At 73.1% G+C, this 42,110-nt stretch carries 37 protein-coding genes; 22 read left to right on the top strand and 15 right to left on the bottom strand.

Annotated features, from left to right (window positions below; translation table 11 throughout):
• Positions 1 to 110: 110 nt before the first annotated feature.
• Both ACFWI8_RS25845 and ACFWI8_RS25840 read right to left on the bottom strand, forming a co-directional pair.
• Complete coding sequence (locus ACFWI8_RS25845) at positions 111 to 533, bottom strand: ATP-binding protein (RefSeq protein ID WP_387095916.1); 423 nt, start codon at positions 531 to 533, stop codon at positions 111 to 113.
• Positions 534 to 770: 237 nt separating this feature from the next.
• Positions 771 to 1,631, bottom strand: a complete 861-nt coding sequence (locus ACFWI8_RS25840; protein ID WP_387095913.1) for an SDR family oxidoreductase — start codon at positions 1,629 to 1,631, stop codon at positions 771 to 773.
• Positions 1,632 to 1,723: 92 nt separating this feature from the next.
• Here ACFWI8_RS25840 and ACFWI8_RS25835 point away from each other — a divergent pair, with 92 nt between their 5' ends.
• From ACFWI8_RS25835 to ACFWI8_RS25820, 4 genes are all read left to right on the top strand, one after another.
• On the top strand, positions 1,724 to 2,122 hold the full coding sequence (locus ACFWI8_RS25835; RefSeq protein WP_387095910.1) for a winged helix-turn-helix transcriptional regulator: 399 nt from the start codon (positions 1,724 to 1,726) through the stop codon (positions 2,120 to 2,122).
• A gap of 119 nt (positions 2,123 to 2,241) precedes the next feature.
• Positions 2,242 to 4,677 carry a Tex family protein gene (locus ACFWI8_RS25830; RefSeq protein WP_387095907.1) on the top strand — a complete coding sequence of 812 codons (2,436 nt, stop codon included), beginning with the start codon at positions 2,242 to 2,244 and terminating at the stop codon, positions 4,675 to 4,677.
• Between the two features lie 180 nt (positions 4,678 to 4,857).
• Positions 4,858 to 5,829, top strand: a complete 972-nt coding sequence (locus ACFWI8_RS25825) for an acyl-ACP desaturase (protein ID WP_387095905.1) — start codon at positions 4,858 to 4,860, stop codon at positions 5,827 to 5,829.
• Between the two features lie 320 nt (positions 5,830 to 6,149).
• The gene (locus ACFWI8_RS25820; RefSeq protein WP_387095903.1) at positions 6,150 to 7,757 is read left to right on the top strand and encodes an ABC-F family ATP-binding cassette domain-containing protein; all 1,608 of its coding nucleotides are present in this window, start codon (positions 6,150 to 6,152) and stop codon (positions 7,755 to 7,757) included.
• Between the two features lie 61 nt (positions 7,758 to 7,818).
• Here the strand turns inward: ACFWI8_RS25820 and ACFWI8_RS25815 are convergent, their stop codons facing one another.
• Complete coding sequence (locus ACFWI8_RS25815) at positions 7,819 to 9,585, bottom strand: ABC transporter ATP-binding protein (RefSeq protein ID WP_387095900.1); 1,767 nt, start codon at positions 9,583 to 9,585, stop codon at positions 7,819 to 7,821.
• A 483-nt stretch (positions 9,586 to 10,068) separates the two neighbouring features.
• Between ACFWI8_RS25815 and ACFWI8_RS25810 the strand changes: the two genes are divergently transcribed.
• Positions 10,069 to 10,542, top strand: coding sequence for an ATP-binding protein (locus ACFWI8_RS25810; protein WP_387095898.1), 474 nt, complete (start codon positions 10,069 to 10,071; stop codon positions 10,540 to 10,542).
• Between the two features lie 16 nt (positions 10,543 to 10,558).
• On the opposite strand, the gene idi is transcribed toward ACFWI8_RS25810, so the two are convergent.
• The 3 genes from idi to galE all read right to left on the bottom strand — a co-directional run bounded on the left by idi (position 10,559) and on the right by galE (position 13,296).
• A complete protein-coding gene (gene idi / locus ACFWI8_RS25805; RefSeq protein ID WP_387095895.1) occupies positions 10,559 to 11,128 on the bottom strand; it encodes an isopentenyl-diphosphate Delta-isomerase in 570 nt (189 codons plus the stop codon).
• Between the two features lie 63 nt (positions 11,129 to 11,191).
• Positions 11,192 to 12,133 (bottom strand): cation diffusion facilitator family transporter, encoded by a 942-nt coding sequence (locus ACFWI8_RS25800; protein ID WP_387095893.1) that lies wholly within the window; start codon positions 12,131 to 12,133, stop codon positions 11,192 to 11,194.
• A 158-nt stretch (positions 12,134 to 12,291) separates the two neighbouring features.
• Positions 12,292 to 13,296: a UDP-glucose 4-epimerase GalE gene (gene galE / locus ACFWI8_RS25795; protein ID WP_387095890.1), complete on the bottom strand. Its 1,005-nt coding sequence runs from the start codon at positions 13,294 to 13,296 to the stop codon at positions 12,292 to 12,294.
• Between the two features lie 192 nt (positions 13,297 to 13,488).
• Between galE and ACFWI8_RS25790 the strand changes: the two genes are divergently transcribed.
• The 11 genes from ACFWI8_RS25790 to ACFWI8_RS25740 all read left to right on the top strand — a co-directional run bounded on the left by ACFWI8_RS25790 (position 13,489) and on the right by ACFWI8_RS25740 (position 25,088).
• Entirely contained in the window at positions 13,489 to 15,345 is a 1,857-nt protein-coding gene (locus ACFWI8_RS25790) for a DUF5941 domain-containing protein (RefSeq protein WP_387095971.1), read from the top strand.
• On the top strand, positions 15,342 to 16,097 hold the full coding sequence (locus ACFWI8_RS25785) for a sugar phosphate nucleotidyltransferase (RefSeq protein ID WP_387095887.1): 756 nt from the start codon (positions 15,342 to 15,344) through the stop codon (positions 16,095 to 16,097). Before ACFWI8_RS25790 ends, ACFWI8_RS25785 begins: the two co-directional genes overlap by 4 nt.
• Complete coding sequence (locus tag ACFWI8_RS25780; RefSeq protein ID WP_387095884.1) at positions 16,085 to 17,146, top strand: iron-containing alcohol dehydrogenase family protein; 1,062 nt, start codon at positions 16,085 to 16,087, stop codon at positions 17,144 to 17,146. The genes ACFWI8_RS25785 and ACFWI8_RS25780 overlap by 13 nt, the downstream gene beginning before the upstream one ends.
• On the top strand, positions 17,124 to 17,909 hold the full coding sequence (locus ACFWI8_RS25775) for a CDP-alcohol phosphatidyltransferase family protein (RefSeq protein WP_387095881.1): 786 nt from the start codon (positions 17,124 to 17,126) through the stop codon (positions 17,907 to 17,909). The genes ACFWI8_RS25780 and ACFWI8_RS25775 overlap by 23 nt, the downstream gene beginning before the upstream one ends.
• Positions 17,910 to 17,914: 5 nt before the next feature.
• On the top strand, positions 17,915 to 18,826 hold the full coding sequence (locus tag ACFWI8_RS25770) for a glycosyltransferase family 2 protein (RefSeq protein WP_387095878.1): 912 nt from the start codon (positions 17,915 to 17,917) through the stop codon (positions 18,824 to 18,826).
• Positions 18,827 to 18,909: 83 nt separating this feature from the next.
• Positions 18,910 to 19,821: an ABC transporter permease gene (locus ACFWI8_RS25765; protein WP_387095876.1), complete on the top strand. Its 912-nt coding sequence runs from the start codon at positions 18,910 to 18,912 to the stop codon at positions 19,819 to 19,821.
• Positions 19,814 to 20,623: an ABC transporter ATP-binding protein gene (locus ACFWI8_RS25760; RefSeq protein ID WP_387095873.1), complete on the top strand. Its 810-nt coding sequence runs from the start codon at positions 19,814 to 19,816 to the stop codon at positions 20,621 to 20,623. The genes ACFWI8_RS25765 and ACFWI8_RS25760 overlap by 8 nt, the downstream gene beginning before the upstream one ends.
• A gap of 89 nt (positions 20,624 to 20,712) precedes the next feature.
• Positions 20,713 to 21,633: a squalene synthase HpnC gene (hpnC, locus tag ACFWI8_RS25755; protein ID WP_387095870.1), complete on the top strand. Its 921-nt coding sequence runs from the start codon at positions 20,713 to 20,715 to the stop codon at positions 21,631 to 21,633.
• 10 nt (positions 21,634 to 21,643) lie between these two features.
• On the top strand, positions 21,644 to 22,591 hold the full coding sequence (hpnD, locus tag ACFWI8_RS25750) for a presqualene diphosphate synthase HpnD (protein ID WP_387095867.1): 948 nt from the start codon (positions 21,644 to 21,646) through the stop codon (positions 22,589 to 22,591).
• On the top strand, positions 22,588 to 23,967 hold the full coding sequence (gene hpnE, locus ACFWI8_RS25745; protein ID WP_387095865.1) for a hydroxysqualene dehydroxylase HpnE: 1,380 nt from the start codon (positions 22,588 to 22,590) through the stop codon (positions 23,965 to 23,967). Before hpnD ends, hpnE begins: the two co-directional genes overlap by 4 nt.
• Before the next feature lie 104 nt (positions 23,968 to 24,071).
• Complete coding sequence (locus ACFWI8_RS25740; protein WP_387095968.1) at positions 24,072 to 25,088, top strand: polyprenyl synthetase family protein; 1,017 nt, start codon at positions 24,072 to 24,074, stop codon at positions 25,086 to 25,088.
• Positions 25,089 to 25,105: 17 nt separating this feature from the next.
• Here the strand turns inward: ACFWI8_RS25740 and ACFWI8_RS25735 are convergent, their stop codons facing one another.
• On the bottom strand, positions 25,106 to 25,906 hold the full coding sequence (locus ACFWI8_RS25735; RefSeq protein ID WP_387095862.1) for a tyrosine-protein phosphatase: 801 nt from the start codon (positions 25,904 to 25,906) through the stop codon (positions 25,106 to 25,108).
• Positions 25,907 to 26,148: 242 nt separating this feature from the next.
• Between ACFWI8_RS25735 and ACFWI8_RS25730 the strand changes: the two genes are divergently transcribed.
• The 4 genes from ACFWI8_RS25730 (at position 26,149) to ACFWI8_RS25715 (ending at position 29,233) form a co-directional block, all read left to right on the top strand.
• A complete protein-coding gene (locus ACFWI8_RS25730) occupies positions 26,149 to 27,639 on the top strand; it encodes a sensor histidine kinase (protein ID WP_387095859.1) in 1,491 nt (496 codons plus the stop codon).
• A gap of 106 nt (positions 27,640 to 27,745) precedes the next feature.
• The gene (locus ACFWI8_RS25725) at positions 27,746 to 28,195 is read left to right on the top strand and encodes a roadblock/LC7 domain-containing protein (RefSeq protein ID WP_387095965.1); all 450 of its coding nucleotides are present in this window, start codon (positions 27,746 to 27,748) and stop codon (positions 28,193 to 28,195) included.
• Positions 28,196 to 28,269: 74 nt separating this feature from the next.
• On the top strand, positions 28,270 to 28,632 hold the full coding sequence (locus ACFWI8_RS25720; RefSeq protein WP_387095962.1) for a DUF742 domain-containing protein: 363 nt from the start codon (positions 28,270 to 28,272) through the stop codon (positions 28,630 to 28,632).
• Positions 28,610 to 29,233 carry an ATP/GTP-binding protein gene (locus ACFWI8_RS25715; RefSeq protein WP_387095856.1) on the top strand — a complete coding sequence of 208 codons (624 nt, stop codon included), beginning with the start codon at positions 28,610 to 28,612 and terminating at the stop codon, positions 29,231 to 29,233. The genes ACFWI8_RS25720 and ACFWI8_RS25715 overlap by 23 nt, the downstream gene beginning before the upstream one ends.
• Positions 29,234 to 29,253: 20 nt before the next feature.
• Here ACFWI8_RS25715 and metG read toward each other — a convergent pair whose 3' ends face one another.
• The 5 genes from metG to ACFWI8_RS25690 all read right to left on the bottom strand — a co-directional run bounded on the left by metG (position 29,254) and on the right by ACFWI8_RS25690 (position 36,572).
• Positions 29,254 to 30,978: a methionine--tRNA ligase gene (gene metG, locus ACFWI8_RS25710; RefSeq protein ID WP_387095853.1), complete on the bottom strand. Its 1,725-nt coding sequence runs from the start codon at positions 30,976 to 30,978 to the stop codon at positions 29,254 to 29,256.
• A 139-nt stretch (positions 30,979 to 31,117) separates the two neighbouring features.
• The gene (locus ACFWI8_RS25705; protein WP_387095850.1) at positions 31,118 to 33,283 is read right to left on the bottom strand and encodes a putative bifunctional diguanylate cyclase/phosphodiesterase; all 2,166 of its coding nucleotides are present in this window, start codon (positions 33,281 to 33,283) and stop codon (positions 31,118 to 31,120) included.
• A complete protein-coding gene (locus ACFWI8_RS25700; RefSeq protein ID WP_387095847.1) occupies positions 33,280 to 34,092 on the bottom strand; it encodes an SAM-dependent methyltransferase in 813 nt (270 codons plus the stop codon). Before ACFWI8_RS25700 ends, ACFWI8_RS25705 begins: the two co-directional genes overlap by 4 nt.
• Before the next feature lie 201 nt (positions 34,093 to 34,293).
• On the bottom strand, positions 34,294 to 35,556 hold the full coding sequence (locus tag ACFWI8_RS25695) for a transglycosylase family protein (RefSeq protein WP_387095844.1): 1,263 nt from the start codon (positions 35,554 to 35,556) through the stop codon (positions 34,294 to 34,296).
• Between the two features lie 134 nt (positions 35,557 to 35,690).
• Complete coding sequence (locus ACFWI8_RS25690; RefSeq protein ID WP_387095841.1) at positions 35,691 to 36,572, bottom strand: phosphatase PAP2 family protein; 882 nt, start codon at positions 36,570 to 36,572, stop codon at positions 35,691 to 35,693.
• A 169-nt stretch (positions 36,573 to 36,741) separates the two neighbouring features.
• Here ACFWI8_RS25690 and ACFWI8_RS25685 point away from each other — a divergent pair, with 169 nt between their 5' ends.
• Positions 36,742 to 38,457: an acyltransferase gene (locus tag ACFWI8_RS25685; RefSeq protein WP_387095838.1), complete on the top strand. Its 1,716-nt coding sequence runs from the start codon at positions 36,742 to 36,744 to the stop codon at positions 38,455 to 38,457.
• Between the two features lie 25 nt (positions 38,458 to 38,482).
• Here ACFWI8_RS25685 and ACFWI8_RS25680 read toward each other — a convergent pair whose 3' ends face one another.
• Positions 38,483 to 39,238, bottom strand: coding sequence for a histidine kinase dimerization/phosphoacceptor domain-containing protein (locus tag ACFWI8_RS25680; RefSeq protein WP_387095836.1), 756 nt, complete (start codon positions 39,236 to 39,238; stop codon positions 38,483 to 38,485).
• Positions 39,239 to 39,454: 216 nt separating this feature from the next.
• Here ACFWI8_RS25680 and ACFWI8_RS25675 point away from each other — a divergent pair, with 216 nt between their 5' ends.
• Complete coding sequence (locus tag ACFWI8_RS25675) at positions 39,455 to 40,657, top strand: MBL fold metallo-hydrolase (protein WP_387095834.1); 1,203 nt, start codon at positions 39,455 to 39,457, stop codon at positions 40,655 to 40,657.
• Positions 40,658 to 40,832: 175 nt separating this feature from the next.
• Here the strand turns inward: ACFWI8_RS25675 and ACFWI8_RS25670 are convergent, their stop codons facing one another.
• Entirely contained in the window at positions 40,833 to 41,177 is a 345-nt protein-coding gene (locus ACFWI8_RS25670; protein WP_311595466.1) for a DUF3140 domain-containing protein, read from the bottom strand.
• 108 nt (positions 41,178 to 41,285) lie between these two features.
• On the bottom strand, positions 41,286 to 41,939 hold the full coding sequence (locus tag ACFWI8_RS25665; RefSeq protein WP_387095831.1) for an endonuclease: 654 nt from the start codon (positions 41,937 to 41,939) through the stop codon (positions 41,286 to 41,288).
• Positions 41,940 to 42,110 lie beyond the last annotated feature (171 nt).

Raw genomic sequence — 42,110 nt, 5'->3', positions numbered from 1 at the left:
GGTGGGGGGCGGGCGGCGGGGCGGGGGGGGGCGGGGGGGTGTTGGCGGGGGGGGGGGGGGCCGCCCCGCGGGCCCCCCCCCCCCGGCGAGGGGCCCACGGTGCGGGAGCGTCAGACGCCCGGCACGTCGGTGCCGACCCGTACCCACACCTGCTTGCCGTCCTCGGTCAGCGCGTAGCCGAGCCCGTCGGCCATCTCGCGCAGCAGCCAGAGCCCCCGGCCCTCCTCGGCGGTCCAGTCGGGCAGGGTGATCTTTGGCAGCTCCGACGAGCGGTCGCTCACCGACACCTGCACGGCGTTCCCGAGCAACGACAGCTCCAGCGTGCAGCGCGGATCGCCCACGTGCCGGGCGACGTTGGACAGCAGCTCGGTGACCCCGTGCAACACGACCTCGGTGACCCGCTGCGGCTGCCCCCACTCCCGCATCGCGAGCGAGGCGAGCCGCCGGAAGTGCGCCAGATCCTCGCGCCTGGCCGTCAGCAACCAGCTGTACGAGAGGCGTTGGATCCCGGCGTCCGGGCTGGTGAGCGTCATGGTCCCTCCGGTGCTCCACGCGTTGTCAGGAATTGGGTGCGCTGCGTAACTTCTCGCACCCTGCCCCTAACTCCCGGCAGTCCGCAAGGAATTCAGCTGCACGTGTGGAGTTCATATCACTCGGACGGGTGGTGGGGTTGACAACGGCTCGGATCGGTCGCCGCCGGGAGCGCTCCCGCGCCCGCGGATGGCCGAAATCGCGCGGGAGGCGGCGTACCGGTCCCGTCTCCTCGCTGGTCAGGCGTCCTTCAGGGCGACGGCGATCGCGTCGGCCAGCGGGGTGGTCGGCCGGCCGACGAGCCGGGCGAGGTCGCCCGAGGTGCCGGCGAGCAGGCCCCTGGCGATGCCGGAGGCGTCCACGTCCACGAGGACGGCGGCGAACGGCTCGGGCAGCCCGGCGCCGGTCAGGATCGCCAGGTGCTCCTCGGGGGTGACCGGCGTGTACCGGATCTCCCTGCCGGTCTGGCGGGACAGCTCGGCCGCGTACTCGGCGAGGCTCCAGGCGGTGTCGCCGCTCAGCTCGTACACCGCGCCCTCGTGCCCCTCCCCGGTGAGCACGGCCACCGCGGCGGCGGCGTAGTCGGCTCGGGAGGCCGAGGCGACCCGGCCGTCGCCGGCGCTGGCCACCACCGCGCCGTGGGCGAGCACCGGGGCCAGCTGTTCCGTGTAGTTCTCGTGGTACCAGCCGTTGCGCAGCAGGGTGTAGGGCAGCCCGGAGGCGATGACGAGCTCCTCGGTCGCCTTGTGGTCGTCGGCGAGCGTGAAGTCGGCGGCGGGGCCGCCGAGCACGCTCGTGTAGGCCAGCAGGCCGACGCCCGCCGCCTTGGCGGCCGCCACGACGGCGGCGTGCTGGGGGATCCGCCGTCCCACGTCGGTGCCCGAGACGAACAGCACCCGGTCGCCGGCCTCGAACGCGTTCGCCAGGCTCTCGGGGGCGCTGTAGTCCGCGACCCGCACGGTCACGCCGCGGGCCGCCAGGTCGGCGGCCTTCGCCTCGTTCCGCACCACCACGGCCACCTGCTCGGCGGGAACCTTCTCCAGCAGCGCGTCGACGACCAACCGGCCCAGCTTGCCGGTGGCGGCGGTGACCACGTACATCGATGTCTCCTCAGTGTTGTCCGTTCTGACAACCCGAGCCTAAGCTGCACGCTAACCGAGAGAAAGTACCCACTTTGAAGTAAGGTACTGGCATGACCGTAAGCTTTCCGCTCGACGTCAACGCCGCCAACTGCCCCTCGCGGGTGGTGCTCGACCACGTCACCAGCCGCTGGGGCGTCCTGGTGCTGGCCCTGCTGCTCGACACCGAGCGGCAGCGGTTCAGCCAGCTGCGCCGGGCCATCGGCGGCATCAGCGAGAAGATGCTCGCCCAGACCCTCCAGACCCTGGAGCGGGACGGCATGGTGCTGCGCGAGGCGCGCCCGGTGATTCCGCCGCACGTGGACTACTCGCTCACCCCGCTCGGCCGCGAGTTCGCCGAGCGGGTCTGGGCGCTGACCCGGCTGGTCGAGCAGCGGGTGCCCGAGGTCACCGAGGCCCAGGAGGCGTACGACCGGACGCGCCGGGAGCGGGAGCGGGCCGCGGCCGGCTGACCGCGGGCGAACGCGCCGCCGACACGGCCGCCCGGCTGACCGACCGGATGTCGGTGGCGCCTGCCACAATGCTCCGCACGGCGCGGTGTGCGCGTCGGGAAGCCGGGAAAGCGCGGGAAATGCGGAGCGAGATCGTGACACAGTCCGTCGCAGGACGGTCCATCGAGGCCAGGATCGCCGAGGAGCTCGGCGTAGGGGAGGGGCAGGTCACGTCGGCCGTGGGCCTGCTCGACGGCGGCGCGACGGTGCCGTTCATCGCCCGGTACCGCAAGGAGGCCACCGGCGCGCTCGACGACACGCAGCTGCGCTCCCTGGAGGAGCGGCTCCGCTATCTGCGCGAGCTCGAGGAGCGGCGCGAGGCCGTGCTGGAGTCGGTGCGCGCCCAGGGCAAGCTGGACGCGGCGCTCGAGGCCGCCATCCGCGGCGCCGAGACCAAGGCTCGCCTCGAGGACATCTACCTGCCGTACAAGCCCAAGCGCCGCACCAAGGCCCAGATCGCCCGCGAGGCCGGTCTCGAGCCGCTCGCCGACGGGCTGCTGGCCGATCCGAGCGTGCTGCCGGCGGCCGCGGCCGCCGCCTTCGTCGACGAGGCGCGCGGCGTGCCGGACGCGGAGGCCGCGCTCGCCGGCGCCAGGGCCATCCTCACCGAGCGGTTCGGCGAGGACGCCGACCTGCTCGGCGAGCTGCGCGAGCGAATGTGGCAGCGCGGCCGGCTGGTGTCCCGCGTGCGGTCGGGCAAGGAGACCGAGGGCGCCAAGTTCGCCGACTACTTCGACTTCGCGGAGCCGTTCGCCCAGCTGCCCTCGCACCGGGTGCTCGCCATGTTCCGCGGCGAGAAGGAGGAGGTCCTCGAGCTCACCCTGGAGCCCGAGGAGCCGGCCGGCGAGGAGGAGCAGGGCCGCGCGGCGCCGTCGTCCTTCGAGCGCGCCATCGCCCACCGCTTCGGCGTCGTCGACCGGGGCCGTCCGGCCGACGCCTGGCTCGCCGAGACCGTGCGCTGGGCCTGGCGCACCCGGATCCTGGTCCATCTCGGCATCGACCTGCGGGCCCGGCTGCGCACCGCCGCCGAGGACGACGCGGTGGGCGTCTTCGCGGCCAACCTGCGGGACCTGCTGCTGGCCGCGCCGGCCGGCACCCGGGCCACCATGGGGCTCGACCCCGGTCTGCGCACCGGCGTCAAGGTCGCCGTGGTCGACGCCACCGGCAAGGTCGCGGCCACGGACACGATCTACCCGCACGCGCCGCACCGCAGGTGGGACGAGGCACTCGCCAGGCTCGGCGCGCTCGCCCTGGAGCACGGCGTCGAACTGATCGCCATCGGGAACGGCACGGCCTCCCGGGAGACCGACAAGCTGGCCGGCGAACTCATCGCCAGGATGCCCGAGGCCGGGCTGACCAGGATGGTGGTCTCCGAGGCCGGCGCCTCGGTCTACTCGGCCTCGGCCTACGCCGCCGAGGAGCTGCCCGACCTCGACGTCTCGCTGCGCGGCGCCGTCTCGATCGCCCGCCGGCTGCAGGACCCGCTGGCCGAGCTGGTGAAGATCGACCCGCGGTCGATCGGCGTCGGCCAGTACCAGCACGACCTGTCCGAGGTGAAGCTCTCCCGCTCGCTGGACGCCGTCGTCGAGGACTGTGTGAACGGCGTCGGGGTGGACGTCAACACCGCCTCGGTGCCGCTGCTGGCCCGGGTGTCGGGCATCGGCACCACCCTCGCGGAGAACATCGTGTCCCACCGCGACCTCAACGGGCCCTTCACCAACCGCGGCGCGCTCAGGCAGGTGTCCAGGCTGGGCCCCAAGGCGTTCGAGCAGTGCGCCGGGTTCCTGCGGATCAGGGGCGGGGACGACCCGCTGGACGCCTCCGCCGTGCACCCGGAGGCCTACCCCGTGGTGCGCCGCATGGCGGCGACCACCGGCGGGGACGTGCAGACCCTCGTCGGCAACGGCACGGCGCTGCGCGCGCTGCGCCCGGCCGACTTCGTGGACGACACCTTCGGCCTGCCGACGGTCACCGACATCCTGCGGGAGCTGGAGAAGCCGGGCCGCGACCCGCGTCCGGCGTTCCGCACCGCGCGGTTCAAGGAGGGCGTCGAGAAGATCGGCGACCTGAAGGCGGGCATGGTGCTCGAGGGCGTGGTGTCCAACGTCGCCGCCTTCGGTGCCTTCGTGGACGTCGGCGTCCACCAGGACGGTCTCGTGCACGTTTCGGCCATGTCGCGGAAGTTCGTGTCGGACCCGCGCGAGGTGGTCAAGCCGGGGGACATCGTGAAGGTGAAGGTCCTCGACGTGGACGTGCCGCGCAAGCGCATCTCGCTGACCCTGCGGCTCGACGAGGAGCCGGGCGCCGGCGGCGGGCGCGGCGGCCGGGACGAGCGCGGACCGCGTGGTGAGCGCGGCGAGCGTGGTGAGCGTGGTGAGCGCGGCGGCGCCCCCAGGCAGCGGGACCGGCGCGGAGGCGGTGGTGGCCAGCGGCGGGAGGCGCCGCCGGCGAACAGCGCCATGGCCGACGCGTTGCGCAGGGCCGGCCTGGTGCGCTCGGAGCGTGGCAAGCGCTGACGAGGAGCGAACCCAGGGGAACAGCCCCCACCGGCGGCCCGGACCGACTGCGGTCCGGGCCGCCGCGTTGTGAAGTGGCCCGCGTTTTACGGCCATTCCCTTGCCAGACCGGCGGGTAACAACTTACGGTGCCGTAACCTACGGTCTCGTAGGTATTCGCGTTACCCGCCAGGAGCTTCAGTGACCTTCAGCCCCACCCCTCTGACCAGCTCGGACGAGTGGACGGACGTCCGTCTGATCCATGCCCTGGAGGAGGTGGTGGAGCGCGAGCTCAACCGCCACCTGGGAGTGGCCAAGGACTGGATGCCGCACGAGTACGTGCCCTGGAGCGAGGGCCGGAACTTCGATGGCCCGCTGGGCGGTGAGCCGTGGGCCCCCGACCAGTCGAAGGTGACCGACATCGGCCGCACGGCGCTGGTGGTCAACCTGCTCACCGAGGACAACCTGCCGAGCTACCACCACGAGATCGCCAGCATCTTCGGCCGCGAGGGCGCCTGGGGGAACTGGGTGCACCGCTGGACCGCCGAGGAGGGCCGGCACGGCATCGTGCTGCGCGACTACCTGCTGACCACCCGCGCCGTCGACCCGGTCCAGCTGGAGAACTTCCGCATGGCGCACATGTCGGAGGGGTTCGAGTCCGACAACGCGCACTCCATGCTGCACTCGGTGGCCTACGTGGCCTTCCAGGAACTGGCCACCCGAATATCGCACCGCAACACCGGCCGTGAGTCGGGCGACCCGGTCTGCGACCGGATGCTGTCCCGCATCGCCACCGACGAGAACCTGCACATGGTCTTCTACCGCAACCTGCTGAAGGCCGCCTTCGAGCTGGCCCCCGACCAGGCCATGCGCGCGGTCAGGGACGTGGTGGTCAACTTCCGGATGCCGGGCCACGGTATCCCCGGCTTCGAGCGCGCCGCCGCCAGGATGGCCATCGGCGGCATCTACAACCTGCGCATCCACCACGACGAGGTGCTCCAGCCGGTGCTGCGCTTCTTCAGGGCGCTCGACGTCAGCGGGCTCGGCCCCGAGGGCCTGAAGGCCCAGGAGGAGCTCGGTCGGTATCTCGACGGCCTGGACAGCGAGGCTCGGCTCTTCGACGAGCGCCTGGCCGCGCGCCAGGCCCGGCTCGCCGCCCGCGGCAAGGCCTGAGCCGCGAAGCGCTCTGCCGGGTAGGCGGGCCGGGCCCGTCAAATCGGTTGCGCCCGCCGCCCGGCGTCTCCTAGGGTCTCTCTCGGCCTGTCGCCGTCGTGAGGAGGGCCCGTTGGAGGGCTGAGGTCGTAGACACCGCGAGCCCGTCGCCCGCGCGTTCCCGAGTGGACGCGTGGTGCCGCGCCGCGTGATCGACCTCGGCTGTGCCGGCCGCTCCCTCGCCCGCCACGCCTTTCCTTCCGATCAGCCAGTCCCGGCCGTCCCGGGCCCGGTGTCTCCGTGTGTCGCCAACCGTTCGTGACAAACACTGGAGCTCCGAGATGGCCCCGACCACCGCCCAGATCAGCTGCGTCCGCCTCGGCTACGCCTGGCCGGACGGCACCCGGCTCTTCGACGACCTCGACTTCGCCGCGGGACCCGGCCGCACCGGCCTGGTCGGCCTCAACGGCAGCGGGAAGTCCACCCTGCTGCGACTGCTCGCCGGCCGGCTCACGCCCACCTCCGGCTCGGTCCGGGTGAACGGCGAACTCGGCTATCTGCCGCAGAACATCACGTTGGACACCGAGCAACGCGTCGACCGGGTGCTCGGCATCGAGAAGGCCAGGGCCGCCCTGCACGCCATCGAGTCGGGGGACGTGGCCGAGGAGCACTTCGCGGCCGTCGGGGACGACTGGGACGTCGAGGAGCGCACCCGCGCCACCCTGGACGGGCTCGGCCTCGCCGGCGTCGACCTCGACCGGACCGTGGGCCGGCTCTCCGGCGGCCAGACCGTGCTGCTCAGCCTCGCCGCCCTGCTGCTGCGCCGGCCCGACGTGCTGCTGCTCGACGAGCCGACCAACAACCTCGACCGGCGGGCCCGCGAGCACCTCCACGCGGCCGTGGCCGGCTGGTCGGGGGTGCTCGTGGTGGTCAGCCACGACCGTGAACTCCTGGAGCGCGTGGACCAGATCGCCGACCTGCGGGAGGGCCGGATCACCTGGTACGGCGGCACGCTCTCGGAGTACGAGACCGCGCTGGCCGCGGAACAGGAGGCCGCCGAGCGAACGGTGCGGACGGCGGAGGCCGATGTGCGGCGGCAGAAGCGGGAGTTGATCGAGGCCAACGAGAAGCTGGCGCGCCGGGCCGGGCAGGGCAGGCGGGAGGCGGAGCGCGGCGGCGCCCCCAAGATCCTGCTGGGCGCGCGCAAGCGGCGTGCCCAGGAGAGCGCGGGCCGCCACCGCGGTCTGCACGAGGAGCGTCTTGCCGGTGCCCGGGAGCGGCTCGCCGAGGCCGAGTCGGCGGTCCGCGACGACGACGAGATCCGCGTCGACCTGCCGCACACGGCCGTGCCGCCCAGGCGCCGGGTGCTCGACCTGGCGGACGTGGAGCTGCGGGGCGGCGTCCGGGCCACGCTCGAGGTGCTCGGCCCCGAGCGGATCGCGCTGACCGGCGGCAACGGCGCCGGCAAGACGACGCTGCTCGACACCGTGGCCGGCGAGTTGGCGCCGGTGTCGGGCGAGGCGCGGGTGCAGGTGCCGATGCGGTACCTGCCGCAGCGCCTCGACCTGCTCGACGGGTCGGTCAGCATCGCCGAGAACGTGCGCCGGCTGGCGCCCGGCGCCTCCCCGCAGCACATCAGGGCCCAGCTGGCCAGGTTCCTGTTCCGGAAGGACCGCCCCGACCAGTTGGTCGGCACCCTCTCCGGCGGGGAGCGCTTCCGGGCCTCGCTGGCCGCGCTGATGCTGGCGGAGCCCGCGCCGCAGCTGCTGCTGCTGGACGAGCCGACCAACAACCTGGACCTCGCCAGCGTCCGGCAGCTCACCTCGGCGCTGCACTCCTACCGTGGGGCGCTGCTCGTGGTCAGCCACGACGTGCCCTTCCTGCGCGGGCTGGGCGTCACCCGCTGGCTCGCCCTGGACGGCGAGCTGACGGAGATCGAACCGCTCTGACCGCGCCGCGGCCCGCGCCCCTCCCGGGGCGCGGCGCCGCACCGTACGTCGACGGCGCCGCTCAGGTCAGCTGGTTGGACTGGAGGCGCGCGTACGCCCCGCCGCGGCGCAGCAGTTCGGCGTGGCTGCCGACCTCCTGGATCCGCCCCTGCTCCAGCACCACGATCCGGTCGGCGCCGCGCACCGTGGAGAGCCGGTGGGCGACCACGAAGACGGTGCGGCCGCGCATCAGCCGGTCCATGGCCTCCTGGACCAGCGCCTCGGAGCGCGTGTCGAGGGCCGAGGTGGCCTCGTCGAGCACGAGGATCCGCGGGTCGCGGATCAGCGCCCTGGCGATGGCGATGCGCTGCCGCTGGCCGCCGGAGAGCCGGGCGCCGCGCTCGCCGACGACCGTGTCGAGGCCGTTGGGCAGCCGGTCCACGAACTCCAGGGCGTTGGCGTCGCGCAGCGCGTCGCGCACGGTCTCGTCGTCGATGTGGGGCATGCCGTAGCCGACGTTCTCCCGGACGGAGCCCTCGAAGAGCACCGACTCCTGGGGCACCACGGACAGGAAGCGGCGGTAGCTGCGCAGGTCGAGGGTGGCCATGTCGCTGCCGTCGAGCAGGATCCGTCCCGAGACCGGACGGATGAAGCCGATCAGCAGGTTGAGGATGGTGGACTTGCCGGCGCCCGAGGCGCCGACCAGGGCGACGGTCTGGCCGGGCGGCACCCGCAGGGTGAAGTCGGTGACGGCCGCCGGACCCTCCCCGTCGTAGCGGAAGTCGACGTTCTCGAAGTCGATCCGGCCCTTGACCGCCGTGACCTGCGCCTTGCCCGCGTTGACCTCCAGGTCGGGGGCCTGCAGCACCTCGCCGGCCGAGCGGACGGACTCCAGGCCCCTGGAGATGATGGGGGCCAGGCTCATCAGCATGGTCATGGAGCCGGTGAGGGTGGTGAAGAAGGTGCTGAGCATCACCACGTCACCGGGGCTGATCGGCAGCCAGGCGTAGTAGGAGACCAGGGCCGCGCCGGCCAGGAAGCCGATGCCGATGGCCTGGAGCAGGATCCACGCCAGGGCGCCGAAGTGGCCGTTGATCAGGTCGAGCCGTATACCCGCGGTGAGCACCTGGCGCAGGGTGCCGTCGACCCGGACGAGCGCGGTGCGCTCCAGACCGTGCGCCCGGGTGACGGGGATCAGACTGGTCATCTCGCCGACCCGGGAGGAGAGTTGCTCGACCTGACGGCGGAACCGCTCGTTGTGGGAGCGCAGCCGGCCGCGCAGCCTGCGCACCAGCAGCGTGGTGGCCGGCACCATCACCAGGAAGACGGGCAGGGCCTCCGGCACCCGCACGGCGATGACCACCAGGCCGCCGACCAGGGTGATGATGGCCCCGAGCCCGGTGTCCGCGCTCTGCTGCACCGACTGCTCGATGTTCTCGACGTCCCTGATCACCTTGGTCTGGAGGGCGCTCGCGCTGACCCGGGAGTGGTAGCCGATGGACAGCTCCTGCATCCGGCGGCAGAGCGCGGACCGCAGCCCGGTGCCGACCCGCCGGACGCTGCCGTGCATGCAGCGGACGTAGAGCAGGTGGGTCGGGTAGTTCAGCAGCAGCACGACGACCAGGACCACCGTGTTGGCGCCGAGTTGGGAGATGGGTCGGCGCTCGACGACGATGTCGATGATGTTGGCGGTGACCAGCGGTAGCAGCCAGACCGGGCTGTGCTTGACGATGAACGCGAGCACGGCGACCAGGACCCGCAGACGGGACTCCCGGAAGAGATAGGCGAGGGTCCGCACCGGATGTTCCCCCTGGTAGCGGTGCTCCAGGGGACCTTGCGGAAGAGCCATGACAGCAGCACTCCAACGTCCAGGGGAATGAGTCGGGATGACCTTGCCCCTCAGACGGCTCGAACACTCTCCGAAATGTCGATAGCGAGTGGTCTCGGCCCTATTCCGTATGGTTCGGGCTAATTCATATACATGGTGATAGTAACCATGTATGGTGCCGACCCTTTCGAAACAGTCGCTGTGTGGCTGCCCAGCGGTCCTATTTCTCAACTTGCGTATAGTCGCGACACATGCGGCGGCGCACTCCGGCGCTCGCGCCAGGGTGGTGGCCCACTACGGGTTCGCAACGGTGCGCCTCGGCCGGTCGGGTGAGGCCGGCTCGAGCGACCGCGCGGGGTGGCGCGGGCCCCCTCTGGGCGCCCTCCGAAAAAAGCTGGTCGCCGATCGGTCGCAGGCGAAACGACGCGGTCGAAACCTGCCCTATTCATGACGAGTTGAGGTCACTGGGTCATGTCGCCCTGGCACATGCCAAGACTCGGAGTCATGGACAGTAGATCAGGCGCCCCGCCGCTTTCCGGGCTCCCCGCGACCTCCGGCCACACCGGGATCTGGCGCTTCAGCGTTCCGCCGGTCGAGCACGCGGTGCCGCACGTCAGGCACGCCGTGCGCGATCTGCTCCGCCGCCAACAGGCGCCGCTCACCGCCGACCGGCTCTACGGGGTGCTGCTGATCCTCTCGGAGCTGGTCACCAACTCCGTCCGGCACGCGGCCCTGCTCACCCCCGAGATCGGCGTCGAGGTCGGCTTCGACGCGCACTGGGTACGGCTCTCGGTCGAGGACGGGCACCCCTACCGGCCGCGCGCCCTGGACGCGGCGCCGGACCAGCACCACACCAGCGGGCGCGGCCTGCTGCTGGTCAAGGCGACCGCGCTCGAGGCCGGCGGGGACTGCGGGGTCGAGGCGACCGCGACCGGCGGCAAGGTGGTCTGGGCCGCGCTGCCGGTGGACCGCGCCTGAGCGCGGCCCGGCCGCCTCACCAGCCGGCGGCGGCTCCCGTCAGCTCTCTGATCGCGGGCCTGGCCGCGTCGAGCACGGTCCCGAACCAGACCGAGAACGCCCGGCCGTCGATCAGCCGGCCGAGCTCGCCGGGGGTGACGAAGGCCGTCTCGCCGACCTCCGCCGGGTCGGGCCGCAGCGGCTCGGTCACCAGACCGGCGAACAGGTGGTTGTACTCCCGCTCCACCAGGCCGGAGTCCGGGTCCGGATGGTGGTAGCGGACGGTGCCGGCCTCGCGCAGCAGCGCGGGCGCCGCGCCCAGCTCCTCGGAGGTGCGCCGGGTCGCGGCCAGGAACGGCGGCTCGCCCGGGTAGGGGTGCCCGCAGCAGGTGTTGGACCAGACGCCGGGGGAGTGGTACTTGCCGGCCGCGCGGCGCTGGAGCAGCAGCCGCCCGGCCGGGTCGAAGAGGAAGACCGAGAAGGCCCGGTGGAGCAGCCCCGGTGCCCGGTGGGCGGCCAGCTTCTCCGAGGTGCCGATCGTCGCGCCGTCCTCGTCGACGAGCTCCAGCAGGATCTGACCGGGCTCGACGGCTGTGCTGTGGGGCATGTAGCGGGTCTCCCGGTCTTTCCTGATCACGAGGTTCGGCTCCGACCAGTGTGCCGCACCGGCTCAGTGGCAGAGACCGGCCTCGTGCTCCGCGTGCCCCCGCGGCTCCAACTGGAATGTGCAGTGCGCCACATCGAAGTGCTCGCCGAGACACCCCTGGAGGTCGTGCAGCATCCGCTCGTGCCCGACCGCGTCCAGGGTGTCCTGGTCGACCACCACGTGGGCGGAGAGCACCGGCATGCCCGAGGTGATCGTCCAGACGTGCAGGTCGTGCACGTCCTCCACGCCGGGGAGCTCCAGGATGTGCGACCTGACCTCGGCGATCCGCACGTCCTTCGGGGCCGCCTCCAGCAGCACGTCCAGTGCCTCGCGCGCCAGCTTCACGGTCCGCGGCACGATCAGCACGGCGATCACCAGCGAGGCGATCGTGTCCGCCCGCTGCCAGCCCGTGGTGATGATCACAACGGCGGCGACCACCACGGCCACCGAGCCCAGCGCGTCGGCCAGCACCTCGAGGAACGCGCCACGCACGTTCAGGCTCTCCCGCTGCCCGCCCATCAGCAGCAACAGCGAGACGCAGTTGAGCAGCAGGCCGAGCGCGCCGAACAGCACGGTGAGACCGCCTGGCACCTCGGCCGGCTCGCGTAGCCGCTCGACGGCCTCGAAGACGATGTAGCCGCCGACGCCGAGCAGCAGCACGCAGTTGAGCAGCGCGGCCAGGATCTCCATCCGCGCGAAGCCGAAGGTGCGGCGCTCGCTCGTCGCCCGGTTGGCCACGTGGATCGCGAACAGCGCCAGGGCGACGCCGACCGCGTCGGTCGCCACGTGCCCCGCGTCGGCGAGCAGCGCCAGCGAGCCGGTCACGCCCGCGCCCACCACCTGGGCGACCAGCAGCACGCAGGAGAGCGCGAGGGCCCAGCGGAGCCGCCCCACATAGGCCGCTCCCGCGGTGCCGCCCGACCCCCCGTGGTGCTGGTGTCCGCCGTGGTTGTGTCCGGCTCCCATGGCCGTCGCCCTCCTGAAGTCGATCCGGCGTCGCGACCTCAGTGAACTACGGGTGGGGGGTATATGGCAACGCGGCACTGAACACCGTTGTCATTGCGCTGACCTGCGGATTTCCCGTTCTCGGGGCCGGTCGACCCGGCCGTGGGCAAAGCCCGAGGTCAGGCCGGACCGGGGTGCCGCGCCGACCAGCCGGACCAGGCCGAGGCGACCATCTCGGCGAGGTCGCGGCGCGCCTCGAAGCCGAGCCGGTCGCGCGCCAGCGCGGCCGAGGCCACCACGCGCGCCGGGTCGCCGGGGCGCCGGTCCACGACCTCGGGCGCCGGCTCCCGCACGCCGGTGACCTCGGCCACCAGATCGGCCATCTCCCGCACCGAGGCGCCCCGCCCGGTGCCGATGTTCACCGTCAGGTCGCCGGCGGTCGCCGGGTCCTCGGCGCGCTCCAGGTGGCGGACCGCCGCCAGGTGCGCCTCCGCGAGGTCCGAGACGTGCACGTAGTCCCGGACGCAGGTGCCGTCCGCCGTCGGGTAGTCGTCCCCGAAGATCATCGGGGGCTCGCCCCGCGAGAGGCGCTCGAAGAACATCGGGATGACGTTGGCCGCCCCGGCGTCGGCCAGCTCGGGCCTGGCCGCGCCGGCGACGTTGAAGTAGCGCAGGCAGACCGTGCCGATGCCGTGCGCCAGGCCGGTGGACCTGACCAGCCACTCGCCGGCCAGCTTCGTCTCGCCGTACGGGTTCATCGGTCGGCACGGGGTCTGCTCGGTCACCAGGCCGCCCGTCAGGTCGCCGGCCTCCGGCATCCCGTAGACGGCCGCCGAGGACGAGAAGACGAACCGGCGCACCCCCGCCGCCACGACCGCCTCCAGCAGCACCGTGAGCCCGTGCACGTTGGTCCGGTAGTAGCCGAGCGGGTCGGCCACGGACTCCCCGACCTGCTTTCGTGCCGCCAGGTGCACCACGCCCGTCACCCCGTGCTCGCCCAGCGCCCGGTCGAGCAGCGCCCGGTCGAGCACCGAGCCGACCACCACCGGCACCTCGGGGGGCAGCCGCTCGACAAGACCCGTGGAGAGGTCGTCGAGCACCACGACCCGCTCCCCGGCGGCCCGCAGGACCTCGACGACATGTGCCCCTATGTACCCGGCGCCACCGGTGATCAGCCAGCTCATGGCCGCAGCCTAACGGTGGGCGCGCACCGTGTCCGAACGATCGCGTAGGGTCGCATCCGCACCCGCGGCGGGGAGCGACATGAACTCCGGGTTTCCTGAGGCCAACGCCATTCTTGCCGCTGGGTTCTCATCAGATAATCTCTGCCGACGTGCGGGTCGCAGAGCGCGACCCCGCCTCAAGGAGTGAGTCAGCTGTCGACCGCGATCCTCACCGGTCCGCCCCCTCCCGGGTCAACGCTCGAACACGACCTGACGGCGCTGGGATTCGCCGTGCGGGTGGCGGAGCGGCCCGCCGACCTCGCCCGGGCCCTGGCCGCGGTACCCGCCGGGCAGCGCGTCGCCGTGGTCGACCCCCGCTTCGTCGGGCACCGGCACAGCCTCCGCCTCGGCCTCACCGACCCCCGCTTCGGCGCGGCGGCCATCCCCGGCGCGATCACCGTGCTCCCCGGTGAGCGCGGCGCGCTGACCGCCGCCGCCACCCAGGACGACGCCGCCCGCCCGGCCGCCGAGCAGGCCGAGGGCGGCGGCTCGGTCGCCGCCCCGCCGGCCACCGACTGCCTGCCCGACCGGCTCGCCCAGCGCGTCGAGGCCGAGGGCACCCCCGTGCACCGCCCCGAGCTCGGCACCCTCGTCGCGGCCGTCCCCGCCACCGGCACCGAGCGCGACGCGGCCGCGGCCGCGGTCGCCGGCGTCGACGAGGAGGCCGTCCGGCTGCGCACCGCCGTCAAGTCGCGGGACGGCTTCTTCACCACCCACTTCGTCAGCCCCTACTCCCGCTACCTGGCCCGCTGGTGCGCCCGCCGCGGCCTCACCCCCAACCAGGTCACCACCGCCTCGCTGCTCACCGCCCTGGTCGCCGCCGGCTTCGCCGCCACCGGCACCAGGGGCGGCTTCGTCGCCGCCGGCCTGCTGCTGCTGTTCTCCTTCGTGCTCGACTGCACCGACGGCCAGCTCGCCCGCTACTCGCTCCAGTACTCGACCCTCGGCGCCTGGCTCGACGCCACCTTCGACCGGGCCAAGGAGTACGCCTACTACGCGGGCCTCGCCCTCGGCGCCGCCCGCGGCGGTGACGACGTGTGGGCCCTGGCACTCGGCGCCATGGTGCTCCAGTCCTGCCGCCACATCGTCGACTTCGCCTTCAACGAGGCCCATACCACCGTCCAGGGCAGCTCCTCGGGCGCGGCCTCCGCCGCCCTCACCGGCCGGCTCGACCGCATCGGCTGGACCGTCTGGGCCCGCCGCATGATCGTGCTGCCCATCGGCGAGCGCTGGGCCCTCATCGCGCTGCTCACCGCGCTCACCACCCCCCGCGTCACCTTCGTCGTGCTGCTCGTCGCCAGCGGCTTCGCGGCCTGCTACACCACCGCGGGCCGGCTGCTGCGCTCCCGCCGGCTGCCCGCCGTCGGCGAGGACGCGGCCCGCGCGCTCGTCGGCCTCGCCGACAACGGCCCGCTCGCCGAGGCCGTCGCCGCACCCCGCACCCCCGCCCGGCGACCGGCGCTCGCCGCCCCCCTCTGGGCCCTGGCCGGCACGGGCGCGCTGCTCGGCGCCCTGCTGCTGCCCGGCGTCGCCGGCGGCTGGTACGCGGTCGGCGCCGCCGCCCTCTACGTGCTCTGCGCCGGCCGCGCGCTGGCCGCCGAGCCCCGCCGCCCCTTCGACTGGCTGCTGCCGCCGCTCTTCCGGGCCGGCGAGTACCTCACCGTGCTGATCCTCGCGGCCGACGCCGCCGACCACGGGGTGAACGGAGCGTTGCCGGCTGCTTTCTGCCTGGTGGCCGCCAGCGCCTACCATCACTACGACACGGTGTACCGCCTCCGCGGCGGCGCCGGGGCGCCCCCGCGCTGGCTGGTGCAGGCCACCGGCGGACACGAGGGGCGCGTCCTGGTGGTCGCCGCCTTCGCCGCCCTCTGGGCGACCGGAGCGGGCTTCACCACCGCGCTGTCCGTCCTCGCCGGCGGTCTCGCGCTTCTGGTTCTTGGCGAGAGCATCCGCTTCTGGATCTCCTCCCAGGCACCCGCCGTACACGACGAAACAGGAGAACCCGCATGATCGGCCTCGTGCTGGCCGCCGGCGCCGGACGCCGCCTTCGCCCCTACACGGACACCCTGCCCAAGGCGTTGGTGCCGGTGGTCGAGCCCACCGACGGGGGCGAACCGAGAACCGTCCTCGACCTGACGCTGGCCAACTTCGCCGAGGTCGGCATCGACGAGGTGGCGATCGTCGTCGGCTACCGCAAGGAGGCCGTCTACCAGCGCAAGGCCGCGTTGGAGAGCCGCTACGGCGTCAAGCTCACCCTCGTCGAGAACGACAAGGCCGAGGAGTGGAACAACGCCTACTCCCTCTGGTGCGCGCGGGACGTCATCAAGCAGGGCGTGATCCTCGCCAACGGCGACACCGTGCACCCGCCGTCCGTCGAGCGGACCCTGCTCGCGGCCCGTGGCCAGGGGCAGAAGATCATCCTCGCGCTCGACACGGTCAAGAAGCTCGCCGACGAGGAGATGAAGGTCGTCGCCGACCCGGCCACCGGCGTGCGCCGCATCACCAAGCTGATGGAGCCGGCGGACGCCACCGGCGAGTACATCGGCGTCACCCTCATCGAGCCCGAGGCCGCCGAAGAGCTGGCCGACGCGCTGCGCACCACCTACGAGCGCGACCCGCAGCTCTACTACGAGGACGGCTACCAGGAGCTCGTCAACCGTGGCTTCCAGGTCGACACCGCCCCCATCGGCGAGGTCAGCTGGGTCGAGATCGACAACCACGACGACCTCGCCAAGGGCAGGGAGATCGCGTGCCGGTACTGACCCGCCTCATCCCCTCCCCGGTCTCGGTCGACATCGCCGCCGGGGCCCTGGACAACCTGGCGGGGCTCCTGGCCGACCAGCGGATCTCCTCGTCCGGCCGGCTGGCCGTGGCCATCAGCAACGGCTCCGGCGCCACCCTGCGCCAGCGCCTCGCCCCCGCCCTGCCGGGCGCCGACTGGTACGAGGTGGCCGGCGGCACCATCGACGCCGCCGTCCAGCTCGCCGACGCCATGCGGTCCGGCCACTACGACGCCATCGTCGGACTCGGCGGCGGCAAGATCATCGACGTCGCCAAGTACGCCGCGGCCCGCGTCGGGCTGCCGATGGTCGCCGTGGCCACCAACCTGTCGCACGACGGCATCTGCTCCCCGGTCTCCATCCTGGACAACGACGCCGGGCGTGGCTCCTACGGCGTGCCCACCCCGATCGCGCTCGTCGTCGATCTCGACGTGATCCGCCAGGCGCCGGCGCGTTTCGTCAGCTCGGGTATCGGCGATGTCGTCTCCAACCTCTCGGCCATCGCCGACTGGGAGCTCTCGCACCGCGAGACCGGCGAGCAGATCGACGGCCTGGCCGCCGCCATGGCGAGGCAGGCCGGCGAGGCCGTGCTCCGCCACCCGGGCGACTGCGCGGACGACGCCTTCCTCACGGTGCTCGCCGAGGCGCTCGTGCTCTCCGGCATCGCCATGACCGTCGCCGGACACACCAGGCCGTCCTCCGGCGCCTGCCACGAGATCTCGCACGCGCTGGACATCCTCCACCCCAGGCGAGCGGCGTTGCACGGCGAGCAGGTCGGCCTCGGCGCCGCCTTCGCGATGCACCTGCGCGGGGAGCGCGACCACTGCCGGCTGATCGTCGAGGTGCTGCGGCGCCACCACCTGCCGGTCCTGCCGGGCGACATCGGCTTCAGCACCGAGGAGTTCGTGGCGGCCGTGGCGTTCGCGCCCCAGACCAGGCCGGGCCGTTACACCATCCTCGAGCACCTCGACCTGACCACCGACGAGATCAGGGACGCGTACGCGGACTATGTCAAAGCCATCAGTAGCTGAACTCCGGCCGGTCGTGCACCCGGCCGGGGTCAAGGACCGGCGCAGCGGAGAGCACTGGGCCGGCCGCCTCTACATGCGGGAGATCTCGCTGCGCTGGACCAGGCACCTGGTCAACTCGCGGATCACCCCCAACCAGCTCACCTACCTGATGGTGGTGGCCGGCGTCGCCGCCGGGGCCGTGCTGCTGGTCCCCGGGCTCGCCGGCGCGCTGCTCGCGGCCCTGCTGATCCAGCTCTACCTGCTGCTCGACTGCGTCGACGGCGAGGTCGCCAGGTGGCGCGCCCAGACCTCGGTCACCGGCGTCTACCTCGACCGGATCGGCCACTACCTCGCCGAGGCCGCGCTGCTGGTCGGCTTCGGCGTGCGGGCCGCCGACGTGTTCGCCCAGGAGGAGGCCGCGCCCAACTGGCTCTGGGCCTTCCTCGGCACGGTGGCCGCGCTCGGCGCCATCCTGATCAAGGCCGAGACCGACCTGGTCGACGTCGCCAGGACCCGCAGCGGCCTCGCCGCCGTCAAGGACGAGGCCGCCGTGCCCCGCTCCTCCGGCGTGGCACTCGCCCGCCGTGCCGCCGCCGCCCTCAAGTTCCACCGGCTGGTCGGCGGCGTGGAGGCCTCGCTGCTGATCCTGCTCGTCGGGATCCTCGACCTGGTCCGCGGCGACCTGTTCTTCACCCGGTTCGGCGTGGCCCTGCTGGCCGCGATAGCGGTGCTCCAGACCCTGCTGCACCTGGTGTCCATCCTCGCCTCCAGCAGACTGCGGTGACGGAGATGTCCGGGGGGACGGACGGGAGCGGGGAGGCGGGCCCGCCGAGGCTCGGCGCGGTCGTCCTCACCATGGGCGACCGCCCCAAGGAACTGCGCGCGCTGCTCGACTCGGTCGCCGACCAGCACGGCGACCCGATCGAGATCGTCGTCGTCGGCAACGGCGCCGCGCTCCCCGACCTGCCCGAGACCGTCCGCGGCATAGAGCTGCCGGAGAACCTGGGCATCCCCGGCGGGCGCAACGTCGGCATCGAGGCCTTCGGCCCCGGCGGCCGCGACGTCGACGTGCTGCTCTTCCTCGACGACGACGGCCACCTCCCGGACCCCCGCACGGCCGAGCTCGTCCGGGACGCCTTCGCCGCCGACCCGCGCCTCGGCATCGTCAGCTTCCGCATCGCCGACCCGGTCACCGGCGTCACCCAGCGCCGGCACGTGCCCCGGCTGCGCGCCTCCGACCCGCTGCGCTCCTCCCGGGTGACCACCTTCCTCGGCGGCGCCAACGCGGTGCGCACCCGGGTCTTCCAGGAGGTCGGCGGCCTGCCGGCGGACTTCTTCTACGCCCACGAGGAGACCGACCTGGCCTGGCGGGCGCTGGACGCGGGCTGGCGGATCGAGTACCGCGCCGACCTGGTGCTGCACCACCCCACCACCGCCCCCTCCCGGCACGCGGTCTACCACCGCATGGTGGCCAGGAACCGGGTCTGGCTGGCCAGGCGCAACCTGCCGCTGCCGCTGATCCCCCTCTACCTGCTGGTCTGGCTGCTGCTCACCGTGGCCAGAACCCGCTCGCCCGCGGCGCTCGGCGCCTGGTTCCGGGGCTTCGCGGAGGGCTGGCGGACGCCGTGTGGTCGCCGGAGGCCCATGCGTTGGCGTACGGTGTGGCGCCTGACACGTCTCGGCCGACCTCCCGTCATCTGACAAGCTCGGATCTGAGACCATCCAGGAGCCGCTGCTCCGCGGCGCCATCCGCCTGCTGCCCTGCGAGGACGAGAGTTTTCAAGGTGAGTGAGACCACGCGCACCAGCGCACCCCCACATGATGTGACACTGGCCGAGCTCGCGGCCCGTCATGGTCTGTCCGTCAGTGGTGCCCGGCCCTCGTTGCCCCGGTACGTACGGCAGTTGTGGGGACGCCGACACTTCATCGTCGCCTTCTCCCAGGCGAAGCTGATGGCCCAGTACAGCCAGGCGAAACTCGGCCAACTCTGGCAGGTGTTCACGCCACTCCTGAACGCCTTCGTTTACTTCCTGATCTTCGGCCTCGTGATGGGCGGCCGGGAACCCATGGAGAACGACGAGTACATCCCGTTCCTGGTCACCGGGATCTTCGTCTTCACCTTCACCCAGGCCTCGGTGATCTCCGGGGTCAAGTCGATCTCCGGCAACCTGGGCCTGGTGCGGGCCCTGCACTTCCCCCGAGCCTCGCTGCCGATCTCGTTCTCCCTCCAGCAGCTCCAGCAGCTGCTCTACTCGATGATCGTGCTGGCCGTCGTGATGATCGGCTTCCAGCACTTCCCCCGGTTCTCCTGGGTGATGATCGTCCCCGTGCTGGCGCTCCAGCTGGTCTTCAACACCGGGCTCGCCATGATCTTCGCCAGGATGGGGAGCAACACCCCGGACCTGGTCCAGCTGATGCCGTTCATCCTGCGCACCTGGATGTACGGCTCCGGCGTGATCTTCCCGCTGCGCTACAAGCTCGAGGGCACCGACGCGCCGAGCTGGCTGATCGACGTCCTGGAGGCCAACCCGGCCCTCGTCTTCATCGACCTCATGCGCTACTCCCTGATGGACGGGGCCTACGCCGACGGCGTCCCGCAGGTGACCTGGGTCTACGCTGTCGCCTGGGCGGCCGTCATAGGAATCGGCGGCTTCGTGTACTTCTGGAAGGCGGAGGAGCAGTACGGCCGTGGCTGAATCAAACATCCCCGCGTCCAAGGTCCCGGTCCGCGTGGCGGACGACGGCCGGGTGCCGACCGTCATCGCGGACGACCTGCACATCGTCTACCGGGTCTACGGCCACGGCGCCCGGGGCAACGCCACCGCCGCCCTGCGCCGGATCGTCCGCCGCGAGCCGCGGGCCAGGGTGCGCGAGGTGCACGCCGTGCGCGGCGTCAGCTTCGTCGCCTACCGCGGCGAGGCGATCGGCCTCATCGGCACCAACGGCTCGGGCAAGTCGACCCTGCTGCGCGCCATCGCGGGCCTGCTGCCGGCCGAGCGCGGCCGGGTCTACACGGACGGCCAGCCGTCGCTCCTCGGCGTCAACGCGGCCCTGATGAACGACCTCACCGGCGAGCGGAACGTGATACTCGGCGGCCTGGCCATGGGCATGTCGCGTGAGCAGATCAGGGCCCGGTACGAGGGCATCGTGGACTTCTCGGGCATCAACGACAAGGGTGACTTCATAAGCCTGCCCATGCGGACCTACTCCTCCGGCATGCAGGCCAGGCTGCGGTTCTCCATCGCCGCCGCGAAGGACCACGACGTGCTCATGATCGACGAGGCCCTGGCCACCGGCGACAAGAAGTTCCAGCGCCGCTCCGAGGAGCGGGTGCGCGAGCTGCGCGCCGAGGCCGGCACCGTCTTCCTGGTCAGCCACAACAACAAGTCCATCCGCAACACCTGCGACCGGGTGCTGTGGCTGGAGAAGGGCGAGCTGATCATGGACGGCCCGACCGACCAGGTGCTCAAGGCGTACGAGGAGGAGACCGGCAAGTAGCCGGCGACCACCCGGCTCGGGCACGCCTGTGGCGGGCCCGGGCCGGCCTGCTTCGCCAAGCACGGCGAGCACAGGGTAGAAATACAGGGATGAGCAGTTTGGCGACGGCGAACCCGGGCACCCACGCGGTGCTCGCGAAGTCGGCACACGAGAACTTCCCGGTGGCCCCCAGGTTCCTGCCCCGCGCGTGGCGGGACGACCTGACGGCCCTCTACGGCTACGCCCGACTCGTCGACGACATCGGCGACGGCGACCTGCCCCCAGGCGGCGCCGACGCGCTGCTGCTCGGCCTCCCGGCCGACCGGACCGACGACCGGCAGGACATGCTCGACGCGCTGGAGGCCGACCTCGAGCGTGCCTTCGCCGCCGCCCGCCACGAGCAGGGCCTCGGCCCGCCCCGCCACCCGCTGGTCGCCCGCCTGGTGCCCACCGTGGAGCGCGCCGGCCTCGACGCCGAGCCGTTCCGCGCCCTGATCGAGGCCAACCGCGTCGACCAGCACACCCACCGCTACGCCACCTTCGAGGAACTCCTCGGCTACTGCGAGCTCTCGGCCAACCCGGTGGGCAGGATGGTGCTCGGCGTCACCGGCACCGCCACGCCGGAGCGGATCCGCCGCTCCGACGCGATCTGCACCGCGCTCCAGCTGATCGAGCACCTGCAGGACGTGGCCGAGGACCTCGGCCGCGGGCGGATCTACCTGCCGGCCGACGCCATGGCCCGCTTCCACGTCACCGAGGCCGACCTCGCGGCGCCGAGCGCCAACGCGTCCGTCCGCACCCTCGTCGCCCATCTCACCGATCGGGCACGTAGGCTGCTCGACGAGGGCGCGCCCCTGGTGGGCAGCGTCCGCGGTCGGCTGCGGCTGGTGCTCGCCGGATTCATCGGCGGCGGCAGGGCGGCCGCCCAGGCCATCGCCGACGCCGGGTACGACGTGCTGGCCGGGCCGCCCAAGGCGAGCAAGGGCGGCCTGCTGTACGCGGCGGGAACCACACTCAGAAGGGGCGCGTGAGCTCAACCTCGTGACCAAGAGCCCGACCAGCAAGCACCCGTCGCCCGCCGTCGTCGCCGCCTACCAGTACTGCGAGGCGGTCGCCGGCCAGCACGCCAGGAACTTCAAGTACGGCGCCCGTCTGGTGCCGGCTGCCAAGCGGCAGGCGCTCTGCGCCATCTACGCCTTCGCCCGGCGCGTCGACGACATCGGCGACGGCGGCCTCGCCCCCGACATCAAGGAGATCAGGCTCGCCGAGGCCCGTGCCCTGCTCGACCGGGTGCGCTCAGGAGGCGTGCCCGAGGACGACGTCGACCCGGTGGCCGTCGCCCTCGCCCATGCCAGCGACGTCTACCCGATCCCGCTCGGCGGCCTCGACGAGCTGATCGACGGCGTCCTGATGGACGTGCGGGGCCGCGACTACGAGACCTGGGACGAGCTGCGTTCCTACTGCCGCTGCGTGGCCGGCGCCATCGGCCGGCTCACGCTCGGGGTCTTCGGCACCGTGCCGGGCGCGCGGCACGCCGAGCGCGCCGACGAGTTCGCCGACACGCTCGGCCTCGCGCTCCAACTCACCAACATCCTCCGCGACATCCGCGAGGACGCCGACAACGGCCGCACCTACCTGCCCGCTGAGGACCTCAGGAAGTTCGGCCTCGTGGACGAGGACGGCGCGCCGAGGCTCGTTCCGCCCGCCGCCGGCGGGGACTTCGTCGGCCTGGTCCGCTTCGAGGTCACCCGCGCCCGCGAGCTGTTCGCCGAGGGCTTCCGGCTGCTGCCCATGCTCGACCGCCGCTCCGGCGCCTGCGTCGCCGCCATGGCCGGCACCTACCACCGGCTGCTCGACCGCATCGCCGAGGACCCGCGCGCCGTGCTGCGCGGCCGCGTCGGCCTGCCCGCCGCCCAGAAGGTCCTGGTGGCCGTGCGGGGCCTGTCCGGGCTCGACGCGCGCCGGGTCGCCGGGCGGACCCACCCGTGAGCGCCCGGCTGCGCGGGCACACCGTGGTCGTCGGCGGTGGCCTGGCCGGCACCGCCGCCGCCCTCGCCCTCGCCGACCGGGGCCGGCGGGTCACCCTGCTCGAGACCCGCCCCAGGCTCGGCGGCCTCGCCTTCTCCTTCCGCCGCGACAGCGCCGTGGGGCCGCTCACCGTGGACAACGGGCAGCACGTCTACCTGCGTTGCTGCACCGCCTACCGGGGCTTCCTCGACCGCGTCGGCGGCACCGCGCTCGCCCCGCTGCAACCCCGCCTTGACGTCCCGGTGTTCGACGCCGAGCGCCGGCGGCTCGGCCGCATCCGCCGCGCCGCCCTGCCGGTCCCCCTCCATCTGGCCGGCACCCTCGCCCGCTACCCGCACCTGCCGCCGGCCGAGCGGGCGGCCGTGGTCCGTGCCGTCGCCGCGCTGCGCCGCCTCGACCCCGCCGATCCGGCCCTGGACGACCAGGACTTCGGCGGTTGGCTGCGCCGGCACGGGCAGCGCGACCGGGGGATCGAGGCCGTCTGGGACCTGATCGGGGTGGCGGCCCTCAACGCCAGGGCCGACGACATCTCGCTCGCCCTCGCCGCCATGGTCTTCCGCACCGGGCTGCTCTCCGGGCCCGGCGCCGCCGACATCGGCCTCCCCTCGGTGCCGCTCGGCCACCTGCACGACACCCTCGCCCGCGCCGCCCTCGACCGGGCCGGAGTCACCGTGCTCACCGACACCAAGGTCCGCCGGCTGCGCGCCGCGCCCGGCGGCTGGCGGGTCACCTTCGACAGCCGGCGGCGCGGCCCGGAGCCGGATCCCGACGAGGCCACGGCCGACTCGGTCGTCCTGGCCGTGCCCCAGGAGGCCGCGCACCGGCTGCTGCCCGAGGGCGCCCTCGCCGACCAGGGGCGGCTGCTGCGCATCGGCGACGCGCCGATCCTCAACATCCACGTGATCTACGACCGGCCGGTGCTGCGCCGGCCCTTCCTCGCGGCGCTCGGCAGCCCCGTCCAGTGGGTCTTCGACCGCACCGGCCCCGCCGGGCTCGCCGAGCGGTCGGGCCACCGCGACCAGTACCTCGCGCTGTCCCAGTCCGCCGCCCGGGACGAGATCCAGCTGCCGACCGACGTGCTCCGCAAGCGCTACCTGCCCGAGCTCGCCCGGCTCCTGCCGCGGGCCGGGGGCGCCCGGGTCCGGGACTTCTTCGTCACCCGGGAGCGCGCCGCCACCTTCGCCCCGGTGCCCGGCGTGGGCCGGCTGCGCCCCGGCCCGGTGACCAGGGCACCCGGGCTCTACCTGGCCGGCGCTTGGACCGCCACCGGCTGGCCGGCGACGATGGAGGGCGCGGTGCGCAGCGGCCTCGCGGCCGCGCGGGCGGTGCGGATATGACGGCGCCGCCCCCCGCCACGCAGAAACCAGACTGCTCAGTGACTTCCCAAGGAGAGCTCGTGAACCCCGCAGAACCCCACGGCCATGGTGCCGCCCTGGCACTGATGGAGCGCGGGCGGGCACTGGCCGCTCCCGCGCTGCGCACCGCCGTCGACCGGCTCGCCCCGCCCATGGACACCGTCGCCGCCTACCACTTCGGGTGGATCGACGCGCACGGCAGGCCCACCGAGGCCGACAGCGGCAAGGCCGTGCGGCCCGCGCTCGCCCTGCTCTCCGCGGAGGCCGCCGGCGCCCCGGCCGAGGTCGGCGTGCCCGGTGCCGTCGCCGTCGAGCTGGTGCACAACTTCTCGCTGCTGCACGACGACCTGATGGACGGCGACGAGCAGCGGCGGCACCGGGACACCGTCTGGAAGGTGCACGGTCCCGCCCAGGCGATCCTGGTCGGCGACGCGCTGTTCGCGCTGGCCGTCGAGGTCATCCTGGAGGGCGGCACCGAGCACGCCGCCCGCGCCGCCCGGCGTCTCGCCGCCGCCAGCCGCAAGCTCGTCGACGGCCAGGCGCAGGACATCGCGTTCGAGCACCGCGAGCGGGTCAGCGTCGCCGAGTGCCTGGAGATGGAGGGCAACAAGACCGGGGCCCTGCTGGCCTGCGCCGCCGGCATCGGCGCCGTGATCGGCGGCGCCGACGACGCGCTCGCCGACGCGCTGGAGACCTACGGTCACCACCTCGGGCTCGCCTTCCAGGCCGTCGACGACCTCCTGGGCATCTGGGGCGACCCCGCCACCACCGGCAAGCTGACCTGGAGCGATCTCCGGCAGCGTAAGAAGTCCCTGCCCGTGGTGGCCGCACTGGCCGCCGAGGGGCCGGCCGCCGAGCGCCTGACGGCGCTGCTGACGGCCGACGCCAAGAAGAGCGCGGAGGAGTTCGAGGACTTCGACGAGGCCGAGTTCGCCACCAGGGCCGCGCTGATCGAGGAGGCCGGCGGCCGGAGCTGGACGGAGGAGGAGGCCAGGCGCCAGCACCGCACGGCCCTGGCCGCGCTCGACGGCCTGGACATGCCGGGCGGCGTGCGCGACCAGCTGACCGCGTTGGCCGACTTCGTGGTGGTCCGGCGCAAGTAGCGCCGCAGGGAGCGGGGTCAGGCCGCCGTCAGCAGGAGCTCGGCGAGCGACTCGCGGTCCGCGTCGGTGAGGCCGAGCCCGGCCGCGAGGTAGTGGTCGACCCCGCCCCACCTCGCGTCGATCTGCTCGAAGGCGGCCTCCAGGTACTCGGCGCGGGCGTCGAACAGCGGCGCGAGCAGGCCCTCGACCTCGGCGAGCTCGGCCGGCAGCACGCCGTCCCCCGGTCGCCGCAGCCGGTAACGCCGGTGCGGGGCGTTGGACTTCAGGTAGTCGGCGACGATCGCCGACCGCTCCACGCCCACGGCGAGCAGCACCAGCGCCACGGTCAGCCCGGCCCGGTCCTTGCCTGCGGCGCAGTGCAGCAGCGCGGGAACGCCGCCGGCGGCCAGCGCGCGCAGCACCCGGCCGTGTTCGGCGGTGCGACCGAGCACCATCTGCCGGTAGGAGGCGATCATCAGCCCGGGCGCCTGCCGGCCGGTCAGCTCGGCGCGCAGCTCGGCCAGGCTGCCGTCGCGCACCAGCGCCCAGAACGCGGCGCCTTCGGCCGGATCGTTCAGTGGGATGTTGACAAGGCGGACGCCGGGCAGCGGCACGTCGTGGCCGTCGAGCTCCTGGTCGGCCGAGTTGCGGAAGTCGAAGACCGTGTGCAGGCCGAGCGCACCGAGGAACGCCTGGTCGGCCGCGGTCGCGTGGGCCAGGTGACCGCTGCGGAAGAGCACCCCGTGCCGCACCCGTCGCCCGTCCTCCGTCGGCAGCCCGCCCACGTCTCGGAAGTTGACCACTCCGGTGAGCACCGGCTCGGTGGACTGCTGCGTCACGGACCCTCCTCGGCTGTCTCGAACGACCCCAGACCCTACGACATGGCGATCCGATGAAACACCGATCGCGGTCGATATCCGGTCAATGCCGTCCGTTCGTCGAACCGGTGTCAAGTCGGACCCCGGCGGAATCACTCGTTCGAAGCTGGCGAGGGGTGGCGATTGCTCGAACCGTGTCTCTCCGCAGCGCCGTTGACGCATAGCGTTGCCTTACGCACGACGAACCGCCGATAAGGACACCTATGCCCGAACAGCTACGCCACGGGGCACACTCCGCCCGCCACAGCAGGCTGGCCGTCCCGGGACCGAGCCGCACCGAGCCGGGAACCAGACGCCGGTTGCTGTGTCTCGCCCTCCTGCCCGCCGGTCTCGTCGCCGTCGTCGCGGTGGCCGTGGTCGGCTACCTGCTCAGCGGGTCACGCCAGGCGCCCGGCGGGGGAGTCACCCTCACCGGTGTGCTCGTCGGGGCCGGTGTGCTGACCCTCGCCATCGCCGCGAGCGCCGCCGTGGCCGCCGTCTGCGAGGCCGGCGCGCTGCTCGCCAGGCTCACCCTGCTGCGGCGGCAGGCCACCCGGGTCCGGGTCGAACTCCAGGCGCTGCTACGGAAGGTGGAGCGCGGCGAGCGGCTCAAGCCGCCCGAGGGGCCGCCGCCGGCCGAGCCCGAGGAGGCGCCGCTCGACCAGCTGCGGCACGAGATCGCCGTCGCCGGCTACGCCGCCGAGGCGGCGGTGGCCCAGGCGGCGACGGCGGGCCTCGCGGGCGGGGCGGACGAGCGGGTCGAGGTCTTCGTCAACCTGGCCAGACGCATGCAGTCGTTCGTCCACCGGCAACTGGAGTACCTCGACGAACTGGAGAACGACGTCGAGGATCCCGACCTGCTCAAGGGCCTGTTCCAGATCGACCACCTGGCCACCAGGATCCGGCGGCACGCCGAGAACCTCGCGGTACTCGGCGGCGCCATCTCCCGGCGCCAGTGGAGCCGTCCGGTCGCCATGTCCGAGGTGCTGCGCTCGTGCATGGCCGAGGTCGAGCACTACGCGCGGATCCGGCTGGTGCCGCCCATCGAGGGCACCGTGCGCGGGCACGCCGTCGCCGACGTCGTCCACCTGCTCGCCGAACTCGTGGAGAACGCCACCGAGTTCTCCGCCCCCCAGACCCAGGTGCTGCTGCGCGTCCAGCGGGTGACCGCCGGCCTGGTCATCGAGGTGGAGGACCGCGGGCTCGGCATGACCGCGACCGAGCAGAACCGGATGAACGCGGTGCTGTCCGGGGCCGAGCGGCTCGACGTCGCCCAACTGCTCGAGGACGGCCGGGTGGGCCTCTTCGTGGTCTCGACGCTGGCCAGGCGGCACGACGTGGTGGTCCAGTTGCAGAGCAACATCTACGGCGGCGTCCAGGCCGTCGTGGTGCTGCCGCACGAGCTGCTCGGCGACGAGTCGGAGGGCGTCTACGTGCCGTCCTCCCGGCCGGCCACTACGCCGCCCCCGCCCCCGCACCCTCCGCACCCCCCGGCCGTGCCGGCCGGTGCGCCCGCCGTCCCGATCGCCGCCTCCGAGGCCCGGCCGCCCCTGCCACAGCGGCAGCGCCAGCAACATCTGGTGCCCCAGCTCCGCGACGCCCCGCCGGCGACGCCGGACGCCTTCGCCGCGCCGGGGGCCCGTGTCGACCCCGGCCTGATGGCCGCCTTCCGGCGCGGCGCCAGCCTCGCCGACGGGCCCGAGGACCTGGCCTGACCGGCCGGTCCGCCCCGCCCCGCCCGCCCCACGTTCCACGTCCCAGCCGACAAGACCGACCAGCCCGACCAGCCTTCTGCCCGAGGAGATCAAGGCGACCATGACCATGGAGAGCGACGTGCCCTTCGGCCGGCAGGCCGACGTGTCCTGGCTGCTGACCGGTCTCGTCGAGCGGGTGCCACACGCCCGCAGCGCGCTGCTGCTGTCCGCCGACGGCCTGGTCAAGGCCGAGCACGGCCTGGAACCGAGCACCGCCGACCAGTTGGCGGCGCTGGCCGCCGGCCTGTACTCGCTGGCCAGGAGCGCGGCGACCCTCCCGCAGGCGCCGTCGGCCACCGAGCCGGGGGCCTGGGAGACCGGCGGCGAGGTCCGCCAGGTGGTGGTCCAGCTGGCCGGCGCCCTGCTGTCCGTCTGCGCCGCCGGGCAGGGTGCCTGCCTCGCCGTCCTCACCGGGCCCGACGCCGACCCGACGATCCTCGGGTACGAGATGGCCCTGATGGTGAAGAGCGTCCGGCCGTTCCTCGCCACCCCGGCGCGGCAGCGAGCGGCCCGTTGACCGCCATCCGCACGCCCGACACCCATCCGGACGCCGCCCCCGGGCCCGGCACCCTCCACGATCCGCCGCGGGAGCTGCCCTGGCTCGACGAGAGCGCCGGCCGGCTGATCCGTCCCTTCACCGCCTGTGGCGGCCGCACCAGGCCCACGGTCGGCCTCGACCTGCTGACCCTGGTGGTCGCCACTGGGCGGCCCATACGCCGCAGGCTCGGCCCGGAACACACCCAGGTGCTCCGGACGTGCGCCGGTCCGGCGTCGACCCCGGTGGCCGAGATCGCCGCCCAGGTGCGGCTGCCGGTGGCCGTCACCAAGGTGCTGCTCGCCGACCTGTTCGAGCTCGGCGCCGTGACCGTCAACTCGCCCGTGCCACCGGGCCGTTCCGTGACCGACCGAGACCTGCTGGAGGCGGTGTTGCATGGACTCCGCGCACGCCTGTGACCCCTTTCCCACCGCCGTCAAGATCCTGGTAGCGGGCGGCTTCGGCGTGGGCAAGACGACCCTGGTCGGCGCCGTCAGCGAGATCGAGCCGCTGTGCACCGAGGAGTTGCTCACCCAGGCGGGCGCCGGCACCGACAGCCTGGTGGGGGTGGAGCGCAAGCACACCACCACCGTCGCCATGGACTTCGGCCGCGTCACGCTGGACGAGCGGCACGTGCTCTACCTGTTCGGCACCCCGGGCCAGGAGCGGTTCTGGTTCATGTGGGACGAACTGTGCCAGGGCGCGCTCGGCGCCGTGGTGCTGGTCGACACCCGGCGCCTCGAGGCGGGCTTCCCCGCCGTCGACTTCTTCGAGCGGCGCGGTCTTGGCTTCGTCGTCGCGGTCAACCAGTTCGACCAGGCGCTGCGCTATCCGCCCGAGGAGATCAGGGCCGCCATGGACCTGCGCCCCGAGGTGCCGGTGGTGCCGTGCGACGCGCGCAAGTCGGCCTCGGCCACCCAGGTGCTCGTCGCCCTCGTCCAGCACCTGATCGACGCAAGGAACGGCGAGCGGGCGACCGACCGGGAGCACAGCCCGCGGTCGCCCGCCGCTCGTCCCTAGAAGGCGAGAAGGGGGGGGCCTCAGCCCTCCTGGCCGCCGAAGCGCTCCTTGAAGGACTCCAGGTCCTCCTCGGTGATCTTGGCGAACAGCACCGGCGGCACGGTGAACGCGGTGCCCGCGCGGATGGCGCCCAGCGCCCGCGCCTCCTCGCCGCTCACCCACGCGGCCGCGGCCGCCTCCGGCGCGTCGAAGACCGCGCGCAGCGCCCGGGAGGTGAACGGGATGATCGGCTCGGAGAGCACCCCGTAGAGGTGGATCAGGTTCATCGCGGTGCGCAGCGTCAGCGCCGCCGCCTCCGGGTCGGACTTGATCTCCAGCCAGGGCGCCTTCTCCTCCAGGTACGCGTTGCCCGCGCTCCACAGCGCGCGCAGCGCGAAGGCCGCCTTGCGGAACTGCAGCGCCTCCAGGTGCTCCTCGTACTCGGCGAGCAGTCTGGCGACCTCGTCGCCGAGCCGCCGCTCCGCCTCGCCCGCCGCGTGGCCGGCCGGCACCTGGTCGCCGAAGCGCTTGCGGGAGAAGGACAGCACCCGGTTCACGAAGTTCCCCAGGGTGTCGGCGAGGTCCTTGTTGACCACCGAGGAGAACAGCTCCCAGGAGAACGAGGCGTCGTCCGACTCGGGGGCGCCCGCCATCAGGAAGTAGCGCCAGTAGTCGGCCGGCAGCAGCTCAAGCGCCGCGTCCGCGAAGATGCCGCGGTTCTGCGAGGTGGAGAACTTGCCGCCGTAGTACGTCAGCCAGTTGAACGCCTTGACGTAGTCGACCTTCTTCCACGGCTCCCTGGTGCCCAGCTGGGTCGCCGGGAACATCACGGTGTGGAAGGGGACGTTGTCCTTGGCCATGAACTCCGTGTACCGGACGGACTCGTCGGCCTCGAACCACCAGGAGCGCCAGTCGCGGGTCTCGCCCTCTCCGGCCGCGTCCGCCCACTCCTTGGTGGCGCCGATGTAGCCGATCGGGGCGTCGAACCAGACGTAGAACACCTTGCCCTCGGCCGCCAGGTCGGGCCAGACGTCGGCCGGGACCGGCACGCCCCACTCCAGGTCGCGGGTGATCGACCGGTCGAGCAGGCCCTCGGTCAGCCACTTGCGGGCGATGGAGGAGGCCAGCGTCGGCCACTCCTTGCCGTGCGCCTCGACGAAGGCCGCCACCTCGCCCTCCAGCTTCGACTGGAGCAGGAACAGGTGCTTGGTCTCGCGGACCTCGAGCTCCGTCGACCCGCTCACCGCGGAGCGCGCCTCCAGCAGGTCGGTCGGGTCGAGCACCCGGGTGCAGTTCTCGCACTGGTCGCCGCGGGCCGCCTCGTAGCCGCAGTAGGGGCAGGTGCCCACGATGTACCGGTCGGGCAGGAAGCGGCCGTCGGCGAGCGAGTAGACCTGCCGGGTGGTCCGCTCCTCGATGAAGCCGTTCTCCTTGAGACGGCGGGCGAAGTGCTGGGTGATCTCGATGTTCTGCCGCGACGAGGTGCGACCGAAGTAGTCGAATTCCAGGCCGAATCCGTCGTAGACGGCCTTCTGCGCGGCGTGCTGCTGGGCGCAGAACTCGGCGACCGGCAGCCCCGCGGCCTTGGCCGCGAGCTCGGCCGGGGTGCCGTGCTCGTCGGTGGCGCAGATGTAGAGCACGTCGTGACCGCGCTGCCGCAGGTAGCGGGCGTACACGTCCGCCGGGAGCATCGAGCCGACCATGTTCCCCAGGTGCTTGATCCCGTTGATGTAGGGCAACGCACTGGTGATGAGGTGTCGGGTCATCCTCGGATGCTCCAATGAGTGAGGTAACGCGCAGTGAATCGGGTCACGGACGGTGACGGGTCACTGTGAGTGGACGTCACTCATCCTACCGAGCCGCACGGGGGCCGCTCACCGGAGTTTCAGCTGCCGGGACGCGCCCTCAGACAGCCTCGGGGAGCCGCTCGGGCGGTCCTGGCCGCGCGTAGTACCAGCCCTGCGCCGAGTCGCAGCCCAGGTCGCGCAGCTGTTCTGCCTGGGTGGAGGTCTCCACGCCCTCCACGGTCACCGAGAGCTCCAGGGTGTGGGCGAGCGAGACGATGCCCTCGACGATCTTCAGGTCGACCGGGTCGGCGGGGGCACGCTGCAGTCCCTGCGTGAACGACCGGTCGAGCTTGAGGGTGCTCGCCGGCAGCCGGCGCAGGTTGGCCAGGTTCGAGTAGCCGGTGCCGAAGTCGTCGAGGGCGATGCCCACGCCCAGGTCGGCGAGCTGCCGCAACGGCCGCAGCTCGTTCTCGTCGGCCCTGATCATCGCCGTCTCGGTGACCTCGAGGCAGAGCGAGCTCGGCGGCAGGCCGGCCTCCTCGAGCACCGCGATGGTGTCCTCCACCAGCTCCGGGTGGTGCAGCTGGCGCGGCGAGAGGTTCACGTTGACCTTCAGCGGTCTGGCGCCCCCTATGCCGCGTACCTGCCACTGGCAGGCCTGCCGCACGGCCTCCCGCAGCACCCAGCGGCCCAGCGGCACGATCAGCCCGGTGTGCTCGGCGAGCGGGATGAACCGGTCGGGGCCGAGCACCCCGTGTCGCGGGTGGCTCCAGCGCACCAGCGCCTCGGCGCCCTCCAGGCTGCCGTCGCGCATCTTGACCAGCGGCTGGTACTCGATGAAGAACTCGGCGCCGCGCAGCGCGGCCGGCAGGTGGTGGGTGAGGTGGTGCCGGCTGATGGCACGCGCGTCGGAGTCCGGGTCGGCCAGCGCGAACCGGTTGCCACCCTCGGCCTTGGCCCGGTACATCGTGATGTCCGCGCTGCGCAGCACCTCGGCCGCGGTGAGGTCGCGGGTCGACCCCTCGACCACGCCGATGCTGGCCCGCACCATCAGCTCCCGACCGCCGAGCTCCACTGGCGAGGACAACGCCTCCAGGGCGCGCTCGGCGAGTTCGGTCACGGCCCGCGGCGTCGGCGGGTCGATGACCAGGGCGACGAACTCGTCGCCGCCGATCCTGGCCAGCAGCTGGCCAGGGCCTGTGGCGCAGGCCCGCAGCCGCTCGGCCACCGCGATCAGCAGCTGGTCGCCGACGGCGTGCCCGAGGCTGTCGTTGACCGCCTTGAAGCCGTCCAGGTCGAGGTAGCACAGACCGACGCGGTCGCAGCCCGAGCCGGTCGCGATGGCCTGCTCGAGGCGCTCGAAGAAGAGCGAACGGTTCGGCAGGTCGGTGAGCTCGTCGTGGGTGGCCTGGTAGCGCAGCCGCAGGTGGAGCAGGCGCCGCTCCGAGATGTCCTCCATCATCGTCATCATGTAGCGCGGTTCGCCGTCGGCGTCGCGCAGCAGCGAGACCGTGAGGTTGGTCCACAGCACCGTGCCGTCGGCGCGGGCGTAGGACTTCTCGACCTGGTAGTGCTCGCGCTGGCCGCGCATCAGCTCGCGCTGCATCCGCCAGACGTCGGGGGAGTCCTCCGGGTGCGTCAGGTCGAGCAGGTTGCGGCTGCGGACGTGGTGCGCCGAGCCGCCGAACATCCGGGCGAGCGCGTCGTTGACGTTGAGGATGTTGCCCGACATGTCGGCGATGGCGATGCCGAGCGCCGCGTCGTTGAAGACCGCGCGGAACCGGGTCTCGCTCTCGTGCAGCGCCTCGGCTATCTCGGTTTGGGCGGTGATCGCGGCGCGGGAGAGCGCCTCCTGCTCGGTGCGGGTCCGCTCCTGCAGGGCGCCGGCGAAGCCGGCGGCGATGGCGTGCTGGAGCCTGGCGCAGCGGTTCCGCGCCTCGTCGGGGGCGAGCACGTTCGGGTCGGCGCAGTACAGGACGAGGTAGGCGTCGATCACGCCGAGCACCCGGGGCAGCGAGTCGGGCCCGGTGCAGTGCGCGGCCACCAGCGCCTGCCCCACGGCGCGCGCCGACGTGGGGTCGAAGGGGCGGCCGTGCAGGGCGGCGGCCAGCTCGGCGGCGAGGCCGGTGAGCAGGTCCTCGAACTCCGGCCTGGTCATCGACGTGGCGGTGACCGGGAAGACGGCGCGGCACAGGATCCTGGCGAAACGGCGCGGCCCGTCCGGCGGCTCGGTGCCGAGGTCGGCCGGGAGGTCGCCGGTGGGTTCCCAAGGCGAGGCGGTCACGCTCTTCGTCCTACTCCCGCGTATCCGGCATAGGCGACGGGGTCCTCCTCCGCGACGGGCACCTCGGGGCGCCAGTCGGGCAGCGGCACCACCCCGGGCTCGAACAGCTCGAACCCCTCGAAGAAGGTCGCGACCTCGTCCCTGGTGCGCATCACCAGGGTGGCGCCGCCCCTGCGGTAGACCTCGCTCAGCCGCTTCCCGCGCTCGCGCGTGCCGGGCAGGCTCTCGGTGGCGGCGTGGCTGACCACGAGGAGACTGCCGGGCGGCAGCGCGTCCCGCAGCGTCGCGACGTGCTCGCGCGGCTTGGCCTCGTCGTCGAAGAAGTGCAGCACGGCGACGAGCAGCAGCGCGACCGGACGGTCGAGGTCGAGGAAACGGCGGGTGGTCTCGCCGCCCACGATGCCCAGCGGGTCGCGGAAGTCCGCGGCCAGCACCTCGGTCCGCTCCTCGTCCGCGAGCACCGCCCGGCTGTGCGCGACGGCCACCGGGTCGTTGTCTACGTACAGCACGCGCGCGTCGGCGCTGGCGGCCAGGGCCGTCTCGTGCACATTCCCGAACGTCGGAATGCCGGAGCCGATGTCGAGAAACTGGGTGACACCCCGGGATATCGCGAAGCGCACCGCGCGCCGCAGGAAGGCGCGATTCGCCTGCATGATCTTGGGGAGCCCGGGAAACGCCTCGATCGCCTCACGGGCGGCCGCCCGGTCGGCCTCGAAATTGTGCGAACCGCCCAGGTAGAAGTCGTACATCCGGGAAACGCTCGGCACCGAAAGGTCGATGCCGTGCGGCGCCCAGGCGGGTCGTTCCATCGGCGTCTCCAATGTCCCCTGCATATGCACGAATTGGCCCCGACGGTCGAGGGTACTGACTTCGCGCCAGACGAGGGAAGGAAAGCGGGGAGTGACATCGGTCCCCCCGGGGGTTAGCGCGCCATCTGTCCCGATAGGTCGGCCCGCCGGGCGACGGCATCAAGCCAGCGCGACGGCCGATTCGGGTCACCCGGATTCATGTCACACGGTGACGCCGTGCTCCCTGAGGTAGCCGAGCGGGTCGATGTCGGTGCCGAAGGCCTGGCCGGTGCGGATCTCGAAGTGCAGGTGCGGCCCCGAGGAGTTCCCCGTGGAGCCGGAGCGCCCGACCCGCTGGCCGCTGCCCACGGGCTGCCCCGCGGAGACGGAGATGGCGGAGAGGTGGGCGTACTGGCTGAACCTGCCGTCCGGGTGGCGGACGATCACCTCGTAGCCGAAGGAGCCGGCCCAGCCGGCCGAGACCACCTCGCCGGCGGCCACCGACCTGACCGTGGTCCCGGTGGCGACGGGGAAGTCGACGCCGGTGTGGTAGCCGCGGGACCAGGAGCTGCCGGTGGCGTGGTAGGCGGTGCCCGTGCCCGCGTCGACCGGCGCGGTGTAGGCGGCGGCCTCGGCGGGCCGCTCCTCGCGCTCGCCCTGCGGCTCCTCCTCGGCCGGCTCCTCCCGGGCCTCGGCCTCCTCGGCCCGCTCCGCCTCCGCCTCCTCGGCCTCCTCAGGCGCCGGCTCGGCCGCCGCCTCCGGCTCCTCCTGGGCCTCGGGCTCGGCCTCGGGCTCGGCACGCCGCTCCTCGGCCGGCGCGTCGCCGGGGCGCAGCGCCAGCCGCTGGCCGGGGAAGATCAGGTCCGGGTCGCCGCCGATGGTGGCGCGGTTGAGCTCGTAGAGCGACTGCCAACCGCCGCTGACCTCGTGGCTGGTGGCGATGCCGAAGAGCGTGTCACCGCGCACCACCTCATAGCGGTCGGCCTGGGCCACGTCCTCCTCGGCCGGCGCGGCGGCGGGGGCGGCCTGGGCCACGGGCTCGGCCTCGACCGCCGGCTCGACCGCCGGCTCCGCCTCGGACCTGGGGGAGATGTCGGGCTCAACGCCGTCGACGACCAGCCCGGCCACGGTCGAGCAGTGCGGCCAGGCGCTCGGGCCCTGCCCGGCGAGCACCTCCTCGGCGACCGCCATCTGCTGGTCCCTGGTGGCCTGGTCGGCCCGGGCCGCGTAGGCGCCGCCGCCGTACGCCTCCCAGGTGCTCTGCTGGAACTGGAGCCCGCCGTAGAAGCCGTTGCCCGTGTTGATGTCCCAGTCCCCGCCGCTCTCGCACTCGGCGACGCGCTCCCAGGTGTCCACCGACGCCGCCGACGAGGTGGCCGCGGTGATCAGTGGTAACGCGAGCCCGGCCCCGGAGGCGGTGACCGTGAGCGACGCGCGGGAGACGGCGTTGGGCCGGTAACGGCGGTGGCGTCCACGTGTGGTCATTGAGCTGATCCCTCCCCGAGCCGACTGCTCCATCACCCGTCAGATTATGGCTTGATCACGGGAGTTGTCCGGCGGACCAACGATATGGGTGCCGATCCGGCGCGACAAGGGAGCAGGGGTGGCACGACGGGGGCTCACGGGGACGCGTGATGCCGGTGCGCTCCGGCGTCCCGGGTGCCGCCAGGCGCCCGGTCGGCGCCACCGTCCCGGGCCTCCGCGCCCGGACCGTCGGCGCGCGTGACGCCGCTGCGCGCCGGCGCCGAGGTCCGGGCCGGCAGGCGGGGCGGCCGCAGCACGGCCAGCACGACGGCGAGGATCGCGACGGCGACCAGGCCGTCCAGCCAGTAGTGGTGACCGGTGCCGACGACCGCGACCAGGGTGATCAGCGGGTGCAGCAGCCACAGCCAGCGCAGCCGGCCGCGCGTCACGACGATCAGCGCGACGGCGATGAACACCGCCCAGCCGACGTGCAGCGATGGCATGGCGGCGAACTGGTTGGCCATCGAGTCGGCCTCCGGCTTGCCGTAGACCGCAGGCCCGTACACCACGCCGGTGTCCATCATCCTGGTCTGCCGGAAGAGCCGCGGCGGGGCCAGTGGGAACAGCAGGTGCAGCACGAGGGCCGCCCCGGTCAGCCACGTCAACACCCAGCGCACCCACACGAAGTGTCCCGGGCGCCGCCAGTACATCCAGACCAGGAAGACCACGATGGCGGGGAAGTGCACCGTCGCGTAGTACACGTTGACGAAGCGGATGACCGCCTCGCTGTGCAGCAGCAGGTCCTGCACGGCCCTCTCGCCGGGGAGCCGGAGGGCGCGCTCCAGCCGCCACACCCACTCCGCGTTGTCGAACGCCTCGCTGAACTGGCCGTTGGCCGCCCGTCTGCCGAACTTGTAGGCCAGGTAGAGGAAGACGACGAGCGGGAGCTCACGGACGAGCGGTGGCCGCTTGGGCCGCGTCGCGTCCTCGGAGGCGCGCGCGGTGAGGACTCGCTTCAGCACATCGGTGCTCGGCATAGGCAGTATTCCCGAATGACAGGGGCGGAGCGCGGTCTGGAGACGGCGAGGGCCTTTCGGCCCCGTTTCGATCTTCTTTTTTTCGCACAGGTTACGGGGGCATGGTCATCCCTACCCGGGAAAGTGCGAACATCATCCGGATTCGGTAGGCGACACCGGGAGCCACATCATGAACGCCCAGGACGATCGGGTCCCCCAGGACGGACGCTTCGACTACTGCCCCTGGCTCTTCGAGAAGGAAGCCACCCCCGAGCAGCGCGCGGCCCAACTCGCCCACCAGCGTCGGCTCACCGCCGCGACCGGCGCGGAGATCGGCGACCGCTGCTACCTCTCACCGCTCGCCGCCCTCCACCCCGACCGCTTCCGGCTCGGCGACGACTCCTACGTCGCCGCGCACGCCTATCTCACCGGCGACATCGCCGCCGGCGCCGACTGCACCTTCAACCCGTTCACGACCGTGCGCGGCAAGGTCACCCTGGGGGAGGCCGTCCGCATCGGCGCCCACACCTCCCTCCTCGGCTTCAACCACTCCACCGCGCCCGACCGCCGCGTCCACCGGCAGCCCACCACCAGCCGCGGCATCACGGTCGGGGACGACGTGTGGATCGGCTCGCACGTGGTGATCCTCGACGGGGTCACCATCGGCGACCACTGCGTGATAGGCGCCGGCGCCGTCGTCACCCGAGACGTGCCGGACTGGGCCATGGTGGCCGGCAACCCGGCCCGCTTCATCCGCGACCGCCGCGACACCCGCGGGCGGCCCGCGCGCCGCCCCGGTGGCGCAGAGGGGGCGCGGCGGGGCGCGGACCTCGACGCGCGCCTCGCCGACTTCGCCGTCGCCGCCCGCGAGCAGGCCCCCGCCCTGCTGGCCCGCGCCTGGAACGGCGAGCGGTACGTGGACCGCCCCGGCGCCCGGCCCACCGTCCGCGCGCACTGTGACGCCGTCGAGCTGGCCGACCTGCTGCTCGGCGCGCCGCCCGCCCAACTGCCGGCCGTCGCCCACGTCGAGCGGCTGCGCGCCGCCCAGGACCCGGTCACCGGTCTGGTGCCCGAACTCGGCGCCACCCTGCCCGCCCCGGCCGCCGACGGCCTCGTGGACGACGGGGCCGCGCTCTACCACGTCCTGTCCGTGGGCTACGCGCTGCGGCTGCTCGACAGCGCCCCGGCCCACCCCGTGCGCGCCGTCGCCGGCGTGACGCCCCGGCAGCTGACCGACCGGCTCGACCGGCTGCCCTGGGCCGACCGCGCCTGGCACGCCGGCAGCTGGATCGACTCCTTCGCCACGGCCGCCCTGTGGAACCTGGAACTCGGCGCGGAACCGGGCGTACCCGGCACCCTGGAGACCCTCTTCGGCTGGCTGCTCACCCGCGTCGACCCGTGGACCGGGATGTGGGGCCGACCGGCCAGGGACAGCGGGCGGCTCCAGGTCGTCAACGGCTACTACCGGCTCACCCGAGGCTCCTTCGCGCAGTTCGGCGTGGCGGTGCCGTACCCGGAGCGGGTGATCGACACCGTGCTCGACCACGCCCGCGACCCGCGCTACTTCGGCGGCGAACGGGAGAACGCCTGCAACGTGCTGGACGTGGCCCACCCGCTCTGGCTCGCCGGCCGGGCCACCGGGCACCGCGCCGACGAGGCCCGCACCTGGGCCGAGGACCAACTGGACCGGGCGCTCGGCCGCTGGCGGGAGGGGAGCGGCTTCGGCTTCGGCCCCGCCCCCGAGGGCACCGGGCCGGGACGCGAACCCGGCCTGCAGGGCACCGAGATGTGGCTCGCCATCCTGTGGCTGCTGGCCGACCTCACCGGTCGCTCCGACCTGCTCGGCTACCGGCCGCGTGGCGTGCACCGACCCGAGCCGGCCCGCGCCCTGACCACCCCCATCTGACCCCGCCGACCCGGAAGGCGGCGGCTCAGCGCCGCTCCGAGCCGCGCAGGAGGCCCAGCGTCCCGCGCAGCTCGGTCTCCGACTCCCGGCCGGCGTGCGCTATGGTCCGGAGCGCCTGGCGCGCCTGTCCTGGCGCCCGGTCGAGCACCCGCCCCGCCGCCTCGGCCTGCACCACCATGCCGGCCACCCGGTGCCCGGTGATGTCGTACATCTCCCGGCAGATCTCGGCGCGCTGCGCGGCCAACGCCGCCTGCCGGCGGGCCTCGTCGATCCGCTCCACGCTGTCGGCGCGCTCGGCCAACTGGCTCCGGTAGCACCGCTGGCACCGCCTCCGGTAGCCGAGGGCCCAGGTCAGGGTGAACGGCAGCAGCACCGCGACGCCGAGCTGCGCCGCCGTGCCGACCGGCATCTCGTCCCTGGCGATGCTCCACATCGCCCCCGACACGGCGGCTCCGACGCCGCCGGCCAGCGCCAGCGCCACCGCCCAGGGCGCCCCGTGCACCGCCACCGTGGACACCACGGCGTAGACGGCGGGCACCGTGGCGAGCAGTCCGTTGTCCAACGCGCCCTGGGCCACGCAGCCCACGAGCGTCAGCACCAGCACGCGCTCCGGCAGCCGGTGGCGCAGCGCCACCGCGAACGCCGCCCCCAGCGAAAGAGCCACGGTGACCAGGAGACTCCCGCCGCGCAACTCCTCGTCGAGCCCGACGTTCAACGCGCACAGCGCGAGCACCAGCACGGCCAGGCAGGCGTCCATCCGGTCACGACGCGCCACGTCCATGGGGGCAAGCCTACGGGCGCCACCGCCGGCCGCGAGTCGAACTGGTGGTGTATTCGGCGCGCCGGAAGATCACCTCTGAGGCGGACGCCATCCCGCCCCGGATGACGCACCCTCGACGGGGCAGACGTCCCTCGTCGCCCCGGCCGCTCGCGGAGGGTGACGAGTCGTCACAGCGATCATCTACAGTGGCCAACGACCCGCATCAGGGAGGTCCACATGGCAGAGCAGACACCGGCCGCCGAGAAACCGCACCGCACATCCCCGCTCGCCAGACTCCGCCCCGCCTCCTTCGGCGCCGAGCCGACCGGGGCGCGGCTGGCCAGGATCCGCCGCTCCCCGCAGTTCCGCGACGGCGCCTTCCGCAACGAGCGGCCCACCCGCACCCTGCGGGCCAGGGAGGCCCTGCCGCTGCTGCGTGAGTCCTTCGACCGGGCCCGCTGGGCCCGGCGCACCCCCACCGAGGCGCCACCCGTGGTCCGGCCCGCCGTCCTCGACCCCGGCTCACCGCCGGCCAGCGGACTGCGGCTCACCTGGCTCGGGCACGCCACGGCGCTGGTCGAGATCGACGGGCACCGGGTGCTGTTCGACCCGGTATGGGGGGAGCGCTGCTCGCCGTTCGGCTTCGCCGGCCCGCGCCGGCTGCACCCGGTGCCGATGTCCCTGGCTGAGCTTGGCCGGCTGGACGTGGTGGTCGTCTCCCACGACCACTACGACCACCTGGACATGCCCACCATCCGGGAGCTGGCCGGCACCGACACCGTCTTCGCGGTGCCGCTCGGGGTCGGCGCCCACCTGGAGCACTGGTCGGTGCCGGCGGAGCGGATCATCGAGCTCGACTGGTGGGAGTCGGCGCCGGTCGGCGAGCTCACCCTGACGGCCACCCCCGGCCAGCACTTCTGCGGCCGCGGCCTGCGCAACCAGGGCGCCACCCTCTGGGCCTCCTGGGCCGTGACCGGCCCGCGACACCGGGTCTTCCACAGCGGCGACACCGGATACTTCCCCGGCTTCGCCGACATCGGCGCCAGGCTCGGCCCGTTCGACGCCACGATGATGCAGATGGGCGCCTACAGCCCGCAGTTCTGGCCGGACGTCCACATGACGCCCGAGGAGGGCGTCCAGGCCCACCTCGACCTGTCGGGCGGCCGCCCGCACGGGGTCCTGCTGCCGATCCACTGGGCCACCTTCAACCTCGCGCCGCACCCGTGGGAGGAGCCGGCCGAGTGGTCCCTGCGGGCGGCCTCGGCGGCCGGCGTGGCGGTGACGATGCCCCGCCCCGGCGAGTCGTTCGAGCCCGCGGCCGGCGACCTCCCGGGCGCCCCCTGGTGGCGCGCGCTGGCCCGGCCGGCACCGGAGGCCACGTCGCGAACGTCGGTCGAGCCATCCGTCGAACCCGTGCCGGAGCCGGTACGCCGCCCGTAAGGCTGGCACGGTGGCCCGCCAAGCGATGGCGCCGCCCTGCGCGACCGGCGAGTCGCGGTGACACCGTGGGTGCCGGTCACCCACGCCGCGCGAGGCCCGGTGTTCGGCTCCGGGGCGATCCGCACCGACTCGCCCGGCGCGTCGGACGATGGCCGGGCCGGCCGCCAGGCCCGTGTCAGCTGGGCGCGCGCAGGGGGTCGTGGCCGAGGGACATCAGCCGGTAGCGCCACTCCGGCTCCGGCAGGGCCGCCCTCGGCCCCGCGTCCCGCTCCTCGCGTACCGCGTCCACGACGTCGCGCATCAGCGCGATGTCGGCGTCGGTGAGATCCATCTGCCGCTTCCGCAGGATCGCCAGCACGCCCCGGCCGCGCTCGGAGCCCGAGTGGTCGGGCACCTCCTCGCTGTTCTCGCCGGCGCTGCTGGTCCGCAGCCAGGCCGCGAGCTCCTGGGACGTCATGTTGACGACGGAGTGGAAGTCGGTCCACAGCGCGTCGAGCTCAAGCGCCTCGATGTCGGCCATGGTGAGCCTCCCGGGTAGTCCTTGGGTGTTGCCCAGCGGGTCCCCTGGTTGATCATATGAGGGATCGTCAGCTGAGGGAATGTCGGTTTCGGCCGTGCCTGTGCTGGTTCAGCCGGAACTGGCCGTGGAGTGGGACGCCGCGCGCACCTCGTCGGCCAGGCCCTTGTTCAGTGAGACTCGTACCAGGCCCGCGGCCAGGTGCGGCAGCTCCTCCTCGCTCACCAGACGGGACAACGCCCCCGGCGAGCGCGGCAGGCCGACCCGCTCGGCGCCGGCCCGCATCCTGTCGTCCACCCGGGGCGCGTACTCGGGCCAGACGGCCTGTGCCTCGCGGAGGAAGATGTCGGCGCCCGTCGGCCCGATCCCCGGGAACTGCTGGAGGAGCTCGGCCACGTCCCCCTCCTCGCGGAGTCGCCGCAGGTCGCCGCCGTAGCGTTCGAGCAGCAGGTTCGCCTCGTCGCCGAGCTGGGTCGAGGTGCGTTCGTCGTAGCGCCGGTAGTGGCCCTCGCCCAGCGCGTCGACCCGCTGCTGCCAGGTGGCGTCCGCCATGTGTCGCGCGTCCCGCATGCCGGCGTCGAACAACGCCCGGGCCGCGGCGACGGCCACCCCCGAGCTGATCCTGGCGGACAGCAGGTGGGAGAGCACCAGCAGCTGGTAGAGCGATGCCGGGCTGTTCCGCAGCCGGATACCCGCCTGCTCGGCGTAGGTCTCGCCACACGTGTCGATGACGGCGTGCGCGGTCTTCTCGGTCCGCTTGGTCATACCTGACCACCTCCGCAACCAGCTCTCGCGGACGCGCCTCGGGTTCCCCGCCGACTCAGCGACGAAACGGAGCGGAACGGCCGGAAACGGGTGCGCTTCGCTGGGAAAGGTGGATGGGTTGACCACAGGGCGGCTGTGGCTGGTCGCGCAGTTCCCCGCGCCCCTAGGGGC

The sequence above is a fragment of the Streptomyces sp. NPDC127098 genome (assembly GCF_042722465.1).
GTDB lineage: Bacteria > Actinomycetota > Actinomycetes > Streptomycetales > Streptomycetaceae > Streptomyces > Streptomyces millisiae.
This window is presented reverse-complemented; position numbering and strand designations above follow the sequence as displayed.

Bases quoted from the DNA above. Each gene is read 5' to 3' on its own strand.
- hpnC (WP_387095870.1), top strand. From the start codon at position 20,713: ATGAGCAGTTTGGCGACGGCGAACCCGGGCACCCACGCGGTGCTCGCG.
- ACFWI8_RS25775 (WP_387095881.1), top strand. From the start codon at position 17,124: ATGTCAAAGCCATCAGTAGCTGAACTCCGGCCGGTCGTGCACCCGGCC.
- ACFWI8_RS25810 (WP_387095898.1), top strand. From the start codon at position 10,069: ATGGACAGTAGATCAGGCGCCCCGCCGCTTTCCGGGCTCCCCGCGACC.
- ACFWI8_RS25685 (WP_387095838.1), top strand. From the start codon at position 36,742: ATGAACGCCCAGGACGATCGGGTCCCCCAGGACGGACGCTTCGACTAC.
- ACFWI8_RS25670 (WP_311595466.1), bottom strand. From the start codon at position 41,177: ATGGCCGACATCGAGGCGCTTGAGCTCGACGCGCTGTGGACCGACTTC.
- ACFWI8_RS25835 (WP_387095910.1), top strand. From the start codon at position 1,724: ATGACCGTAAGCTTTCCGCTCGACGTCAACGCCGCCAACTGCCCCTCG.
- ACFWI8_RS25700 (WP_387095847.1), bottom strand. From the start codon at position 34,092: ATGGAACGACCCGCCTGGGCGCCGCACGGCATCGACCTTTCGGTGCCG.
- ACFWI8_RS25725 (WP_387095965.1), top strand. From the start codon at position 27,746: ATGGAGAGCGACGTGCCCTTCGGCCGGCAGGCCGACGTGTCCTGGCTG.
- idi (WP_387095895.1), bottom strand. From the start codon at position 11,128: ATGCCCCACAGCACAGCCGTCGAGCCCGGTCAGATCCTGCTGGAGCTC.
- ACFWI8_RS25800 (WP_387095893.1), bottom strand. From the start codon at position 12,133: ATGGGAGCCGGACACAACCACGGCGGACACCAGCACCACGGGGGGTCG.
- ACFWI8_RS25675 (WP_387095834.1), top strand. From the start codon at position 39,455: ATGGCAGAGCAGACACCGGCCGCCGAGAAACCGCACCGCACATCCCCG.
- ACFWI8_RS25715 (WP_387095856.1), top strand. From the start codon at position 28,610: ATGGACTCCGCGCACGCCTGTGACCCCTTTCCCACCGCCGTCAAGATC.
- ACFWI8_RS25840 (WP_387095913.1), bottom strand. From the start codon at position 1,631: ATGTACGTGGTCACCGCCGCCACCGGCAAGCTGGGCCGGTTGGTCGTC.
- ACFWI8_RS25680 (WP_387095836.1), bottom strand. From the start codon at position 39,238: ATGGACGTGGCGCGTCGTGACCGGATGGACGCCTGCCTGGCCGTGCTG.
- ACFWI8_RS25695 (WP_387095844.1), bottom strand. From the start codon at position 35,556: ATGACCACACGTGGACGCCACCGCCGTTACCGGCCCAACGCCGTCTCC.
- ACFWI8_RS25770 (WP_387095878.1), top strand. From the start codon at position 17,915: ATGTCCGGGGGGACGGACGGGAGCGGGGAGGCGGGCCCGCCGAGGCTC.
- ACFWI8_RS25740 (WP_387095968.1), top strand. From the start codon at position 24,072: ATGGAGCGCGGGCGGGCACTGGCCGCTCCCGCGCTGCGCACCGCCGTC.
- ACFWI8_RS25665 (WP_387095831.1), bottom strand. From the start codon at position 41,939: ATGACCAAGCGGACCGAGAAGACCGCGCACGCCGTCATCGACACGTGT.
- metG (WP_387095853.1), bottom strand. From the start codon at position 30,978: ATGACCCGACACCTCATCACCAGTGCGTTGCCCTACATCAACGGGATC.
- ACFWI8_RS25730 (WP_387095859.1), top strand. From the start codon at position 26,149: ATGCCCGAACAGCTACGCCACGGGGCACACTCCGCCCGCCACAGCAGG.
- ACFWI8_RS25785 (WP_387095887.1), top strand. From the start codon at position 15,342: ATGATCGGCCTCGTGCTGGCCGCCGGCGCCGGACGCCGCCTTCGCCCC.
- ACFWI8_RS25815 (WP_387095900.1), bottom strand. From the start codon at position 9,585: ATGGCTCTTCCGCAAGGTCCCCTGGAGCACCGCTACCAGGGGGAACAT.
- ACFWI8_RS25820 (WP_387095903.1), top strand. From the start codon at position 6,150: ATGGCCCCGACCACCGCCCAGATCAGCTGCGTCCGCCTCGGCTACGCC.
- ACFWI8_RS25830 (WP_387095907.1), top strand. From the start codon at position 2,242: ATGCGGAGCGAGATCGTGACACAGTCCGTCGCAGGACGGTCCATCGAG.
- ACFWI8_RS25845 (WP_387095916.1), bottom strand. From the start codon at position 533: ATGACGCTCACCAGCCCGGACGCCGGGATCCAACGCCTCTCGTACAGC.
- ACFWI8_RS25690 (WP_387095841.1), bottom strand. From the start codon at position 36,572: ATGCCGAGCACCGATGTGCTGAAGCGAGTCCTCACCGCGCGCGCCTCC.
- galE (WP_387095890.1), bottom strand. From the start codon at position 13,296: ATGAGCTGGCTGATCACCGGTGGCGCCGGGTACATAGGGGCACATGTC.